47 protein-coding genes, 1 tRNA gene and 1 pseudogene (1 of these 49 running past the window's edge) are annotated in these 57,671 nt (G+C 59.1%); 16 read left to right on the top strand and 33 right to left on the bottom strand.

The window, feature by feature from the left end:
- Together mltA and BUB78_RS06640 are read left to right on the top strand one after the other, a co-directional pair.
- A protein-coding gene (gene mltA / locus BUB78_RS06645) for a murein transglycosylase A (protein WP_073196349.1) crosses the window boundary here: on the top strand, positions 1-666 show its 3' portion. The gene continues 375 nt to the left of window position 1, outside the view; the window shows 666 of its 1,041 coding nt (coding positions 376-1,041); the start codon falls outside the window, past its left edge; its stop codon occupies positions 664-666.
- Complete coding sequence (locus BUB78_RS06640; protein ID WP_073196347.1) at positions 663-1,256, top strand: Smr/MutS family protein; 594 nt, start codon at positions 663-665, stop codon at positions 1,254-1,256. Before mltA ends, BUB78_RS06640 begins: the two co-directional genes overlap by 4 nt.
- Here BUB78_RS06640 and BUB78_RS06635 read toward each other — a convergent pair.
- The 13 genes from BUB78_RS06635 to regB form a co-directional block, all read right to left on the bottom strand.
- Entirely contained in the window at positions 1,239-2,462 is a 1,224-nt protein-coding gene (locus tag BUB78_RS06635) for an MFS transporter (RefSeq protein WP_073196345.1), read from the bottom strand. The genes BUB78_RS06640 and BUB78_RS06635 overlap by 18 nt on opposite strands.
- Before the next feature lie 62 nt (positions 2,463-2,524).
- Positions 2,525-3,100: an NYN domain-containing protein gene (locus tag BUB78_RS06630; protein ID WP_073196343.1), complete on the bottom strand. Its 576-nt coding sequence runs from the start codon at positions 3,098-3,100 to the stop codon at positions 2,525-2,527.
- Positions 3,101-3,168: 68 nt separating this feature from the next.
- Positions 3,169-4,476, bottom strand: coding sequence for an ATP-dependent protease ATPase subunit HslU (gene hslU, locus BUB78_RS06625; protein ID WP_073196342.1), 1,308 nt, complete (start codon positions 4,474-4,476; stop codon positions 3,169-3,171).
- Complete coding sequence (gene hslV / locus BUB78_RS06620; RefSeq protein ID WP_073196341.1) at positions 4,473-5,027, bottom strand: ATP-dependent protease subunit HslV; 555 nt, start codon at positions 5,025-5,027, stop codon at positions 4,473-4,475. The genes hslU and hslV overlap by 4 nt, the downstream gene beginning before the upstream one ends.
- A 60-nt stretch (positions 5,028-5,087) precedes the next feature.
- Complete coding sequence (locus tag BUB78_RS06615) at positions 5,088-6,236, bottom strand: amidohydrolase (protein ID WP_073196340.1); 1,149 nt, start codon at positions 6,234-6,236, stop codon at positions 5,088-5,090.
- Positions 6,237-6,314: 78 nt separating this feature from the next.
- Entirely contained in the window at positions 6,315-6,635 is a 321-nt protein-coding gene (gene trxA / locus BUB78_RS06610; RefSeq protein ID WP_073196333.1) for a thioredoxin, read from the bottom strand.
- Positions 6,636-6,695: 60 nt separating this feature from the next.
- The gene (addA, locus tag BUB78_RS06605) at positions 6,696-10,070 is read right to left on the bottom strand and encodes a double-strand break repair helicase AddA (RefSeq protein ID WP_073196331.1); all 3,375 of its coding nucleotides are present in this window, start codon (positions 10,068-10,070) and stop codon (positions 6,696-6,698) included.
- On the bottom strand, positions 10,067-13,006 hold the full coding sequence (addB, locus tag BUB78_RS06600; protein WP_073196329.1) for a double-strand break repair protein AddB: 2,940 nt from the start codon (positions 13,004-13,006) through the stop codon (positions 10,067-10,069). The genes addA and addB overlap by 4 nt, the downstream gene beginning before the upstream one ends.
- Positions 12,999-13,691 carry a nucleotidyltransferase family protein gene (locus tag BUB78_RS06595; RefSeq protein ID WP_073196327.1) on the bottom strand — a complete coding sequence of 231 codons (693 nt, stop codon included), beginning with the start codon at positions 13,689-13,691 and terminating at the stop codon, positions 12,999-13,001. Before BUB78_RS06595 ends, addB begins: the two co-directional genes overlap by 8 nt.
- Entirely contained in the window at positions 13,667-14,692 is a 1,026-nt protein-coding gene (locus BUB78_RS06590) for an aminoglycoside phosphotransferase family protein (RefSeq protein ID WP_073196325.1), read from the bottom strand. Before BUB78_RS06590 ends, BUB78_RS06595 begins: the two co-directional genes overlap by 25 nt.
- Positions 14,685-15,161 carry a tRNA (adenosine(37)-N6)-threonylcarbamoyltransferase complex ATPase subunit type 1 TsaE gene (gene tsaE, locus BUB78_RS06585; RefSeq protein ID WP_073196323.1) on the bottom strand — a complete coding sequence of 159 codons (477 nt, stop codon included), beginning with the start codon at positions 15,159-15,161 and terminating at the stop codon, positions 14,685-14,687. Before tsaE ends, BUB78_RS06590 begins: the two co-directional genes overlap by 8 nt.
- Before the next feature lie 40 nt (positions 15,162-15,201).
- Positions 15,202-16,728: a PAS-domain containing protein gene (locus BUB78_RS06580; RefSeq protein ID WP_073196321.1), complete on the bottom strand. Its 1,527-nt coding sequence runs from the start codon at positions 16,726-16,728 to the stop codon at positions 15,202-15,204.
- 95 nt (positions 16,729-16,823) lie between these two features.
- On the bottom strand, positions 16,824-18,218 hold the full coding sequence (regB, locus tag BUB78_RS06575) for a sensor histidine kinase RegB (protein WP_073196603.1): 1,395 nt from the start codon (positions 18,216-18,218) through the stop codon (positions 16,824-16,826).
- Positions 18,219-18,308: 90 nt separating this feature from the next.
- Between regB and BUB78_RS06570 the strand changes: the two genes are divergently transcribed.
- The 5 genes from BUB78_RS06570 (at position 18,309) to BUB78_RS06550 (ending at position 23,887) form a co-directional block, all read left to right on the top strand.
- Complete coding sequence (locus tag BUB78_RS06570) at positions 18,309-18,938, top strand: SCO family protein (protein ID WP_073196319.1); 630 nt, start codon at positions 18,309-18,311, stop codon at positions 18,936-18,938.
- A 77-nt stretch (positions 18,939-19,015) separates the two neighbouring features.
- Positions 19,016-19,567 (top strand): ActR/PrrA/RegA family redox response regulator transcription factor, encoded by a 552-nt coding sequence (locus BUB78_RS06565; protein WP_073196317.1) that lies wholly within the window; start codon positions 19,016-19,018, stop codon positions 19,565-19,567.
- A 184-nt stretch (positions 19,568-19,751) separates the two neighbouring features.
- Positions 19,752-20,738 carry a glycosyltransferase family 2 protein gene (locus tag BUB78_RS06560; RefSeq protein WP_073196315.1) on the top strand — a complete coding sequence of 329 codons (987 nt, stop codon included), beginning with the start codon at positions 19,752-19,754 and terminating at the stop codon, positions 20,736-20,738.
- 17 nt (positions 20,739-20,755) lie between these two features.
- On the top strand, positions 20,756-22,453 hold the full coding sequence (locus BUB78_RS06555; protein WP_073196313.1) for a DUF5927 domain-containing protein: 1,698 nt from the start codon (positions 20,756-20,758) through the stop codon (positions 22,451-22,453).
- Between the two features lie 6 nt (positions 22,454-22,459).
- Positions 22,460-23,887, top strand: coding sequence for a sulfotransferase family 2 domain-containing protein (locus BUB78_RS06550; RefSeq protein WP_073196311.1), 1,428 nt, complete (start codon positions 22,460-22,462; stop codon positions 23,885-23,887).
- A gap of 17 nt (positions 23,888-23,904) precedes the next feature.
- On the opposite strand, the gene BUB78_RS06545 is transcribed toward BUB78_RS06550, so the two are convergent.
- From BUB78_RS06545 to BUB78_RS06520, 6 genes are all read right to left on the bottom strand, one after another.
- The gene (locus BUB78_RS06545; RefSeq protein ID WP_073196309.1) at positions 23,905-24,369 is read right to left on the bottom strand and encodes a PTS sugar transporter subunit IIA; all 465 of its coding nucleotides are present in this window, start codon (positions 24,367-24,369) and stop codon (positions 23,905-23,907) included.
- Positions 24,370-24,416: 47 nt separating this feature from the next.
- A complete protein-coding gene (gene hpf, locus BUB78_RS06540; RefSeq protein ID WP_073196307.1) occupies positions 24,417-24,980 on the bottom strand; it encodes a ribosome hibernation-promoting factor, HPF/YfiA family in 564 nt (187 codons plus the stop codon).
- A gap of 243 nt (positions 24,981-25,223) precedes the next feature.
- On the bottom strand, positions 25,224-25,982 hold the full coding sequence (lptB, locus tag BUB78_RS06535; RefSeq protein ID WP_073196305.1) for an LPS export ABC transporter ATP-binding protein: 759 nt from the start codon (positions 25,980-25,982) through the stop codon (positions 25,224-25,226).
- On the bottom strand, positions 25,979-26,482 hold the full coding sequence (gene lptA / locus BUB78_RS06530; protein ID WP_073196302.1) for a lipopolysaccharide transport periplasmic protein LptA: 504 nt from the start codon (positions 26,480-26,482) through the stop codon (positions 25,979-25,981). Before lptA ends, lptB begins: the two co-directional genes overlap by 4 nt.
- Positions 26,479-27,093: an LPS export ABC transporter periplasmic protein LptC gene (lptC, locus tag BUB78_RS06525; RefSeq protein ID WP_073196299.1), complete on the bottom strand. Its 615-nt coding sequence runs from the start codon at positions 27,091-27,093 to the stop codon at positions 26,479-26,481. The genes lptA and lptC overlap by 4 nt, the downstream gene beginning before the upstream one ends.
- On the bottom strand, positions 27,093-27,704 hold the full coding sequence (locus tag BUB78_RS06520; RefSeq protein WP_073196297.1) for a ribonuclease D: 612 nt from the start codon (positions 27,702-27,704) through the stop codon (positions 27,093-27,095). The genes lptC and BUB78_RS06520 overlap by 1 nt, the downstream gene beginning before the upstream one ends.
- Before the next feature lie 209 nt (positions 27,705-27,913).
- On the opposite strand from BUB78_RS06520, the gene BUB78_RS06515 reads away from it, so the two are divergent.
- The 7 genes from BUB78_RS06515 to mdoH all read left to right on the top strand — a co-directional run bounded on the left by BUB78_RS06515 (position 27,914) and on the right by mdoH (position 37,506).
- A complete protein-coding gene (locus tag BUB78_RS06515; RefSeq protein ID WP_073196294.1) occupies positions 27,914-29,545 on the top strand; it encodes a thiamine pyrophosphate-binding protein in 1,632 nt (543 codons plus the stop codon).
- Between the two features lie 10 nt (positions 29,546-29,555).
- Positions 29,556-30,731 carry a CaiB/BaiF CoA transferase family protein gene (locus tag BUB78_RS06510; RefSeq protein WP_073196601.1) on the top strand — a complete coding sequence of 392 codons (1,176 nt, stop codon included), beginning with the start codon at positions 29,556-29,558 and terminating at the stop codon, positions 30,729-30,731.
- 76 nt (positions 30,732-30,807) lie between these two features.
- The gene (locus BUB78_RS06505) at positions 30,808-31,278 is read left to right on the top strand and encodes a DUF302 domain-containing protein (protein WP_073196292.1); all 471 of its coding nucleotides are present in this window, start codon (positions 30,808-30,810) and stop codon (positions 31,276-31,278) included.
- A 207-nt stretch (positions 31,279-31,485) separates the two neighbouring features.
- Entirely contained in the window at positions 31,486-32,862 is a 1,377-nt protein-coding gene (locus BUB78_RS06500) for a tetratricopeptide repeat protein (protein WP_073196290.1), read from the top strand.
- Between the two features lie 32 nt (positions 32,863-32,894).
- A complete protein-coding gene (locus tag BUB78_RS06495) occupies positions 32,895-34,127 on the top strand; it encodes an OpgC family protein (protein ID WP_073196288.1) in 1,233 nt (410 codons plus the stop codon).
- On the top strand, positions 34,124-35,635 hold the full coding sequence (locus BUB78_RS06490; RefSeq protein ID WP_073196286.1) for an OpgD/OpgG family glucan biosynthesis protein: 1,512 nt from the start codon (positions 34,124-34,126) through the stop codon (positions 35,633-35,635). Before BUB78_RS06495 ends, BUB78_RS06490 begins: the two co-directional genes overlap by 4 nt.
- Positions 35,623-37,506 (top strand): glucans biosynthesis glucosyltransferase MdoH, encoded by a 1,884-nt coding sequence (gene mdoH / locus BUB78_RS06485; protein ID WP_073196284.1) that lies wholly within the window; start codon positions 35,623-35,625, stop codon positions 37,504-37,506. Before BUB78_RS06490 ends, mdoH begins: the two co-directional genes overlap by 13 nt.
- 35 nt (positions 37,507-37,541) lie before the next feature.
- Here mdoH and BUB78_RS06480 read toward each other — a convergent pair whose 3' ends face one another.
- The 12 genes from BUB78_RS06480 to BUB78_RS06430 form a co-directional block, all read right to left on the bottom strand.
- Positions 37,542-38,507: a 2-hydroxyacid dehydrogenase gene (locus BUB78_RS06480; RefSeq protein ID WP_073196283.1), complete on the bottom strand. Its 966-nt coding sequence runs from the start codon at positions 38,505-38,507 to the stop codon at positions 37,542-37,544.
- A 1-nt stretch (position 38,508) separates the two neighbouring features.
- A complete protein-coding gene (locus tag BUB78_RS20660; protein WP_170865034.1) occupies positions 38,509-38,667 on the bottom strand; it encodes a hypothetical protein in 159 nt (52 codons plus the stop codon).
- 15 nt (positions 38,668-38,682) lie between these two features.
- Entirely contained in the window at positions 38,683-40,029 is a 1,347-nt protein-coding gene (locus tag BUB78_RS06475) for an amidase (RefSeq protein ID WP_073196281.1), read from the bottom strand.
- Positions 40,019-41,437, bottom strand: a complete 1,419-nt coding sequence (locus tag BUB78_RS06470; protein ID WP_073196279.1) for a TRAP transporter large permease — start codon at positions 41,435-41,437, stop codon at positions 40,019-40,021. Before BUB78_RS06470 ends, BUB78_RS06475 begins: the two co-directional genes overlap by 11 nt.
- The gene (locus BUB78_RS06465) at positions 41,434-42,018 is read right to left on the bottom strand and encodes a TRAP transporter small permease subunit (protein WP_073196276.1); all 585 of its coding nucleotides are present in this window, start codon (positions 42,016-42,018) and stop codon (positions 41,434-41,436) included. The genes BUB78_RS06470 and BUB78_RS06465 overlap by 4 nt, the downstream gene beginning before the upstream one ends.
- 78 nt (positions 42,019-42,096) lie before the next feature.
- The gene (locus BUB78_RS06460; RefSeq protein ID WP_073196274.1) at positions 42,097-43,224 is read right to left on the bottom strand and encodes a TRAP transporter substrate-binding protein; all 1,128 of its coding nucleotides are present in this window, start codon (positions 43,222-43,224) and stop codon (positions 42,097-42,099) included.
- 346 nt (positions 43,225-43,570) lie between these two features.
- The gene (locus tag BUB78_RS06455; protein WP_073196272.1) at positions 43,571-45,571 is read right to left on the bottom strand and encodes a hydantoinase/oxoprolinase N-terminal domain-containing protein; all 2,001 of its coding nucleotides are present in this window, start codon (positions 45,569-45,571) and stop codon (positions 43,571-43,573) included.
- A gap of 47 nt (positions 45,572-45,618) precedes the next feature.
- The gene (gene queG / locus BUB78_RS06450; RefSeq protein ID WP_073196270.1) at positions 45,619-46,668 is read right to left on the bottom strand and encodes a tRNA epoxyqueuosine(34) reductase QueG; all 1,050 of its coding nucleotides are present in this window, start codon (positions 46,666-46,668) and stop codon (positions 45,619-45,621) included.
- 66 nt (positions 46,669-46,734) lie between these two features.
- Complete coding sequence (fzlA, locus tag BUB78_RS06445) at positions 46,735-47,400, bottom strand: FtsZ-binding protein FzlA (RefSeq protein WP_073196267.1); 666 nt, start codon at positions 47,398-47,400, stop codon at positions 46,735-46,737.
- Between the two features lie 60 nt (positions 47,401-47,460).
- A complete protein-coding gene (gene mtgA / locus BUB78_RS06440) occupies positions 47,461-48,177 on the bottom strand; it encodes a monofunctional biosynthetic peptidoglycan transglycosylase (protein ID WP_073196264.1) in 717 nt (238 codons plus the stop codon).
- An 88-nt stretch (positions 48,178-48,265) separates the two neighbouring features.
- Positions 48,266-52,798 (bottom strand): glutamate synthase large subunit, encoded by a 4,533-nt coding sequence (gene gltB, locus BUB78_RS06435; RefSeq protein ID WP_073196263.1) that lies wholly within the window; start codon positions 52,796-52,798, stop codon positions 48,266-48,268.
- Between the two features lie 83 nt (positions 52,799-52,881).
- On the bottom strand, positions 52,882-54,315 hold the full coding sequence (locus tag BUB78_RS06430) for an NAD(P)-dependent oxidoreductase (protein WP_073196261.1): 1,434 nt from the start codon (positions 54,313-54,315) through the stop codon (positions 52,882-52,884).
- Positions 54,316-54,532: 217 nt separating this feature from the next.
- Between BUB78_RS06430 and BUB78_RS06425 the strand changes: the two genes are divergently transcribed.
- Entirely contained in the window at positions 54,533-55,336 is an 804-nt protein-coding gene (locus tag BUB78_RS06425; RefSeq protein ID WP_073196259.1) for an undecaprenyl-diphosphate phosphatase, read from the top strand.
- A 12-nt stretch (positions 55,337-55,348) separates the two neighbouring features.
- On the opposite strand, the gene BUB78_RS06420 is transcribed toward BUB78_RS06425, so the two are convergent.
- Positions 55,349-56,332 carry a complex I NDUFA9 subunit family protein gene (locus BUB78_RS06420; protein ID WP_073196257.1) on the bottom strand — a complete coding sequence of 328 codons (984 nt, stop codon included), beginning with the start codon at positions 56,330-56,332 and terminating at the stop codon, positions 55,349-55,351.
- 147 nt (positions 56,333-56,479) lie between these two features.
- On the opposite strand from BUB78_RS06420, the gene BUB78_RS06415 reads away from it, so the two are divergent.
- Positions 56,480-56,565: transfer RNA gene (locus BUB78_RS06415), tRNA-Leu, on the top strand.
- A 1,011-nt stretch (positions 56,566-57,576) separates the two neighbouring features.
- Here BUB78_RS06415 and BUB78_RS20265 read toward each other — a convergent pair.
- Positions 57,577-57,671 (bottom strand): annotated as a pseudogene (locus BUB78_RS20265) (IS66 family transposase); the annotation flags it as partial.

Raw genomic sequence — 57,671 nt, 5'->3', positions numbered from 1 at the left:
AAAGTGGCCAATCCCTGGTTGACCCGGCGAGAGATCGAAACGACCGATGTGATGCGCGGGCAGGGCCTTGAGATCGCCTGGGTCGACGACCCGGTAGAGCTTTTCTTTCTGCAAATTCAGGGATCGGGCCGCATTCGTCTGGAGGACGGCCGCGTGATCCGTGTCGGCTATGGCGGTGCCAACGGCCATCCCTATCGCTCGATCGGGGTCGAGCTGGTGCGGCGCGGTGTTTACAACGTGCATCAGGTCTCGGCCGAGGTCATCAAGAACTGGGTGCGGCGCAACCCCGAAGACGGGCAAGAGCTATTGTTTCACAACCCGTCCTATGTCTTTTTCCGCCGCATCGGCGATGTCGCCGCTGATCTTGGCCCGCTTGGCGCGATGAACCGCTCGGTGACAAGCGGGCGCACGGTGGCGGTCGATCCGTCTTACGTGCCGCTTGGCGCGCCGGTTTGGGTTGAGAAGGGCGGCAAAGACCCGATCCGCCGTCTGATGGTGGCGCAGGATACCGGATCTGCCATCAAGGGGCCGCAGCGGGCGGATATTTTCTTTGGCACCGGCGATGCGGCGGGGCGCGCCGCCGGGCGGCTGCGCGATCCGGGGCGGATGCTGGTGTTGATGCCGATCCAGCGCGCCTATGCCATGTTGCCGGAGCAAAACCCGTGATCCGCCGTCGGGTAAAACCTGAAGAGCTTGAGCTTTGGCATCAGGTTGCACGCACGGCACGACGCCTCAATCCCGAACAGCCCGCAAAACCACAGCCTCTGGCCGATAGCCTATCCAAAAAACCGCCCAAAGTTAAGGAGCGGCCCCGGATCGAAGAATTTAAGCTTGGTGAGAAGACCACGAAAGCGGGCCATATTAATGATGTGCTGCCCGGTATTTCCGAACGCATCGCTGCCGCGCCGGTCGCGATGGACAAAAAGGCCTTTACCAGGCTCAAGCGCGGCAAACTCGTGCCAGAGGGCAAGATCGATCTGCACGGCATGACCATGGCGCAGGCGCATCCGGCGCTGACCGGGTTTATCCTGCGCTCGCATGCGGCGGGCAAACGGCTTGTTTTGGTGGTGACCGGCAAGGGCAAGGATCGTGATACCGGCGGTCCGATCCCGGTGCGTCAGGGCGTGCTTCGCCATAATGTGCCGCAATGGCTGCGGATGGACCCGCTTGCGCCGCTTGTCTTGCAGATCACCGAGGCGCATTTGAAACATGGCGGTGGCGGCGCCTATTACGTCTATCTACGGCGTCAGCGATAACAAGGGGCGCGCGCGCCTCACGCCGATGGTCATCATCACCGTGGTGAAGACGAAATAACCGGCGACGAAGAGATATTGCATCTCGATCCCGACCCCAAGATCAATCGCCACCCCGGTAAGCCCCGGCCCGATGGCCGAGCCGAACACCATGATCGCGGCGGCCATCGCCTTGATGCTTCCAAGGTTGGCAGTGCCATAAAATTCGGCCCAGAACGCATTCGGCAGGGTGCTATTGGCCCCGGTGGTCAGGGCGAGACACATGAACCCGAGGATAAGCATGCCCGGCCCCTCGGCAAATGCGAAGAACAGGAATGCCGCCACCATCGGGATTTGCATGAATGGCAAAAGCCGCGCGGTGCCAAGCCGGTCAAGCGCCCAACCCGACAGGATCATCGCCCCGATGCCAACGGCAGTGTAAATCGGAAACATCGCGACCAATTCCACATGGGCAACCGCCTTGATCTCGGCGAAATGAACCTGATGGAAAAAGAACGCGGTGTTGAAGGCCGCCGGCCCCAAAAGCGCAGGCACCATGAACCAAAACAGGAAATGCCCGAGGGTTTGTCGGCGAGTCCAGTGCATCTCTTCCATGCCAAGCGACTGGCTCGTCTGTGCCCAGGATTGCGGCGTGCGCTCGCGGCGCAGCAAGAGCATTAAAAGCGGGATACCCAGGATCGCGATGCCCGCCGCCACAAGCCACAACATCCGCCAGTCATAGACCAGCAAAATTGACACGAAAATCAGCGGCAAGAACGCTTCGCCCACCGCAAAACCAAGCGTCGCCACCGAAAGCGCCTTGCCCCGCGCCGCCACGAACCAGCGCGCCATCGCAACCACGGCGATATGGCTCATCATGCCCTGACCGGTAAAGCGCAGGGAAAAGATCACCACTGGCAAAAGCCACCAGACCGGGTTGATCGCCATGAAAATACAGGCCCCGGTCATCATCACCAATATCACCGGCGCAAGCGCACGCACCCGAAACCGATCGGTTAGCCCGCCAGCCCAGACCATGACAAGTGCCGAGGCCGTCGTGCCAAGCGTATAAATCCCGCCCCATTGCCCATGGCTAAGTGCGAAACTCTCACGAATTTCGCCTGCGAAGATGGAGATGAAAAAGGTCTGCCCAAAGCCCGACAGAAACGTGAGCAGAACCCCGGCCGAAAGCCAGGGCGCATTATCACGAAGGAAGGCGAGAATCGACATATCCCCTACGTCGCGCGAAACGTCGGCAAAGGGAAGGGCAGGGCGTTACCTTTGAGCAAACATCACGCTGGCGCCGACTGGTCTATTTCTTCGAACCAGAGCACCCCGTTGCGATAGCCGCCACGGATAAGCCGACCCGGTTGCGCGATCTCCGGAAAGTCGTCTTTCCAATCCCGGTATCGGTCATCGGTCACGATCGGAGCATTGAAATCGCGGGCCGCAGTCAAAAGGAAAGTGTCGGCGACGGTGCCCTTGGGTACGACCATCACGCATTCCTCTGTCAGGCCCAGATGGTTGGCCATCGCGTAATCGTGCTGATACTTGCCAGCCAAGAGATAACCCGCATTGGCATCGAAAACGACGGCAGGTGTATGCTTGAGGCCCCTGAGATAGGCGATAACCTCGCGCAATGTTTCGATCTTTGGCGTGTTGTCCTTCCAATACATGACATTGGACCCGTCGATCAAAACCCAGTTCTCTGCGGATTTGCGCCCGCGAACGGCCGCGCGTATCCAGAGGAACAAGGCCGCGATTGCGCTGGGAGCGGCGATCAGAATCAGATCGCCATATCCGGGCAGAAAAAGCGCCACGGCGACGCCAGCCAGCGAGACAAACAGGATCAGGAACAACACAATCATGGAATGAGAGTTACCCTTCAAAAGCCGAAGGAGGAAGCGCCCGAGTCAATCGATTCAATAAAACCCTACTAGAGCACATACCGCGACAGATCAGCCGAACGCATCAACTCGCCGAGGTTCTTTTCAACAAAATCGGCATCGACGGTAACTGACGTCCCAGAGCGGTCCGGCGCGTTAAAGCTCAGCTCTTCAAAGACCCGTTCCATCACCGTGTAAAGCCGCCGTGCACCGATGTTTTCGACCGATTGGTTGACCTCGGCGGCGATTTTGGCCAGGGCTGCAATCCCGTCATCGGTGAACGAAACCGTCACATCCTCGGTGCCCATCAGGGCGGTATATTGCAGGGTCAGGGCGTTGTCGGTCTCGGTCAAAATCCGCACGAAATCCGCCTCGGTCAGGGGCCGAAGCTCGACCCGGATCGGCAGGCGGCCCTGAAGCTCTGGCAAAAGATCGGACGGCTTGGCGATATGAAACGCACCGCTGGCGATGAACAGGATATGATCGGTTTTCACCGGGCCATATTTGGTCGAGACCGTCGTGCCCTCGATCAGCGGAAGCAGGTCGCGTTGCACGCCCTCGCGCGACACATCGGCACCGCGCGCATCGGAGCGGGCACAGACCTTGTCGATCTCGTCAAGAAACACGATGCCGTTCTGCGCGACCGCGTCAAGCGCGACCTTGTTCACGGTTTCGTCATCCAAAAGCTTGTCGGCCTCTTCCCCGATAAGCAATTCATAGCTTTCCGCGACGGTCACCTTCTTGCGCGTGGTGCGCCCGCCAAAGGCTTTGCCGAAGATATCGCCAAGGTTCATCATGCCCATCTGGCCGCTGGGTTGGCCGGGGATATCCATCATGCCCATCGGGTTTGATGTGTCGGCCACCTCGATCTCGATCACGGTGTCGTCAAGCAAGCCGTCCTTGAGCTTTTTGCGAAACATCTCGCGCGTGGCGTCGCGGGCATCTTCACCGGCAATTGCGGTGATCACCCGTTCGGCGGCGGCCTCGTGGGCGCGGGTTTTGACATCTTCGCGCATGTGCTCGCGGGTCTGGGCGATGCCGATATCCACCAGGTCGCGGATGATCTGTTCGACATCACGCCCGACATATCCAACCTCGGTAAATTTCGTCGCCTCGACCTTGATAAAGGGAGCGCGGGCAAGCTTGGCCAGCCGACGGCTGATTTCGGTTTTGCCAACCCCGGTCGGCCCGATCATCAGGATATTTTTGGGATAGACCTCGTCGCGAAGATCATCGCCAAGCTGTTTGCGCCGCCAACGATTGCGCAGCGCCACGGCGGTGGCGCGCTTGGCATCGCTCTGGCCGATGATAAAGCGGTCAAGCTCGGATACGATTTCGCGCGGGGTCAGGTCGGTCATTTTGAAATACTCTCCACCGTCAGGTTGCCGTTGGTGTAAACACAGATATCGGCGGCGATGGCCATGGCGGCGCGGGCGATCTGTTCCGCATCGCGGTCGCTATCCATCATCGCGCGCGCAGCGGCGAGGGCATAGTTGCCGCCCGATCCGATTGCGGCCACGCTGTGCTCGGGCTCAAGCACATCACCGGCGCCGGTGATCACGTAAAGCTCGTCACCGTCGGTCACGATCAACATCGCCTCAAGCTTTTGCAGGTACTTATCGGTGCGCCAGTCCTTGGCAAGCTCGACACTCGCGCGTTGCAACTGGCCGGGGGTCGCCTCTAGCTTGGCTTCGAGCCGCTCCAAAAGGGTAAAGGCATCGGCGGTGGAGCCGGCAAAACCGGCAACCACATCATAGCCACCCGGCGAAATACGACGCACCTTGCGGGCGCTGCCTTTGATCACGGTCTGGCCAAGGCTGACCTGTCCGTCACCGGCGATCACAACCTTGCCACCTTTTTTGACACCGATGATCGTGGTGCCGTGCCATCCGGGAAAATCGTTGCTCATGAGGCCTCCGTTCCGTTTGGACCTATATGGAAGGGGCAGGGCCGGGGCGCAAGGCCCGCGCTACCCCAGAAGATCGCGGGTAATCCGCTCGAATATACGAACGCCCTGTAGGATAAGGTCATCTGGAAAGTCATAATCGGGATTATGCACCGCCGCGTGATCCGCCCCCGCACCAAGGAAAAGCATCGCCGATTTGGCGCTATGCCCAAACCGCCCGAAATCTTCCGAGGCTCGCATCGGAAGCCCACGTTCATCATGGCCGATCTCAAGTGCATCAAGGGCCCTGGCGATGATCGCGGTTGCCTCGGCGTCATTCTCGCAATGCAAAAACACATCCTCATAGCTATGCGAGGCGCGCAATCCATGGGTCTTGACCGCAGCGGTCAAAAGCGCCTCGGCGCGATCACAAAGCGCCTGCATCCGGTCGTCGACCAGCGTGCGCAGGGTCACGAAAAGGGTGGCCTCGCCAGGCGCAATGCCAAAAGCGGGCGCACCCATTTGGGCATGCGTTATCGTGGCGAGCGAAAAATCCTCATCCCCTGGCAGGCCCTCACTCAGAGCGGTCAGCGCAGGCATGAGGGACGATAACGCCGGCATTGGAGAGTTGCCTTTTTCGGGCTCTGACGCATGCGAAGGTTTCCCAAATAGAGAAACTCGCATCCCGCGCGACGCGCAATTTACCGGACCGGACTTTAGCCCGACATGCCCAAGCGGCAGGCCTGGCATATTGTGCAGCGAAAAGGCAAAATCAGGTGCAATAGTCTTAAATTTCGGATCGGCAATCACCGCTTCAGCGCCGACACCATTTTCTTCGGCCGGTTGAAACAACAGCACGACGCGCCCTCGCGCCGGGCGGTTTCTGGCCAGAATTCGTGCAAGGCCCGCAATGATCGTCATGTGGCCGTCATGACCGCAAAGATGCCCGTTTCCGGGAATGATCGAGCGGTGCGATATGTCGGATGTCTCGAAGATCGGCAGGGCATCTAGCTCGCAACGAAACAAAACCGTCGGCCCCTCGTCCGCACCATTGAAAACAGCAGCGACCCCGTGGCCCCCTAGCCCTGTGATCGTCTGATCCGGCGAGTGTTGGGCCAGCATCGCGCAAATGCGCGCGGCAGTTTCTTTTTCCTCACCCGACACCTCGGGAAAGCGATGAAGCTCGCGGCGAAAGGTTGTCAGTTCGACAATATCGGCATTGGTCAGGGTCATAGGGGGATCATGCGTGTTTTGCGGGTAAAGAAAAGGGGCCGCGACAGGCGCGACCCCAATTGGCAAATCGTGAAACGCTCAGAGGCTTTCTTCGATCCAGCTTTTCAGCGCGGCCTTGGGCGCGGCGCCTGCGCGGTTCGAAATAACCTCGCCGTTTTTGAAGATGAACAGCGCCGGGATACCTCGCACGCCCATGGCGACGGCGGAATTGGGGTTGCTGTCGACATCGACCTTGGCGATCTTGACCTTGCCACCCATTTCGGCGGCAAGCTCTTCCAATGCCGGGCCGATCTGCTTGCAGGGGCCGCACCATTCGGCCCAGAAATCCACTACGACGGGGATATCGGAATTTTTGACTTCGGCGTCAAATGTATCGTCGGTGACGGCAACGGTGGCCATGGCAATCTCTCCTAGGGATCAGGGTTTCGATCGCGAACCTATGTAGCAAGGCGGTGCGCGTCAAGCGATCTGGGCGGAGTTGAGCGCATCTGTCACAAGATCGTGCGCGAGCGGCATTAGCGTCGCGGTCCTTGTCCAAAGAATGGCGGTTTCAATCCGATGGTGCGGGAAAATCGCGGCGAGCGCATGGGCATAGGCCCCCATTTGCCGCAAAAGCCCGTCGGGGCAATCCTCTGGCGTGTCGGGAACCATCGCGTTGGTTTTGAAATCAACCGCAAGAATGCGGTCGGCTTCGATAATTAGCCGGTCAATCGTGCCATGAACACGCGCGCCGTTGAGCGGATCAAGATTTGCGGTGATTGAAACCTCGGCCAGCGTGGAGGCGGCGAAAAGCGGCTGAAGCCCCGGTTTGGTCAAAACCTTTTCGGCCTCGCCGAGGAGCAAGGCAAGCTCGTCACCGGACGCGCCATCACCACCTTTTTGCAAAAGGCGCGCGGCGGTGTCGGGCCAATCCTGAGCGGGCACAAGTGGCAGGAATTCCAGCAGGCGGTGAATCTGGCGACCGCGTCGTTTGGCGGCCTCTTCATCAAGGCCGCGCTCACCGGGAAGCGCCTTGGCGCCGCCCATCTCGGATGGGCTGATCGTTTTTGGCTTTGTTGCGACTTCTGGTGCGGGGCGGTAAAAATGTGCGGCAAGCGGAGCAATCTCAGACTCGCTCTTTTGCGTAATTACAGTCTCTGTTTCCGCCCAATTCCCATATTCAACCCGCAGACCGGCCCCTGTCGCAAAGTCAAATGACCCGGCCCCGGCCTTTTGCATGCCCCGCTTGATCTTGTCATACCATGTGTCGCCTTGCTTGCCCAAATCGCCGAAGGCCGCCACGATCAACCACTTTTCCGCGCGTGTCATCGCAACGTACAAAAGGCGGTCTCGTTCCGCCACTTGCGCGGCTTTCGCGATTTCCGTGGCGGTGCGAATGGCGGGCGGCATCTCGTCTGATTTCCCGGTCCAGAGGGCGGTATCCTCCGCTGTCACGATCTGGCCCATGGTTGGCGGATTTCGCCGCGCCGTATCGGGCAGGATGACAATAGGCGCCTCAAGCCCCTTTGCGCCATGCACGGTCATTACCCTGATCCGATTGCCCGCGCTGTCCATCTGACGTTTGATTTCAAGGTCGTCGGTTTCCATCCAGACCAGAAATCCGGTCAGGCTGTCGACGGCGCGCTGTTCATAGGCCATTGCCTGGGACAAAAGCGCATCAATGCCATCCTCGGCTTCGCGCCCAAGCCGCGCCAAGAGCTTCTGTCGCCCGTTATGGCGCGTCAAAATCCGTTCGATAAGATCATAGGGCCGCAGAAAATCGGCCTGGTTGGTCAGGTCGTCCAAAATTCGCTTGGTTTCGGGGTACTCCGCTGCGCGGTCACGCAGTTCGGCGGAAAGATAGCGTTGCTTGCGTCCCTGCGCGAGGTCGTAAAGCTCTGCTTCGCTCCAGCCAAAAAGCGGCGAGCGAAGCGCGGTTGCCAGCGACAGGTCATCCTCGGGCGTGGCGAGATAGGACAAAAGCGCCGCAAGATCGCGCACGGCAAGCTCTGCCCCAACCTTGAGCCGATCGGCCCCGGCAATTGGCAGGTCCTGCATTTTGCATTCGCGGATGACCTCGTGAAAAAACCCAGAGCGTCGGCGCACAAGGATAAGGAAATCACCGGGCTGCACCGCCCGAAAACCCGAAGGTGCGGTTTCATCCGGGATCGCCTGATTGCTGTCGATCATCCGGCGGATATTGCGGGCAATCTGGCGGGCGAGAATGATTGCCGGATCGTTCGGAGTACGGATATCGACGGGCAAGTGCCATTCGGGGGGCTCGTCCTGATCCTGTTTCTCGACCAGCGGCCAGAGATCGACACGACCGGGAAGCGACTCTTTAAAGGCTTTGTGACCCTCTTGCGGCGTAAAACCACTTTCTTGAGCGTCCTCAAAACAGTGATCAACCACCGACAGGATGGCGTGAGAAGACCGAAAGGAATAGGCCAGAACCAAGGATTGCAGCGGCGAGTCCGTTGCCGAAAGCCGCGCGTCAAAATCCTGTTGCATGCGGTCAAATTCTCGTGGGTCGGCGCCCTGAAACGAATAGATCGACTGTTTCTTGTCACCGACGACAAAAATCGTCCGCAACACGTCGGGTCGCGCGCCCTGGCCGCTGGTAAATTCCTGCGCCAAGCGTTCGATCACCTGCCATTGCACCGGGCTTGTGTCCTGGGCCTCGTCGACCAAAATGTGATCAATCCCGCCATCAAGACGGAACAAGACCCAGGCGGCGACATCGGGGTTGGTCAAAAGATTGCGGGCCCGCAGGATCAGGTCATCAAAATCCAGCAAGCCGCGCAATTGTTTAGCGCGCTCATAGGCCGGAAGGAAAAGCCGCGCAAAATCGTGAAGCGCGCGGGTTTTCTGCATGCCGATCAACGACAACCGCGCGTTTCGCGCATCCTCAACCCGAAGCATCCACTGATTGATTTGCTCCATCACCGGGCCAAGAGCGCCCTGCGTGGCCTTGGTTGGGAAAGTGCCTATTTTCGCCGAAAACGGCGAAGCCGCACCCGCCCCGGTCAGAAAAACGCCTTCCAAAATCGGTAGCGCAGAAAACTCGAACCGCGTGACCCTGCTTAGCTTTTCTGCGGCCTTAACGTCATTGGCTGTCCCGGCTTTGAGCACAGGCAGCATCTGATCCAACAGCGCCTGTTCATTGCCCAGAAATACCCGCGATGTGATCGTGTCATGATCAAGCTCCGCTGGCTGCTCGAAAATCTCGGCGAGCCGGGCATCGCTCAGGTCTTGGTCAAACGCCGCCCGATGGCGAACAATTTCAGCGGTCAGCTTGTCAAAGCTTTCGCCGGAATAGTGACGGGCAAGCGTATAAAAAACCTCTGCGCCATGCCCCTCGGCAAGCTCTTCAACAATCTCACCGCGCAAAAGGGTGGCGGTACGATCTTCCATCTCGGTGAACTGTGGCGTCACGCCGGCCTCTAGCGGGAAACGACGCAAGAGCGAGGCACAGAACGAGTGAATTGTCTGAATTTTGAGTCCGCCTGGCGTTTCAATCGCGCGGGCAAACAGGCGTCGCGCCTCTTGCAGCGTTTCGGCGGTGATCGCGCCCTCAAACCCAAGATCGCGCAACTCGTCGATCAACGCATCGTCCGCCAGCATGGCCCAGGCACCAAGCCGCCGGAACAGCCGGTTTTGCATCTCGCTGGCGGCGGCCTTGGTATAGGTGAGGCACAAAATATGCTGTGGATCGACCTGATCCAGCAACAACCGCGCCACGCGGTCGGTCAAAACCCGCGTCTTTCCAGAGCCGGCATTGGCCGAAAGCCATGTCGAGCGATCCGGCCGCGCGGCGTCGATCTGGCGTTGGGTGGCGTCGTTGCGTTCGCTCATTTGCCCATATCCGTCAAGTCGGCCGCATCGGTGATATCCCATTCGCCAAAGCGGGCAAGCTGATCATAATCGCTCTGATCCTCGCTATTACGGGGTGCGCGGCGTGAAATGTAGCCCTTTGATGGGTCCATATAGGCCGAAATAAGAGTGTGAAACTCTGCCCAGACCTTCTCTGGCGGCTCTTCATCAAGCGGGGCTTCCTCTTCTCGACCACCACTGCCAAGGCCGATGAAAACCGCACGCGCCACCTTGGCCGGGCCCATCTCGCCAAAGCCTTCGCGCTCTGCAATCGCGGCCTCAAGCAAGAGCTGTTTGTCAAAGGCTTTCTGTTCCTTCTTGCTGGGCGGCTGACCGGATTTGTAATCGTAAATGTGAAGGTTGCCATAGCGATCAAGATCAAGCCGGTCGGCCTGCGCAGAGAGAGTGAAATCAAGATCGGCAAGCCGGGCTTTGCCCTTCGCCTCGAACGCGGTAGGAGCGGCAAGAACCTGACGACCAAGTTCGTTGTCAATGAACCAATCGGCAACCCGCTCCAGTCGCGAGAGCCACAGCGCGCGCGCCTCGGCCCAGGGCACGTTTTCAGCCAGAATCGTGACTGCTTTCTCCATTAGAACGGCACGTGTACAGCGTGCCGGGTCTTCAACGGTCTCGCGCACAAAGCACTCCAGGACCTCATGCAAAACTATACCGCGCAACAAGGCGTCCGGCATTTTCATCAGCGGATCAAGACGGCGCAGACGAAGAATGTGGCGGGCGTAAATCGCATAAGGGTCACGGATCAACCGTTTGATTTCGGTCACCGAGAGCTGGTGCGGCCGCGCCTCGGTTGGCGGACAGGGGGCAGGGCGCTTTGCGGATGGTTCAAATCCCGGCTCTTCCAATTGCGCGACCCGGTCAAGCCACTCACGACCACGCCCGCGCATATCCTCAAGCGCCTGAACACCGCCCTGATCCGGGAGGCCCGAGAGCAGGTTTTGGATCCGGTTAAGCCAGCGCGACACCACCGTTTCGGCATCATCAGAGCGCACCGACCGGGTAAGCCAGACCTCGGGCGCGGCAATCGCCTGTTGAAAATCGTGCGCTGAAAGGCCGATCCGCCGCTCCGGCAGCAAAAGCCCCGCCTGATGGCGCAGAGTGCGGTTAAGCCAGGGATCGGGTTTTGGCGCCTCGGGCCAGCTCCCTTCGTTGAGACCGGAAAGGATCAGAACATCTGCGCCCTGAACGCGCGCCTCAAGCGTTCCCCAGATCAGGATATTCGGATGCGGCTCAATCGGGTTGCGCACTTCGCGCGCGGCCAGAATTTTGTGAAACAGGCTGGCGTAATCGGCAGCGTTGAGCGCGCCACCAACCTCGGCCTCGGCAGAAAATTCCGTGACGGTCCTTTGCGCCTCTTGCCCGGCATCCTTTTGCCAAAGCGTGCCGCTCCCATCGCCGGTGCTGCCCTGCGCGATTTTCTCGGCCAGCGTGATATGCGCCTCGATCCGGGCAACAAGAGCGATTTCGCCGGAATCGTCCCTATCTGAGAAGCAGCCACAGACCCATTCGATCCATTGCGCCGCCATCTTGTCTTTGCGCCCATAGGCCCAAAGCCTCAGGCTTTGCTCTGTCGGATAGGGCGGGCCATGCCGGCGCAGGTGCAATTCCAGTTCCCGGGTAAGACGCAGATGCTCGCCCCGGTCGCTGCCGCGATGCGTCAGCGGATGCTTGAGAAGCGTCAAAAGCGCCTCGGCGGTTAGCCGATGGCGAAACAGGTCGGCAACATGGCGCAGCAATCGCCCTGGTGGCGACAGATGCAGTGGCAGACCGGCGCTATCGTCCGGCAGGATATTCCAGCGATCAAGCGCCGCCGTTACCTGTCGTGTCAGCATGCGGTCGGGGGTAATCAGCGCGGCGGTCTTGCCCATTTCCGCCGCTTCGCGCAGGCGCATTGCAATCGCCAGCGCCTCGATCCGGGTCGAAGGGGCCTCGAGCAGGGTCACGTCGTTCAACGCACCGGGAATATCGCCTAGGTTCGGACCATCGCGCAGCCATTGATCGGTCACTGGTGCCGGGCGAAGTGCAAGCGACACGATGGCGTTGCGCTTTGCGGTGGCGGGCGCCTCATCGGACCAAGGGAGGATATCGCGTGCGGCAATTCCGGCGCCAACAGCGAAACGGTGAAACCGGTATTGCGGGTGGTCTTCGGACAGCATCGCATTTTCAAGTGAGGTCCAGACGTGATCGGGCATCTCAAAATCGAAACCCGGCAAAACCACCGCGCCTTGCGGCAGTCGCGCCACCGCCTGCATCAAAAGCTGTGTTGCGCCGCGCGATCCGGTGGACCCGGCAATGATAATCGGGTTTTGGGGGGGATCATTTTGCCATTGCTCGACGCGCCGTTCGATCACACGACGCTGGCGGGTTTCAACATCCGGTTGATCATAGCCATCCTCAAAATAGTGACGAACAATGCCCAAAAACGATTTTATCCGCGCCCAATGGCCCGATTGATCGGTGACATCAAGATCGTCGATCACATCGGGCGACACGCCTTCGCCATGCATTTCATCCATCAGGCTGGCAAGGCTGTCAGCCAGATCAAAGATCGCACTGCGCGGGGCCAGGTCGGGCTGGCGATCCAGAAGCGCCGAGATCAGCTGTACCAGCTCCAGCCGCCGCCGTAATGAGGGCACGGGATCGGGGATTTGCCCAAGATCCCAGCCCTCGCCAAGGTCGGTGACAAGGCTGATTTGCGGAAGCAATAGCGCCGGACCCTGATCAAACAGATCACGAATTCGGCGGGCCATGCGTTTGGTGTTCACGATCAACCGGACACGCGCCAGGGCCTCGGGCGGGTGATCCTCGTGGCGGGAAATCAGACCACTCACCAGAGCGCGCGGGAAATCGACGCCGGGTGGCAGGCCAAAGACCCGTGGCGTGTCGCTTGCGTCAAACATCGGCCCAACCAAGCATGTCTTCGGCAAGCTTTATGCCCTCGGGGCGGCCAACATCGCACCATGTTCCGGGATATGCCGTGGCAAAAAGCCGATCTATGGCAAGCATTTTGTCCCACAAGAGATTCAGCGAAAAACTGGCCTCGGGGATGTCGCGCAACAGATCGGTCTTGATGATCTGAACCCCGGAATAAATCGCGCCGGGGCCGCGTTTTGCCCTCATGCCATCCTTGATTATGAAATCGCCGACACCGGCATGGCCAATGGCCTGTGGTTTGGCGATGCACAGCAAGAGGGCGTCCATCTTTTCAGGGCTCCAAAGCGCGGCAAGGTGGTCAAGCGGGTTCGGGCCGCTCCAGACGGCATCGGTGTTCATCGTGATGACCGGCCCGGCCCCCAAAACCGGAAGGGCATGGCGAAGGCCGCCACCGGTTTCAAGGATATCAGGGACTTCATGCGACAGGGTCACGCCAGTGTCGGCAAGGTGCGCCGCGAGAGGTTCGGGCAGATAATGCAGGTTGGCGACAACGCGGTCGGCACCATAGTCGCGCACCAGATCAAGCGCGTGATCGATCAACGGCTTTCCGGCCACGCGGACAAGCGGCTTGGGTTGATGGGCGGTCAGCGCCCCCATTCGTGTGCCGAACCCCGCGGCAAATAGCATTACCGGGTGGGTTTGGTTGCGCATTGATCTTTGAGCCTTTGCAAAATGGCGGGTGTTGGCGGCGCAAGAGCGGCGCGGACAATCTTGGCGACAGCCGCCATCGCCGGATGCGACAGGTCACGCTCAAGATGGGCCCAAACGCGGGGGATAAGGTCAACGTAATGCGCTTTGCCGTCGCGCATACAAAGCCGGGCGAATACGCCGAGAATACGCAGGTTCCGCTGTGCGCCAAGACAGGCATAGGCGGTTTCAAAACGCGCGGGATCGGCGCCGGACCTGTCGATATATCGGGCGATCATCCCTTGTTCGATCGCACGCGGAACATCGCGCCGGGCATCTTGGAGGATCGAGACAAGATCATAGGCGGGGTGGCCAAGCATTGCATCCTGAAAATCCAAAAGGCCAACCCGCGCAACACCCACCCGATCCGGAAGCCAGAGCAGGTTTTCCGCGTGGTAATCGCGCTGGATCAGAACGTTGGTTTCAGAGGCATGCGTCGCCAGAGCGGTCTTGATGGTCGCGTGAAACGCGCCTCTGTCTGGGCCGATATCGCCTGTCGCACCAACCAGATACCAATCGAACGCCAATGCGGCCATATCGGCCATCACATCCGGCGAATAGACGGCAAGGTCTGGTGGTGGGGCATGATGGTGCAGCTCTGCCAACAGATCGGTCGCGGCGCTGTAAAGCGGCAGTTCAAGCGCGGCATCGTTGGGGATGACCCGCGCGAAAAGGACGTCACCAAGATCCTCAAGGATCAGAAATCCGTTGGTCGAGTCCTCGGCCAGAATGCGCGGGGCGCTCAGGCCAAGCCCGGTAAGGTAGCGCGCGATGCGAAGAAACGGGCGCACGTCTTCGCCTTTTTCGGGGGGCGCATCCATCAAAACGGCGGTCTCGCCTGTCGCGGCCCGCGTCAGACGCAAATACCTCCGGTTTGACGCATCGCCCGCAAGCGGCGCGATCATGGCGTCGGCCCAATCGGTGTGCGCGATAAACGCCTGTTGCAGGATAGCGCGATCAGTCATGGCAAAGCCCCTTTACGCGCTCGTCCCAATTTGCATCGGACCAGGTGAGCCGCAAGAGACGCTGATCGTCTTCTTCGCCGGGGTCAAACGCAAGACTAAGCGCATTATCGGGGGTCATATCGGCAAGTCGATCCGGCCATTCGATAAGACAGATTGCGTCGGAAAATGCCTCGGTCAGGCCAAGCTCGACCAACTCGAAAGGATCGTTTAGCCGGTAAAGATCGGCATGCCAGATTTCGGCGGTCTTACCCGGATAGGTCTGAACCAACGTATAAGTCGGAGAGGGCACATCTTCGGGCGCGGGCAAGAGCGCTTGAATTAGGCAGCGTGCAAAATGGGTTTTGCCTGCGCCCACCCCACCCGACAACAAAAGCACATCCCCGGCATGCAGAAGCGGAGCCATCGCCTGCGCAAAGTCGCAGGTGGCATCGGGGCTGGAAAGCTGAGTTGTGGCGGTGTGCTCTGGCATGGCATGACACTACACGCGCCACGCCTGCCCGCAACCGCGATCAGGTCAGATCGGCGGTGGTCATGCCGGAAATTTCCGCAACGATCTGCGTCAGACAGACCATCGTCAATCCACCACCAAGCGGCATGACCCGACAGGTTGCACCATCCCCACCGGGGCGGCCAACCGTATCGATAATCGGGCTGCTTAGCGATTTGCGGGTGATCTTTTCTTCGACCTCGGCCCAGAGCCCAACATCGGGGTAACGGCGGTGGCACGCCGCCAAAAGATCGGAAAGGCCCATATCGGCAAAGCTTCCGTCCGGGTCGATGCCCAAAAGTGTGCCAAGCGTCTTGTTGCAGAACATCAGGCGGTTTTCGGCGGACAATACCGCGACACCTTCATCAAGTTGATCCAGAACCGTTTGGCGCAGATCCATTTGCATGCGGTGGCGACGTGTGGCGAGAATTTCGACGGAAATATCCTCAAACAGAAAGGCAACGGCGCCATCTGGATGCGGGCGACCGGTGACGCGATAGGTCTGGCCTGATGGCAGGCTCCAGACCTCTTGATAAAGACCCCCGGCGGCGGTTTTGACCATATCGTTAATCTGGCTGCGCCAGCTGGCATAGTTTTTCGGTTCTGGCATCACCTGACGGTCACGCAGCGTATCAAAAAAGCTGATCAGGCTGGGCCGCGCACTCAGGTATTCGGGGGAAAGCCCGGTAAGGTCGATCAGCGCGGGATTGAACAGCGCAAGATTCTTGTTGCGGTCAAACACTGCAAGGCCGGTCGTGAGGTTGGCAAAGGTTTTGGCCAGCGTCTGGACAAATTCACGCTGAATGGTTTCGGCGCGGATAATGCGGGTAATGTCGGCTGCATAATGCAGGGCACCCGTATCAGAGCCGATGGCCTTGAGATCATACCAGAGGTCAGACGGCCCCACAGGGTTTTCAAGCGACACCCGTTTCGATGCTGAAAGACCTGGTTCTGGGGCATCGCCAAGGGCCAAAAGTATCTGCTCCTTATGATCATCGCTCAGCGCTTCGCTGGCCTGGTTCTCCCAAATGACATTGCCGTCTTTGTCGGTCGCCCAAATCGGCATGGGGGCGGCGTCGATTGCGTCGGACCGTCCTTGCAAAAGGGCCTGTTGGCGCAGGGTTTCGTGGAGAGTGGCGGAATCAGGTGTAACCGGTTCACTTAGCGTAAGATGGACCGCCTTGTTGCCAAGCGAAAATTCAAGCCGTGATTTCAAACCGTCGGTATTGCTTTCGATCTCAAGATCAGCGGTCAAATCGCCAAGGCGCTCCGGCAGGTCTGAAAAGCGGAAGCCAAGCCATTTTCGCATGCGCTGCCAGTCGCTCTCATCTTCGGTTTCCGCACTCGGCAAGGGCATCGTATCGGCATCATGGTCGATCAGATCTTCGTTGCGGAACAGGAAACTGTTTGAGTGCACCGCATGTTCTTGCACGCCGCGCTTGTTGTTCTGGCCTGTCCGGGACATCCCGATCAGCCAGAGCACGGCAAAGGAAAACACGACCACAAGGCCGCCAAGGATGACAGAATTTGAAACGGTTAGATTGACCATGCTGCACCTTTTGTCTCAGGAGTCGGGTCAAACTTTATCGAAACTGGTTAAGACCGCCTTAATGACGGTCTGGTCGCGCTGAAATCCGCCGACCTTCAGGCTTTAAAGGGCTGATTTTGGCCCAGTGGGGTTGATTCTGCCCCGGATGGTGCCGCGATGGCGTCCCGATTCCACGTCACTTCGACAAAGGCGCCGGTGCGGGCCGAATGGCTTTGCTGTGATTTGAACGACTCCGATCCATTGGCAAAGCTAAGGTCCGCGCCGGAGCGTTCAAGCAGCGTTTTGGCGATGAAAAGCCCAAGGCCCATGCCTTCGTAACCGGGGCGCTGGGGGTCGCCCACAGGGGCACGGCGACGCATGAACGGATCACCGATCCTGCCCAAAAGATGCGGCGGATATCCGCGCCCGTCATCCATGATCCGAAGGGTGATGGTGTCGTCGGTCCAGCTTGATTCCACCCAGACATTCTCGCGCGCGAAATCAACCGCGTTCTGAATAAGATTGCGCAGCCCATGAACGACTTCTGGTCGGCGCAGAACGTTGGGTTGAGACATGATATCGCCCTCGCCCGCAGCATGGTCAAAATGAATCTGTTTACCACGATCGACATGGGGCTCTGCTGCCTCTTCGACAAGCGCGGTAAGGGGGGCGGTCCGCAGGTGCAGGTCGTCCTTGCCCGCGCGGCCCATCGAGCGCAGGATATCGCGACAGCGATCGGTCTGAGCGACAATCAAAAGCGCATCCTCGCGCAGGTCGGGGCTATCACAAAGCTCCTCTGCCAGTTCGGCGCTGGCAAGTTTGATCGTCGCCAGAGGCGTGCCAAGTTCATGCGCGGCGGCGGCAACAACACCGCCGAGATCAGTCAGCTTTTGTTCGCGAGCCAGTGCCATTTGCGTGGCCTGCAAGGCATCCGACATGCCGTGCATTTCCTGCACGATCCAGCGGGAATAGACACCAAGAAAGACCACCGCGATCACAATCGCCACCCAATTGCCAAAGCGAAAGACATCCGGCACCCGAAGGATAAACCCCTGTTCGGTGCGTAGCGGCAGGTAAAACTGCATCAGGACCGACACGATAAGGATCGCCATCAACCCCAGAAAGGCGGTTGAGCGGGATGAAAGCGCCGAGGCAGACACCGTGACCGGCCCGACGATCAGAATGGAAAACGGGTTGTTCAGCCCGCCGGTCAGATACAACAGTAACCCAAGTTGCAGCATATCGAACAGAACCACCAAGAGCGTGTCCTGTTCAGACAGGCGTTTGTTCTCGGCAAACACAAAGGCGGCCACGAGGTTGCTGACGATGGAAACGCCGATCACCAGAAAACACAGGCCGATTTCCAGGTTGAGGTCGTAAAACCGCTCTGCGATGATCAACGCGCTTGCCTGACCGACAATCGCCCACCAACGCAAAAGCACCAGCGTGCGAAGTCTGATCCAGCTTCCGCTCTGGCGCGATTTGAAGGGGGCGGCGGTGTGATCAACCATATGTGCGATTGCGTCCCATTGCATGCGGGGAAGGGAATGTTAGATAAGCTGAAAGTTGCACCCAATGCCCCCTAACGCAAGGAAATCCCGATGACCCGCCTGATTGCCATCGCCGCCACGGCCGCCGTGATTTTGTTGCTTGGCGTGACCTATTACATGACGATGCTCGCCGGCGATGATGATCAGTTCGCGCAATGCCGCGCCTCAAGCGTGGCAGGCGGCGCCGGACAGATCGGCGGGCCGTTTACCCTGGTTGATGAAACCGGCAAGACGGTGACCGAAAAGGATGTGATCGACCAACCTGCGCTGATCTATTTCGGCTATACCTTCTGTCCCGACGTCTGCCCGCTTGATGCGGCGCGCAATGCCGAGGCGGTGGACATACTTGAAAGCCGCGGCAAGATCGTAAAGCCGGTCTTTATCTCGATTGACCCCGAGCGCGACACGCCCGAGATGCTTGCCGAGTTCACGGATTATTTGCACCCCCGCATGCTTGGCCTGACCGGATCGGCGGAACAGGTCAAGGCGGCAAGCAAGGCATACCGCACGTTTTATCAGGCGCAAAAGCCCGCCGAGGGCGAAGAGGACCTCTACCTCGTGGATCACTCGACCATGTCATACCTGACTTTGCCCGAGCACGGCTTTGTCGAGTTTTTCCGCCGCGATGCCACCGCCGAACAAATGGCTGATCGCATTCAATGTTTTATTGATGCAAGCTAAAGCATTGCGTTTGTTTGACGCAGGCAAAAGCGCGGGCTAGAACCTTTCTAGGGATTGCGCGCAACAGGAGGAACGGCATGGCCGAGGACCAGCATGATATTGGTGAGGACAAAACGCTTCTGTTGTTGGATGACGATGAACCGTTTCTGAAACGGTTGGCCAAGGCCATGGAAAAGCGCGGCTTTGAGGTTGAAACCGCCGGATCGGTTGCCGCAGGGCGCGCGATTGCCACCGCAAGACCGCCCGCCTATGCGGTGTGTGATCTGCGGCTTGAGGATGGCAACGGCCTTGATGTGGTCGAAATCATCCGCGAAAAGCGCCCCGATAGCCGGATCGTGGTCTTGACGGGCTATGGCGCGATCGCCACGGCGGTTGCCGCAGTCAAGATTGGCGCGACGGATTACCTCTCAAAGCCCGCCGATGCCACGGATATCACCAATGCACTGCTGGCCACCGGCGATGCCCTGCCGCCGCCACCAGAAAACCCGATGAGCGCGGATCGCGTGCGTTGGGAGCATATTCAGCGGGTCTATGAGCTTTGCGATCGCAACGTAAGCGAAACCGCCCGCCGCCTGAATATGCACCGCCGCACCCTACAGCGCATCTTGGCCAAGCGCTCGCCACGCTAAGTCAAACCGCAAACCAGGGTGCGCTGGGCCAGACACCAGTTTTTTATCTGATTTGGCAACAGTTTGTGTTTTTGCCAAAGATTGGGCAGAAAAAAGATTGTATTAATTGCCCTGAGATAGTGTTTGGCGATGAAAAGCGTTTTAACTGGGGGCGAACTCTTTGGGTGTGTGGCAGTCTTATCGGATGCGGCTGCGGCGAAAGCGGGCGAAAGCGCGCGCTTTTCGCAAGCATTTTTCGCTGACACCGGTCGCCAACCGGACGGAAAAGATTCGTCCTGGTGATATCCTTTTGTTTTCGACCCTGCGCGATGAACATATCCGATTGCCGTATTTCCTGAAATATTATCGGGAAATGGGCGTGTCGCATTTCCTGATCGTCGATAATGACAGCACCGATGGCGGCGCCGAATACCTGGCGCAACAGGACGACGTGTCGCTCTGGTCGACCAAATCAAGCTATAAGCGGTCCCGCTTTGGGGTCGATTGGCTGAACTGGCTGCAACAGAAATACGGCCATGATCACTGGACGCTTGTGGTGGATGCCGATGAATTCTTTGTCTATCCGTTTTGCGATACCCGCCCGATCCGGGCCCTGACCGACTGGCTTGATTCCAGTCAGGTCAAATCCTTTGGCGCCATGCTTTTGGATATGTACCCCAAGGGCCGGATTGATGCGGTGCCCTATCAGGCCGGGCAAAACCCGCTTGAGATAGCGGCCTGGTTTGATCCCGGCAACTATGTGATCGCGAAGAACAAGTTTTACGGCAACGTCTGGATTCAGGGTGGTCCACGGGCGCGGGTGTTCTTTCCTGATGCTCCGAAAAAAGCGCCCGCTCTGAACAAGACGCCGCTGGTCAAATGGGACCGGCGCTATGCCTATGAAAGCTCGACCCATATGCTTTTGCCGCGCGGTCTTAACCTGACCTACGATGAATGGGGCGGGGAAAAGGCCAGCGGGATACTGCTTCACGCCAAGTTCCTTGACACCTTCACCGCCAAAGCCGCCGAGGAATTAACCCGCCGACAGCATTATTCGGCCAGTGTGGAATACAAGGCCTACGCAAGAACCGTGCAGGAAAACCCAGAGCTTTGGTGCAAATGGTCAGAAAAATATATAAACTGGCGTCAGCTAGAGATCCTTGGCCTTATGTCCAAGGGGAACTGGGCATGAGGGAAGGGCAGTAAATCATGGGTGTCGGGATCATCATGCTGGTCCATACCGCCTTTGGCCGCGCCGAACAGGTGGCGCGCCACTGGGCGGCGGCGGGCTGTCCGCTGGTGATCCATGTCGACAAGGCCGTGCCGCGCAAAACCTATGACGCTTTTGTAAACGCCTTGTCCGATATGCCGGATGTGCGGTTTGCCAAGCGGCATCGCTGCGAGTGGGGCACCTGGGGGCTTGTGGCCGCGACACAGGATGCGGCCAAGATCATGCTCCGCGACTTTGCCGATGTGCGCCACGTCTATCTTGCGTCGGGCTCCTGCCTGCCGCTGCGCCCGGTGCAAGAGCTTATCGACTACCTTGCCAAGCGTCCGCATACCGATTTCATCGAATCCGCCACCACCGCCGATGTGCCCTGGACGATGGGCGGCCTTGATCAGGAACGTTTTACCCTGCGCTTTCCGTTTTCGTGGCGCAACCAACGCTATTTATTCGATAAATACGTCGCGCTTCAGCGCATATTGCGGTTCAAGCGACGTATTCCCAACGGTATCGTCCCCCATATGGGAAGCCAGTGGTGGTGCCTGACGCGCCAAACCCTCTCGGCCATTCTTCAGGACCCCGAGCGCGACACCTATGACCGCTATTTCAGCAAGGTCTGGATTCCCGATGAAAGCTACTTCCAGACCCTGGTCCGGCAATATTCGCGCCAGATCGAAAGCCGCTCTCTGACACTTTCGAAATTCGACTATCAAGGCAAGCCGCATATTTTCTATGACGACCACCTGCAACTCTTGCGGCGGTCGGATTGCTTTGTCGCCCGCAAGATCTGGCCGTTTGCCGATCGTCTGTATCAGGCGTTTTTGACCGATCAGGCTGGCGCGATGAACCGGACCGAACCGAACCCCGGCAAGATTGACCGCATTTTTGCCAAGGCGGTCGAGCGGCGCACGCGCGGGCGCCCCGGTCTTTACATGCAGAGCCGGTTTCCGGTCGAGGGCCGTGAAAACGGCCTGACCTGCGCGCAATATTCGGTATTTGAGGGGTTTTCCGACCTTTTCGAGAATTTCGAGCCGTGGTTGGCCAAGATGACCGGCATGCGCGTGCATGGCCATCTATTTGCGCCAGAGCGGGCCGCGTTTTCCGAAGGCCAAACTGTGATGAACGGCGCGCTCAGCGATAGCGCCGCCCTGCGCGATTATAATCCGCGCGCCTTTCTGGCGAGCCTGATCTGGAACACACGCGGGGAACGCCAGTGTTTTCAATTCGGCCCGCGCGACAAGCAAAAGATCGAATGGGAAATCGCCAAAGACCCGAACGCCCAAATTTCGGTGATCTCCGGGGCCTGGGCCGTGCCGCTTTTCAAATCCAACAGAAATTTCTCGGACATCCGGCGCGAGGCGGCCCTGTTGCAACGGGTCGAAAGCAAGCACCTCGAGGTGCTGCGATCGCAGTGGACAAAGGCGCGGGTGCGGATCTGGACCATGGCCGAATTCATTGAGGCCCCGATGGAGCCATTACAAACGATCATCGACGAAATTGGCCAACAGAACCTGCGTGGCCTGGCCGAGGTGCCGCGCATGACCGATCTAAGCGGTTTTGGGCAGTTTCTTCAAAACCTCAAGAACCAGGGCATGCATCCTTATCTTATGGGTGACTTCCCGATCGAGCACAGGCTGCACGAACCTCAGCAGAACCAGCGCAAACCTTATCTGGTGCGGTAAATATTGATGACAGCCCCGTTTGACTATTTCGTCGTGTTTGCAGAAATGCGCACAGGATCGAACTTTCTTGAAAGCAACCTGAATGCCTTTGACGGCATTGAATGCCATGGCGAGGCGTTCAATCCGCATTTCATCGCCTATCCCAATAAGACCGAGGTTTTGGAGGTGACGCAGGCGATGCGCGATGGCGATCCGGGGCGGTTGATCGAAGCGATAAAAACCCGGTCAGACGGCATTGGCGGTTTTCGGTTCTTTCATGATCACGATCCGCGCGTGCTTGATATTATGCTGGACGATCCGCGCTGCGCCAAGATCGTGCTGACCCGGAACCCGGTCGATAGCTATGTGTCGTGGAAAATTGCCCAGGCCACGGGCCAGTGGAAGCTGACCAACGTCAAGCGGCGCCGCGATAGCAAGATCGCGTTTGACGGCATGGAGTTTGAACGCCATGTCGGGCGGCTTCAGGAATTTCAGGTGTTCCTTTTGAACCGGTTGCAGCAAAGCGGACAGACCGCGTTTTACGTGGCCTATGATGATCTCCAAAGCCTTGAGGTGATGAATGGGCTGGCGCGCTATCTCGGCTGCCCGACGGTTCTGGAAGCGCTTGACGACTCTCTGAAAAAGCAGAACCCAAGCGGGCTTGAAGACAAGGTTTCCAATTTTGACGAGATGGAGCGCGCGCTTACGGGGCTGGACCCGTTCAATCTGACGCGCACCCCGAATTTCGAGCCGCGTCGCGGGGCTGCCGTGCCGGGATTTGTCAGTGCGGCAAAGGCGGCGCTGCTTTATATGCCGGTGCGCTCTGGCCCCGAAACCGAAGTGCAGCACTGGCTTGCGGCGCTTGATGGTGTGCCGCCGGATACCTTGCCGACCAAGCTCAACCAAAGGGCGCTGCGCCAATGGATGCGACGCAAGCCGGGGCATCGCCGCTTTACGGTTCTGCGCCATCCGGTGGCGCGCGCGCATGCCGCCTTCTGCGCCAAGATTCTGGTCAAGGGGCCGGGCTGTTATCGCGATATTCGTAAGACGCTGCGCAATTTCCATAAACTTCCGCTGCCCGGCGGCGAGTTGGGCGAAGATTATGATCGGCGCGCCCACCGCGAGGCCTTTGTTGCGTTCTTGACCTTTCTCAAGGCCAACCTTGCCGGTCAGACCGGCATTCGGGTTGATGCGCATTGGGCCACGCAGGCCTCGGTTCTGGAAGGGATGGCACAATTCGGGTCACCTGACATGGTGATCCGCGAAACCGAAATGAAAGGCTATCTTGCCGCTATGGCGCGTCAGGTCGGCTATGCCAAGCCACCGGTGCCGCCGCAAGCGACGGGGGATCGGCCGTTTGATCTCTCCGAGATTTATGATGAAGAGATCGAGGCCCTGGCGCGTGACGTTTATCAGCGCGATTATATTACTTTCGGATTTGGTCGCTGGGCCTGAGGCGTTGATTCTATGGATCAGGCGGCCTGAACCACCTGCGCTTCGGTCACGATCGCGTAAAGCGTGACGGGATCACTATTGGCGCGCAACTTGGCACAAAGCGATGTATCCCGAAGGGTCCGCGACACAAGCGCAAGTGCTTTAAGGTGCTCAACCCCGGCATCAATCGGGGCGAAAAGCGCAAAGGCAAGGTCAACCGGCTGACGATCAACGGAATCGAAATCAATCGGCTTGTCCAGCACCACCAGAACGCCAACCACATGGTCAAGCCCCTCTAGGCGGGCATGCGGAAGAGCGACGCCATGGCCCACACCGGTTGGGCCAAGGCTTTCGCGCTCCAAAAGCGCCTCAACAGCGGCGGAATGCGGAACGCCATAGGCAGTTTCCGCAATCAAACCCAGATCTTGCATGAGGCGCTTTTTGCTTGTCACGCCTGACAGAGCGCGCACTGCCTGAGGGTTGAGGATCATAGGAAGTTCCATTAACTGTGCCGCCCAAACAGGCGATTTGCATCACCCGTTGCCCTGATTTACGGATCAATCCAGCCTATATTGCCATCTTCCCGGCGATATACGACGTTGACCGCTTCTTTGCCTTCATTGTGAAAAACCAGAACCGGGGCGCCTGCTAGCTCCATCTGCATGACCGCCTCACCAACCGAAAGCGATGGAATCTTGGTTTCCATCTCGGCGATGATGATCGGTTGCAGGCTTTCAGGCTCTGATTCCGTTCCTTCACTGTCTGAAGCGAGGATATAAGAGGAAGCTCCAGAGAGTTCAACCGGCTGCGGACGCTCTTTATGGTGGTCTTTCAGTCTACGCTTGTACCGTCTGAGTTGTTTGTCCATTTTTTCGCAGCACGCATCAAATGCCGCGTAGATTTCATGCGCCTTGCCGTTAGCCTGTGCCGTCAGGCCGGTGGACAGATGCACGATAGCTTCGCACTTAAATTCGCTGCCCGTTTTGGAAAAGAATACATTCGCATCGGTCGGCCGCCCGGTATATTTATCGACAACTGTTCCAAGCTGTTCTTTTACATACACCTGAAGAGCTTCGCCAATATCGATCTGCCGTCCGCTGATTTGGTAACGCATCTTGTCTCCTTTATTTGACAAACCTCGAGTAGCACGGCGCACCTGCGCCAGGTTTTGTGCTAGTTCGGGATGCTGATAATCGACATATGTTGAAATTGTCCGAAAGCAGGCCCTTGTTGCGGGGACCATTCAAAGAACAGCGCGAGTTCAACACATGTCATAACTCAATTGACGCGCTTTCTGGCGGTCTTGTCAATTCAAATTGAGCGGATCACACTGGGTTTCGGCATCAAAGGGTTGGCGTTAAGAGATGCGGAAATTATCGCCAAGATAGACGCGGCGCACGTTTTCATTCTCGACCACGTCCTTGGGGGTTCCGGACATCAGGACCTTGCCGTCGTGCAAAATATAGGCCCGATCAACGATCTCCAGCGTTTCGCGCACATTGTGATCGGTGATCAGAACACCGATGCCGCGTTTTTTCAGGTCGGCCACCAAATGGCGGATATCGCCAACCGAAATCGGATCGACCCCGGCAAAGGGCTCATCCAGCAAAAGATACCGCGGATTCGCCGCCAGGCAGCGCGCAATCTCGACCCGGCGGCGTTCGCCTCCCGAGAGGGCAAGTGCGGGCGCACGGCGCAGATGTTCGACCGAGAATTCCGACAACAGCTCTTCCAGCCGCTCGCGCCGCTTGTGGCGGTCACTTTCGGAAATATCGAGGATTGCCATGATGTTGTCTTCTACCGACAACCCGCGAAAAATCGACATTTCCTGCGGCAGATAGCCGATTCCAAGCTTGGCACGGCGATACATTGGCAGGTTGGTGACATCACGCCCGTCGATAAAGATATGCCCGCCCTCGGGATAGATAAGCCCGGCGATGGCATAAAAGGTCGTGGTTTTCCCCGACCCGTTCGGCCCCAAAAGCGCTACAACCTCACCCTGTTCAAGCGACAGCGAGACATCACGGATGACCACCCGCTTTTTATAACTTTTGCGCAGGCTCTCTATCCGCAGCCCGGTGTTTTCATGCGCAAGGGTCAGGTTAGGTGCGTTCACGGCTTGCCTTCCGGTTGAAGCAGGGTTTTGACCCGTCCGCTAACCTGTGCGGTTCCTGCGGTCGTATCCACAATCAGGGTGTCGCCGGTGATGGCGTTATCGCCCTGGACCAAGAGAACATCGCCCTGCATTCTGATCATGCCGGTGACGATATTATACTCGGCGCGGGCGGCCTCTGCGGCATCCGGCCCACTGACCACTGTTACGCCGCCGGTCGCCTCAAGGCTCTCGATCCCGGATTGATCCTCTAGATAAACCACCAGAACCCTTGGCGCTGAAAGCCGCATTTCGCCCTGTCCAATCACCACGTTGCCGGTAAAAACCGCAGTGTTGTCATTTTGATTGACGTTAAGGGTCTCCGAGGTGACCTCAACCGGCAGATCGCGATCCCGTTGGGTGCTGCCAAAAGCGACCAGTGCGCCCTGCGCTGCGGCAATCGCGGGCAGGCACATCAAGAACAGCCCGGTCACAAATATCATAATTCTGGGCACGTAGGTCATTCCTTGGCGGTTCCGGGGTGGTATATCAGTTCGACGCCGCCCGTGAAAACCAATTCCGGCTCTTTGCTCTCGTTATTGTTCTGTAAAAGCATGCGTCCGGCCTTGATCGAGCCGATCGACCCCTCTGCGCTGATCGGCCCCCGGCTTTCAGCATGGATTTCATCCAGTCGCGTATCAAGCCGGTCTGTCGCCACCACGTAACCGGTCGAGGTGACGATATGTACCCGACCTTCAAGATGGGCCGTTAGGTTATTGAGGTTCATTTGCGCATGCAGCGAGGTGATATTGACAACTGTACCGTCAAAAAGCGCCATGCGCGCCATGATGTTCTCAACCAAAAGCGTCTCGGGTTCGTCGTACTCGGGTCGCACGGTATCGGCGGTGAACAGGATTTCGTCGCCCTGTTGGGTCACCCCGGAAAAGCTTGGCTTGGTTGCACCCTGGTCCTGAGCGCGCTGTTCAAGGTCGATCCGGGCGAAGGGCGCAGATTGCGTTGGGTCAATGGTGCGCGAGATAAGAAACAAGGTTGATAACAACCCAAGCGCCAGCATTGGCAGGATGATCTTCATCCACGCAACGACCTGCGAATAGGTGTTATCTGAGCGCGCCATCAGTGGGCAAAGATATCGGTCTCGGGCCATCCCGCAAGATCAAGGCGCGCGCGCGTCGGCAGAAACTCAAAACAGTTTGCCGCCAAGTCCATGCGGCCTTCGCGTTCCAGCCGCACATTCAGCGCCTCGCGCAGGCGGTGCAGGTAAAGAACATCCGAGGCGGCATAATCAAGCTGTGCGTCGCTCAGCTTGGGCGCGCCCCAATCCGAGGTTTGCTGTTGCTTCGAGATATCAACGCTCAGCAATTCCTGAAGCAGGTATCTGAGGCCATGCCGGTCCGTATAGGTACGGATCAGTTTGCTGGCGATCTTGGTGCAATAAACCGGCGCCGCAAGCGCACCAAAGGCGTTGTACATCGCCGCGATATCAAACCGGCCATAGTGAAACAGCTTGAGCACATCCGGGTTTTCCAGAAGTGCCGCCAGATTGGGTGCGCTGGTCTGGCCTTTGGCGACCTGCACCATATGGGCGTTTCCATCGCCACCGGACAGCTGCACAAGGCAAAGCCGGTCGCGATGCGGATGAAGCCCCATGGTTTCACAGTCGATTGCCACGACAGGCCCAAGATCCAGCCCATCGGGCAGATCGTTCTGATAGAGATGGTTTGCCATTTGATGTCCTTGCGCCCGGATGAAAAAGCATGGGCTTAGATAATGAACCAGCCTTGTGATTAAGCGTTTTGCCGACACCCCTCAACCCGACATTTAGCCACTGGGCGGGGGGAATTCCAGTAAACACATATCAAACTGTCGCCAAAGGCGCTTGCGGTTGGGCCGTTGCTCGGCCAGAAAGTGGGTTAGAATGACAAAGGAGTGCCCCCGTGACACAGGTCAATCAGACCGCCGATCGCGCCGCCGATTACCTTGCGCGCCGCTTGTACGAGGCCGGGTGTCGCCACGCGTTCGGCATGCCGGGGGGCGAGGTTCTCACCGTGATGGATGCGCTGTCGCGCGCCGGGATTGAATGCGTTCTGGCACGCCACGAAAACGCCGCCGCCTTCATGGCCGAAGGCGTATGGCATCGCACCGGCGCGCCGGGGATTCTGATTGCTACATTGGGGCCGGGGGTTCTGAACGGGGTCAACGCGATCGCCAACGCCCATCAGGATCGCGTTCCGCTTATCGTGCTGTCGGGCTGTGTCGATGCCGACGAGGCGCTGACCTATACCCATCAGATTCTGGATCACGAGGCCGTTTTGCGCCCGATCACCAAGGCGACCTTTCGCCTGACCGCCCAAGGCGCCGACATCATCGCCGACAAGGCGATGGGCATTGCGCTTGAGGGGCGGCCCGGCCCGGTACATATCGACGTGCCGATCAGTGTGGCCGACACCCGCGTGACCCTGCCGATCCTGCGCCGTCGTCCGATGGCCGAGGTGATGGTGCCCGCGCCGGGCGAGGGTCTGGCCCGTGCGCGCGGCTGGCTGGCCGATGCCGAACGCCCGGTCATGATCGTCGGCCTTGACGCGATGAACGAAGGTGCCGGTCCCGATATTACCGCCCTTGCCGAGCGCCACGGCATTCCGGTGATCACCACCTACAAGGCCAAGGGGCTGATTGATGAAACCCACGCCATGGCGATGGGGGGGGCGGGCCTCTCGCCGTTGGCCGACGGGATCATGGTGCCGCTGGTCAAGCGCGCCGATCTGATCCTCTGCGTTGGCTATGATCCGATTGAAATGCGTCCCGGCTGGCGTGAAATCTGGAACCCGGCCAAGGTGAACGTGATCGACATCGCGGCGGTGGCGAACCATCAGTACATGCATCAGGCGACGATGAATATCGTCGGCGACTCCGGTGCCAGCCTGCGCGCACTTTGCGATGGCGTTGCCCCGCGTGCCACATGGCCCGGCGGTGAACCGGCGGCGGTGCGCGCCGCTTTGGCCGATGCCTTTCCGCAAGACGATGACTGGGGCGCGGCGGGCGTGATCGCCGAGGCCCGCGCGACCCTTCCCGCCAACACGATTGCCACCTGCGACAGCGGCGCGCATCGCATTCTCTTGTCGCAGATGTGGACCTCTTACGCCCCGCAAGCGCTTTTGCAATCGACCGCGCTCTGCACCATGGGCTGTGCCGTGCCGCTGGCCATGGGCGCCAAGATCGCAGAGCCGGATCGCCCGGTGGTAAGCTTTTCCGGCGATGCCGGCTTTCTGATGGTCGCGGGCGAGCTTTCGACCGTGGCCGAGCTCAAGCTGCCGGTGATTTTCGTGGTGTTTGTCGATGCAAGCCTTTCGTTGATCGAAAAGAAACAGCGCGAACGCCAGATGGTCAATCTTGCGGTTGATTTCGGCCACCATGATTTTGCGGCGATTGGCCGGGCCTTTGGTGGCAATGGCGTGAGCGTCAGGTCTCGGGCCGAATTGCGCGCAGCGCTGCAAGACGCGCAAAAGGCCGATACCTTCACCGTGATCGCCGCCGAAATTGATCGCGGGTCTTACGATGGCCGAATCTAAGGAGCCCCCCATGCCCGGACCGCTTGACGGCCTTGTCGTTCTTGATCTCAGCCGCATTCTTGCGGGGCCGACCTGTACCCAGTTGATGGGCGATCTTGGCGCCGAGGTGATCAAGATCGAAAGCCCCGGTGGCGATGACACCCGCACATGGGGCCCGCCTTTTGCGCTTGATGGCGAGGGTAAGCCGACCGATCTTTCGGCCTATTTCATGTCCTCGAACCGCAACAAGAAATCCGTCGCCCTCGACCTCACCGATCCTGCGGCGCAAAAGGCGCTCTATGATCTTGCCGGGCGCGCCGATGTGGTGATCGAGAATTTCAAACCCGGCGGCCTTAGGAAATACGGGCTTGATCACGACACGCTTTGCGCCGCTTATCCGGGGCTTGTCTATTGCTCGATCTCCGGCTTTGGCCAGACCGGCCCGAACCGCGACAAACCCGGTTATGACCTCATGGCGCAGGGCTTTGGCGGCATCATGAGTATTACTGGCGAGGCTGGCAAAGAACCGATGAAGGTTGGCGTTGGCGTGGCCGATGTGGTCTGCGGGCTTTATGCCACGGTGGGTATACTGTCAGCGTTGCGTCACCGCGATGCCACCGGCGAGGGGCAACATATTGATATCGCGCTTGTCGATGCGACCATGGCCTGGCTGGTCAATCAGGGTTTGAATTACCTCACTTCCGGCGTGGCCCCGACGCGGGCGGGTAATGCCCATCCCAATATCGTGCCCTATCAGGTATTCGAGACGCGCGATGGCTATGTCATTGTAGCGGTCGGCAACGATAGCCAATTCGCGCGTTTTTGCGACTATCTGGGGCGGGGCGAATGGGCCAGCGACCCGCGGTTTGCCACCAATGGTGCGCGCCTGACCCATCGTGACACCCTTGTTCCGGACATTGCCGAGATTCTCGGCGCGCGCGACACCGACCATGTCATCGCCGGGCTAGAGCTTCGCAAGGTGCCGGTCGGGCCGGTCAACACCATCGAGCAGACCCTTGAATCCGATCAGGCAAAGGCGCGCGAGATGACCGTGACCCTGCCCGCGCCCCAGACCGCCAAGGGCGAGGTGCGCCTGTTGGGCAATCCGCTCAAGTTCTCGCGCACCCCGGTGAGTTACCGCAGCGCGCCGCCCGGCATCGGCGCCGATACGGACGAGGTTCTGGAGCGGATCAAACGCGGTCTGTAACCCGCCCTCTCGCCATAGTGATTTGCCCCGCAGCGCCCGCCGCGATAGCCATGCTCGCGAAAGCGAGGGCAATGCTATGCAACGATTTCTAAGCATTCTGGCGATTCTCGGTTTGGCCGCAGGCAGCGCACAGGCGCTTGAGCCGCGCGACGGCTGGGTGGTGCACGACACGGCTAAATCCTACGGTGATCTGGTTGAGGCTGTGCGCGACGCAGTCAAAGGCGCCCCCATCGCGATTGTTACCCAGGCCAGCGCGTCCGACGGCGCGCGCATGCAGGGCCACGAGATACCTGGCAACCGGATCTTCGGGCTTTATCGCAACGATTATGCCCGCCGCATGCTGGCCGCCAGTGTCGCCTCGGGCATCGAAGCCCCGATTCGCATCTATGTGACCGAAGACGATGATGGCACCGCGAGCCTGAGTTACCGCACGCCCACCGTGGTCTTTGCCCCCTATTTCGACGAGGGTGGTGATGCGCTGCGCGATTTGGCGGAAGAATTGGACGGTGTTTTTGAAAATATCGCAAAAACCGCCATTTCCGAGTGATTTTCGGGCAAAGCATTGCTGACTCTGCTCGCGTTAGGCGGGTTTGTGCCGATTTTGCAGCGCCTTACACGTGAACACCTGCCCGCTACTCGTCACATTCGTTAAAGACTCGATAACGTGTTGGTGAGGTGCGCCTTCGGCATGTTGCTGACGTGTTAAATAGCGGGCTAGCTGATCAAGAACTTACTGCCGAAAGGAAATCGGGCCATGCGTAATGATCAATTCGGGTACGAGGTGACCGTATCATCGCCTGTCGCCGCCGAGGCGTGGGACAAGATGGTGCTGGCGTTTCTTGCTCATGGCGCGAGCACCCCTGAACATCTTGGCACGGTTTTGAAAGAGGCGCCCGATTTTGCCATGGCCCATGCGGTCAAGGGCCTGTTCCTTCTGATGCTCGGACGCCGAGAGCTTATGGATACCGCGCAAGAGGCCTATGCAGCGGCCCTTGTCGGCGCCGAACGCGTGGTGCCGAACGCACGCGAAATGGGCTTTGTGCGCGGCCTTGGCGCATGGCTTGAGGGACGGCCAAGCGAGACGATTCAGGAGATGGAAGCGATCCTTGCCCGTTGGCCCGAAGATGCGATGGCGATGAAGATAGGCCATGCCACCCGGTTTATCCTTGGGGATTGCAAAGGCATGCGGGCCTCGATCGAGGCGGTTTTGCCAACCTATGACGCCAAGAACCCGGCACGCGGCTATCTGTTTGGCTGTCATGCGTTTTCGCTTGAGGAAACCGGCGAGTATAGCCGCGCCGAAACCGCCGGGCGCCTTGGGTTGAGCCTGTCGCCCGATGATGCCTGGGGGCTGCATGCGGTGGCGCATGTGTTTGACATGACCGGCAATGCGCGCGCGGGTCTAAGCTGGCTTGACGGGCGTGAACATGCCTGGGCGCATTGCAACAACTTTCGCTATCACGTGTGGTGGCACAAGGCCCTGATGCACCTTGATCAGGGCGAGATCGATGCGGTGTTCGACCTTTACGATACCGAAATCCGCAGCGATAAAACCGACGATTTCCGCGACATTTCCAACGGCAGCGCGCTTTTGATGCGGCTTGAACTTGACGGCATCAATGTCGGCGACCGCTGGGAAGAGCTTGCCGATATTTCCGAGCGCCGCACCGAAGATGCCTGTCTTGTGTTTGCCGATCTGCATTACCTCATGGCGCTTATCGGCGGCGACCGGACCGAGGCCGTCAGGCGCATGATGGGGCGGCTGCAACGCGATGCCCGCAACACCACCGCCGACGAGATGAAGGCGCGGCTGGCAACACCCGGCCTATCGGCGGCAACGGGGCTTGAGGCCTTCGGGGAAGGGGACTACAAGACTGCGTTTCTTAACCTTGGACGGGCAAGACGATCCATGCAACTTGTTGGCGGCAGCCATGCGCAACGTGACGTCTTCGAGCGCCTGACAATCGATTCCGCGATCCGTGGCGGGTTTCTTGACGATGCCGAGGTCATCTTGCAGGAACGCCTGACACAGCGTGCCGGCCGTCTGGATGCCTATGCCAGTGCCCGGTTCGATCTTATCGCCGAGTCCAAGGGCGGTTGGAAACAGGCAGGCCGCCTTCCGGCCGAGTAAGCGCTTAATTTCCACAAAGGAGCCGACACCGCATGACGAGTGTTGCCGACCCGGCCATGACCCATAGCCGCTCACCTCAGGCCGTTGCCGCACCCGTGGCTTCGACCCGGGATATCCGTCTGGATTTCTTTCGCGGGATCGCGATGTTTATCATTTTGTGCGCCCACACCCCGCGCAATTTCTTCACAAGCTGGATTCCGGCGCGTTGGGGGTTTTCCGACGCCACCGAGATATTCGTGTTCTGCTCTGGTATGGCCTCGGCCATTGCCTTTGGGCGAACTTTTGATCGCGCCGGTTGGGCCTTGGGGACGGGTCGCGTCGGGCACCGCGTCTGGCAGGTCTACTGGTCGCACATCTGCATGTTTTTCGCGATTGCCACATTGCTGGCAGGGATTGATCACCTTGGTGATTTTGACAAAACCTATATCGGCTCGCTGAATCTGTGGAAATTCTTCGAGGATCCCGGCCCCGAATTGGTGGGGATATTCACCCTCACCTATGTGCCGAATTATTTCGACATCCTGCCGATGTATATGGTGATCCTGGCGATGATGCCGCTGATGATGGCCCTGAGCCGGGTCAGCCTCTGGGCGGTGGCGGGCGTGATCGCGCTGATCTGGGTGTTTGCACAGCGCTCGGTGCTTGAGGTGCTGGGCCTCAGCCATCTCCACCTCGGCTTTCCGGCCGAGCCGTGGTCGGACCGCAAGTGGTTTTTCAACCCCTTCGGCTGGCAGCTTATCTTTTTCACCGGCTTCGCCTTCATGCGCGGCTGGATTCCGAAACCGCCGGTGAACCTTGTGCTGCTTGTGGTGGCGGCGGTCATTGTGATTGCCAATATCCCGCTGTCCAATATCGGTGTGCGAGAGTTCGGCTTTGACTGGGCGCGCGACTGGCGTGTCGGTCATCGGGGGCTCTTCAACAAATCCGACTTTGGCATTCTGCGATATACACATTTTCTTGCGCTTGCCTACCTGTGCTGGGTCGCGGCGGGCGAGGGTGGTGCGCGCCTCAAGGTAAGTGGCGAGGGCATGCTTGCGCGGCTCTGGCGCGGCCTTTTGGCGATGATCCTAAAGGTTGGACAGCAATCGCTCGCGGTTTTTGTGTTCTCGATGTTCTTTGCGCGCCTCTCGGGCTTTGTGATGGATCAGGTCGGGCGCACCACCTGGAACATGACGCTGGCCAATTTCGTCGGCTTTGGCGCGTTGATTGTGGTGGCCTATACCGTTGCGTGGTTCAAATCGCACCCTTGGCGGGTGGCGAAATGATCCGTCGTGACCTCTTGAAATCCGTTGCGGCCTTTGCGCTTTGCCCGGCGTTTGCCCGCGCCGATGAGGCGGCACCTACGCCGTTTTCCAAACAGGGGTTGGTTGACCTTGCCCGCGATGTGGCACGCAAACCCTATGCCAAGCGCGCAACCGTGCCGCAGGCCTGGCAGGATATGTCTTATGACGAATACCGCTCGATCTGGTTTCGCAGCAGTGATGCGATCTGGTCGGATACCGATTATCCGCTGCGCCTCGATCTGTTTCATCCGGGCCTTTATTTCCCGAACACGGTTGAGGTGAACCTTGTCGAGGATGGCCAAAGCCGCGTTTTGCCGTTCGATTTCAGCCTGTTTGACAAGACAGACATGGCGCCCGACCTACCGCTTGACGGGCATCTTGGGTATTCCGGGGTTCGTCTGCGCGCCGAGCTTGAAAAGCCGGGGATCTTTCAGGAATACGCGGTGTTTCAGGGCGCAAGCTATTTCCGGGTGATTGCCCGTGATCTCGTGTACGGGCTGTCGGCGCGTGGGCTTGCCGTTAATACCGCCGCGCCCGAGGGCGAGGAATTTCCCGATTTCACGCGGTTCTGGATCGAACGCCCCGCCATGGGTGCGACCACGCATAAAATCCATGCGCTGATGGAAAGCCCCTCGGTGACCGGGATTTATCACTTTGCCCTGCGCCCGAATGGCAAGGCGACCGATGTCGATGTAAGTTGCACGCTGTTCCCGCGCGTCGAGCTTGGCAATATCGGGATTGCGCCGCTGACATCGATGTTCTTTTTCGACGAAACCAACCGTAACCGGTTTGATGATTTCCGCCCCGCTGTGCATGACAGCGACGGGTTGAGCGTGCTCAATGGCCGGGGCGAGATGATCTGGCGACCCTTGGCCAATCCGCGCGACGTGCAGGTGTCGAGCTTTGTCGATGAAAACCCGCAGGGCTTTGGCCTTGCGCAACGCGAGCGCCGTTTTTCCGATTTCGCCGATCTTGAGGCGCTCTATCACAAGCGGCCCAGCGTTTGGATCACGCCGGGCGAAGATTGGGGCCGGGGCGCGGTTACGCTTGTGGAAATCCCGACCGACAAAGAGATTTACGACAATATCGTCGCCTATTGGCGCCCGCGCGATCCGCTCGCTGCGGGAAGCGAGCACAGCTTTAGCTATCACATGACCTGGGTCGATCAGATCGAGACCAAGAAACCAGTGTCGCAGGTTCTGAACACCCGGATCGGCAGGGGCTTTACCCATGGCGAGAAAAAGGTGGTGGCGATAGATTTTGCCCCGCACGAGGCGCTACCCGATGACCTTGAGAATCTTGTGATCCACGTCAGTTCGAACCGGCTTGAGGTGTCCGAAGGGCTTGTGCAACGCAACCCCGATACCGGCGGGCCGCGGCTTGCGTTTTCGTTTCAGCCCGGCGATGTCACTGCGGCGGAACTGCGCGCGCAACTGTTCTATCAGGGGCGCTCGGTGACCGAGGTGTGGTTATACCGATGGACCGCCTGACCCCCTTTCCAAACTCGGCGCATATGCCGCCGCCAAGCCCGATGGCCCACCCGGTTCAGAGCCTGCGCCGCGCGCACCGCGACCCGCGCGCGCCCGGTTGGGTGCCGGTCGGGCGCTTTTGGTGGCGCCGTGCGGCGGCGTTCCTGCCCGCCATTGCCACAACCGGCGCGCTTGGCATGGCCTTTGCCGATTGGTTGTCGTCCGGGGGGATGTGGTGGCTTGAATGGGTGCTTTTGGCGCTGGTGGTGGTCACATTCTTCTGGATCGCTCTGGCGGTTGGTACGGCGACGCTTGGGCTGGCCTGTTATGTTATGCGCAAAACTGCGGGTGCGCCCGCCCGACCGGCGCCGATGACCGTTGCCCTTTTGGTGCCGATCTATAACGAAGACCCCGCCGAAGTCTTCGGCAATGCCTGCGCCATGGTGATGGCGCTCAATCAGGCCAGAGCCGCCCATAAATTCGATCTCTTCATTCTGAGCGATACCCAGGATGGCGCCATTGCCATTGCCGAACAGCGCGCCTTTGCCACGCTGCGCGCCGCTCTGCCGCCGGGCGCAGGGGTCTGGTATCGCAGGCGCGTGCAAAACACCGAACGCAAGGTTGGCAATATCGCGCAATGGCTTGAAAACTGGGGCGCGGCCTATGGCGCGATGGTGGTTCTGGACGCTGATAGCCTTATGAGCGCCGATGCCCTTATCCGTCTTAGCGATGAAATGGCCGCCGATCCCTCGGCCGGGCTTATTCAATCGGCGCCGCTTGTGGTCGGCTCGGATACCCTGTTTGGCCGGATGCAGCAATTCTCGGCCTCGGTCTATGGCAGGCTTCTCAGCGAGGGCCTCGCCGGCTGGACCGGCCCCGAGGGCAATTACTGGGGTCACAATGCCATCCTGCGCACCCGCGCCTTTGCCGATTGCGCCGGCCTGCCGCGCATGCCGTCGCTTTGGGGCAAGGGCAACCTGATCCTGAGCCATGATTTTGTCGAAGCCGGGCTTTTGCGTCGCGCCGGTTGGGCCGTGCGGTTCATGCCGTCAATCGGCGGCAGCTATGAAGAGCCGCCCGCGACCCTGATTGATTACGCGCTGCGCGACCGGCGGTGGTGTCACGGCAACCTGCAACATCTTAGCCTGTTGGGCACGCGCGGCTTGCATGCGGTGTCGCGGTTTCACCTGTTGCATGGCGCGATCAGTTACCTTTTGTCGCCTGCCTGGTTCGGGCTTTTGGTGATCTGGGCGCTTTTGGGCAACGGACCCGATAGCGTGATCACCTATTTCTCGGTCGAGAACCCGCTTTATCCGGTTTGGCCCGAGATGAGCCAAGTCAGCTCAGTTCTGATCCTTGTGTTCATGTATGGCATGCTTCTTGCGCCCAAGGTGATGGGCGCGATGGCGCTTGGCCTGACCGATGTGCGGATTGTGCGGTTTGGTGGCGGGGCGCGGTTTGTTTTGTCTCTTGCGACCGAAATTGCTCTGTCAATCCTGTTTGCCCCGATCATGATGGTGCAACAGCTGGTGGCGGTGCTGCGTACGGTGATCGGCGTCCGGCCAACCTGGTCGCCACAGGCCCGCAAGGGTGGCACCTATGGCCCGGCAACGGTGCTCAAGTTTCACGCGGTTGAAACGCTTAGCGGTGCGTTGCTTGGGGTTGGCATGCTGGCGGGTATGGTCTCGCTCTGGCTGTTGCCAATCGCGGTTAGCCTTGTGCTGGCGGTGCCGCTTTCGATGGTGTCGGGTGCGCGGCTTGGATCTCGACGCGGGCTGCGCCACCTTATGGCAACGCCCGAAATGCTTGAGACGCCGCCAATTCTGAAACTGGCCCGCTCTCACCGGGCGCTGTTTCAGGACACAATACAACCTCCTATCGCGGCGGAGTAGAGTCCCACGCTTGCATCGTTATCGCCACGGCTGATTTAAACCAGCCGGTCACCCGGCTCTTTGCCTGCAAAAAACGCATCAAGGTTGTCGAGCGCCCGAAACCCCATGGCGTCGCGCGTGGCGCGGGTGGCGCTTCCGATATGGGGCAGCATGAAGATGTTGTCATGGCTCGCAAAGGCCGGATTGCCGCCCGGCTCCACCTCAAAGCAATCAAGCCCTGCGGCGGCGATGTGACCGGAATCGAGCGCCTCCAAAAGTGCGGCTTCGTCGATCAAAGCGCCGCGCGCGGTGTTGACGATCACGGCCCCCTCCGGCAAGCGCGCCAGACGTTCCGCATTCAGTAATTTCTTTGTCTCGGGCGTTGCCGGGCAATGCAGTGACAGGAAATCGGACACCTCAAGCAGACTATCGACGTCGGCGTGAAAGATCGCACCGGCCTCATCCTCGGGCGAAAGGCGCGAGCGGTTGTGGTAGTGGATTTCCATGTCAAACCCGCGTGCCTTGCGCGCGAACGCGCGACCGACACGGCCCATCCCGACAATGCCGATACGCGCGCCAGTGACCTGTTTGCCAACCATGAAGGAGGGTGACCAGCTATCCCAGGCGCCGGTGCGCACGATCCGGTCCCCGGCAACCGCATGACGCGCCGCGCCCAGCATCAACAGCATGGCAATCTCGGCGGTGGCATCGGACAGAACATCCGGCGTGTTGGTCACCACCACACCATGCGATTCAAGCGCGGGCAGGTCACAGTGATCTACACCGACCGAATGGTTGGCAACGATCTTGAGGCGCGGATCAAGCTGTGCCACCACCTCGGCGCTGAAATGCTCGGAATGACAGGGGATCATGCCATCGACACGGGCGCTCATCGCGATGATATCCTCGGCACTGCCGGGGGTGTCATCCTCGTTTACGATGACCTCGTAGTCGCGGCGCGCACGCGCCAAGGTCGCATCGGAAAGCCGGCGCGGAATCCAGATAACGGGCTTGTCCGACATATCAGCTCTTGTTTTTGCTGGATGTCAGGAAGTCATAGGCCGCAAGGGCTGCCGTGAAAAGGGTCACCAGCCAGAGGTCAAGCTCGCCGATCTTGCTGGCCAGAATGTAAAGAAATCCTGCGAAAACCGCAAAGGCGAAGAGGGCAAGGAATCTGTTCATGTGTCTGTCCTTTTGTTAAGCGCCGGCATCGGTAAGCCAGCCTTGGAACCAGTTTGCATTACGTAAAAGCCGCGCATCATTGCCGCGTGCGGCAACAAGCTGAATCCCCATGGGAAGACCGTTTTCGGCCGTAAACGCGGGGATCGTGATCGCGGGCGCGCCGACGAATGTCCATAGCCCGTTGAAAAGCGCGCTTCCGGTGAACTCAAGGCCCTCGGGAGCGGGGCCCATGGCGGCGGGGCATATGATAGCATCGCAGCGTTCAAATATTTCATCAAGCCCGGCATAAAGCACATCGCCCCAGTCCAATGCCGCGAGATAATCACGCGCCAGAATGGCATTGCCTTTGCTGAGCGCCTCAAGGGTCAGCGGGCCAAGGCGGTCGGCGCCCTTGTTGCCATAGCTGTAATAATAACGCGCCATTTCAGCAAAGTTCACCCGCTCGCGCAGCATGGCGGCATCGCCAAAGGGCGCGGGAAGTTCAACCTCGAACATCCGGTCACCAAGGGCCTCGGCCAATTCGGCAAAGGCGGCGTGAAGCTCGGGGTCGGCATCGTCCCAACCGGGCGGTTTGACGAAGGCAAAGATTGGCTTGATCGGCGGTTCCGAGGTGGCGATCTCAAGCAGCGGTGGTGCCGGCTCTGGCCGGGTGGCAGAATCGGCCTCGTCATAGCCAAACAGCACCTCGGCGATCAGGGCCGCATCGGCGGGGGTACGGGCGAAAACGCCGACCGTGTCGAGCGTTGGCGACTGCATCAGAACGCCGGTGCGCGGGATCGCGCCAAAGCTTGGCTTGAACCCGGTGATGCCGCAATAAGATGCCGGTCGAATGACCGAGCCGCCGGTTTGCGTGCCAACCGCCAGCGGCACCATGCCATCCGCGACCGCCGCAGCAGACCCCGAAGACGAGCCGCCCGGTGTATGCGTAAGGTTATGCGGGTTGCAGGTCGGTCCGGCCTGCATAAAGGCAAGCTCGGTGGTGACCGTCTTGCCCATGATGATCGCGCCGGCCGTCTTTAGTTTCTCGACGATAGCGGCGTCTTTGATCGGCACCCGGCCCTTATCAATCTCACAGCCGTTTTCGGTCGGGATTTTGGCGGTGTCGATGATGTCTTTCAGGGCGACGGGCAACCCGTGCAGCGACCCGATGGCGCGCCCGGTCTGGCGATGGATATCCAGTTGGCGCGCCTGATGGCGGGCAAATTCGGGATCAAACCACGCCCAGGCGTGGACTTCGGGTTCGCGGGCCTCAATCCTTTCGATCGAGGCCTCGACCACCTCCAGGGCACTAAGCGCGCCGGTTGCCAGACGCTCGCGTAGGGTGCAAGCGTCCAGCATCAGGATATCGGCCTTATTTGCCATACATCAGCTCCGGCAGATAAAACACGATCTGCGGGAAGATGTACATCATCGCCATGGCTATGAAGACACAGAACAGGAAGGGCATGACCCCCCGAAAGATCTGGGTCAGCTTGATTTCCGGTGGCGCGATGCCTTTCAGATAGTAAGCCGACATTGCCATTGGTGGCGTTAGAAAGCTGGTCTGAAGGTTAAGCGCGACCAGAATGCCGAAGAACAGCGGATCAATCTGGAAGAACGCCAGCAGGGGCAGGAAGATCGGCACGAAGATGATGATGATCTCGGACCATTCAAGCGGCCAGCCCAGAAGGAAGATGATCAGCTGCGCAAGCAGCAGGAACATCAGCGGGCTAAGGTTCAGACCCTGAACGAACTCTGAAATCAGATGTTCGCCACCAAGATAAGAGAACACGGCCGAGAAGGTGTAAGAGCCAACAAAAAGCCAGCACACCATCGCGGTGGTCCGCACGGTCAGGTAGACGCTCTCGCGCATCCGCTGCCATGTCATCGCTCGATAAACAAAGGCAAGGAAGATCCCGCCCAATGCACCGATCGAGGCCGCCTCGCTTGGGGTGGCAAGACCGAACAGGATCGAGCCAAGCACAGCGAGAATAAGAAAGGCCAGCGGCACAAGCGACGTCAGGATCATGATCGCCAGTTGCGACTTGGGAATGTCGGGCACTTCCTCTGCGGTCGGGCGTGGCGCGATCGACGGCTGAAGGATGGAACGACCGATGACATAGATCAGGTAGAGGGTCACCAGCGTCAGGCCGGGCAATAGCGCCGCCGCGTAAAGACGGACAATCGACACGTTCGAGGCCGCCGCATAGACGATAAGCATGATCGACGGCGGGATAAGGATACCAAGCGTACCACCCGCGCAGATAATGCCGCTGGCGAATGACGGATCATACCGCGCCTTGAGCATCGCCGGCAGCGCCAGCAGGCCCATCAGCGTGACAACCGCGCCAACAATACCGGTAGCGGTGGCAAACAGCGCACAGGTGATGAGCGCCGCAACACCCATCGAGCCGGGCATGTTCTTGGCCGCGATATTCAGCGTCGAAAACAGCCGGTCAACGATATTGGCGCGCTCGACGATATAACCCATGAACAGGAACAGCGGAACAGCGGTCAGAACCTCGTTCGACATGACCGTGAACGTCTGGTTCACGAACAAATCGAATATTCGGTTATTAAATAACCCCTCTATCCAGAGGCCTGTGGAATCAAGCCAGCCGGTATCGTCGGCCATTCGGTCAAAGCTGCGCCACATACGGCGCGCGTCAAAATAGGCGTAATAGCCAAAGCCAATGCCCATGGCCATCAGCGTAAAGGCAATCGGAAAGCCCAGAAACACGAAGATGATGAACAGGCCCAGCATCATCAGGGCGATTTGGGGATCGGTCATGGATGTGCATCCTTCTCGGCCTCAGAGGCCTTTTGCATCAGCAGGTCTTCGGTCTCAAAGACGTCTTCATCGGCGGGAAGCCATTCATTGGTGCGCATGCAGTGAATGCAGCGGCAAACCTGGGCGATGCCCTGAATGAACAGCAAAAGACCGGCGACAACGATCACGGTCTTGAATTGATAGATCGGCACGCCCGCAGGGCTGTTGACCGAAACCTCGCCATAAGACCAGGACCGCGCGGCGTATTTCCATCCTGCCAGAACCAGAGCGATGACGCCGGGAAAGAAGAAGATGATGTAGAGCACGAAATCGATCTTCGCCTGATTACGCGGCTGCCAGAGCCGATAAAGGAAGTCGCCCCGAACATGCCCGCCCCGCGAAAGGGTATAGGCGCCACCCATCATGAACAGCGTGCCGTACATGATAAAGGACACGTCAAGCGCCCAGGCCGTCGGATTGTTGAAAACATAGCGGACGACAACTTCGTATCCGGTGCCAACGGCCATCAGGACGATGAGCCAGGCAAAGGATTTGCCAAACCAGGCCGACAGGTTGTCGGCAAAACGTATGAAACTAATCACACGAGCCCCCTTTCAGTTGAAAAGCGGCCCCGGCGTATGTGTCGCCGGGGCCTTCATCAAGTCAGATTTTATCTGAGATCACATCTTCAGCTTGCCGGGGAAGTAGTGGTTATACGCAAGCGTATAATCCGGCGCGTTCATGATCTCGTAATAGGTGACTTGCTCGACCCAGGCGCGCTGGCTGTCGAGGGTCTTTTTCATGAACGGATCTTCTTCAAGCTGCGGGATCAGTTCGTCCCAGGCCTTGAGCTGACCGGCAAGGATGTTTTCCGAGGTGCGGTGCACGTTAACGCCCGCTTCTTCCTGCAGCCACTTGAGGTCCGAAGAATAGCGACGCATCGCTTTTGCGGTGTTCGCTGTCGAAGCCGCTTCAACGCCGTACTTGAGGATCGCGGCCAGATCGGGACCGATATCTTCCATCGTCAGGCGGTTGAACAGGAATTCAAAGCTTTCCGACGCCTGGTGATAGGACGACAGATAATAGTTCTTGGCAACGTCATGCGCGCCAAAGTCTTTATCCGACGACGGGTTGTTGAATTCGAACGCGTCGATCACGCCACGCTCCATCGCGGGAACGATTTCGCCGCCCGGAAGCTGAGCAACGGACATGCCCATCGACTGCAAAAGGTCAGCCGCCAGACCAACGGTCCGGTACTTGAAGCCGTTCAGATCGTCGACGGTGTTCACTTCCTCTTTAAACCAGCCAAAGGGCTGTGCGAACATCGGGAAGCCCATGTAGCCGTCAACGTCCATCCCGAGGATGTCTTGTGTCAGCTCGTCATAAAGGGCCTTACCGCCACCTTCATAGAACCATGACAGCATTGTCGTGGCGGAACCGCCGAAGACAGGGCCGGTGCCAAACAGCGACGCCGCTTTGTTCTTGCCGTACCAGTAGACCGGCACAGAGTGCGCCATATCCAGAACACCATCGTTCACCGCGTCCAGAACCTGGAAAGCCGCAACAACCGCGCCTGCGGGCAGAACGTCGATTTTCAAACGACCGCCGGACATTGCTTCAACGCGATCGGCATAATCCTGTGCGAATTCTTGCCAGATGTTGCCCGCACCCCAGGATGTCTGCATTTTGAGAACGATCGGCGCTTGCGCCAATACGGCCGGTGCTGCCAGCGTGCCTGCTGCAGCGGTCCCGGCAAAGGCCGCGCGCTGCAAGAACGAGCGCCGGTCCAATTTTGCCTTGTCTGTCATGGTTTCCTCCCATTACGTACTAATTCTAATTGCGAATAATCGCATTTATGATGGCGAGCATGTAGAACCGCACAGGCGATTCGACGCGAGACGGCCCGCCACGCCTGCGCGATGTTACTGGTTCTGGGACCAAAAACAAGCATTCTGGTAAGAATATTTGACCAACTTGGCCTGTTTTTCGGGAAGATTAGGCATTTTTCCTTGGAAACCATCCAAAGCCGGTCCAAACCCGACGGAAAACTCCACCTATTCAGCGCACGACAATCATTCACGCACGGGCCTCGGCGAGCTGTTATTGCCCGTCCCTGAATACTCCGGGCGCGAGGGGCAGGGCCCTCAGCCCTCCTTATACGGCAATTCTTGGTCGGCCCGAGACTTCGACAGTAATTTCTGCTTCCAAAAACACCTGCCGCGCTTCGGCCTGTGCCTGTTTAACCTCTCGCCGGGCCGTGACGTGGATATCTGCGGCACCGGCCGCCTCGGCCTCGGCGCGGGCATCGGCCTCGAGTGCGGATTGAAGCGCTTGCATCGCAACCTCAGAGGCGGCGTAATCCTCGGGCCCGGTTTCCAGGTGAACGCGATACTTGCCTTCGGCGGGCGAGGTCACAGTGCCACTGCGCCGGATCGTGATTCGACCAACAACCGCGCCGATTGCATTGGCAACCCCGGCATGTTCGGGCAGGATCATATGGGTATGCACCCGCTCGCCAACTGCCGGATAATAGCTCGCGGCAGAGGCGCCAAGCCCGATCACCGGCACCGCGAGCCCGGTGTTCAGCCGCAAAAGCCCGGCGTGCTGATCCAGCCCTTTTTGCATCAAGACATGCGCCGCCAATTGCGCAGGCGGCAGGCCAAAATCAACATTCTCTTCGGCAAAAGCAGTCTCTAATAAGGCCAAACTCGTCTGATGGGTGAGTTGATCCACGATCATCTGCGCCATATCCTCTGGCGTTTGCGCAAGTGTGTTTCCCGATCCCGTCCGCTTGCGCGCCATAAGCGTCAACGCCTTTTGTGCGGCCTCGCCATCCCAGGCCTCAAGCCGCCCCAGAACATGGCTGGCATCTGATGGGGTCACTCCTGCGATCTGGACAAGACCGCGCCGCACGAGGCGCTGCAACGCCTGGCTTTCCATTCGGGTTTTGAGCATGCGTCCCACCGGATGCACCCCGTCGCCAATCCGAACAAGCAGATCTGCTTCGCGCTCGCCTAGGCCGCCACCGTCGACCCCTGACACGGCGCGCAAAAATCGCGCGTCATATTCACCGGGCGCGGCGGCGCGCAATTGCTCCTCCAGAACCGCATGAACAAGCTCAGGCGCCTCGGTCGCCATAAGGCTGATCGGGATCAAGCGACGCGGCCCAAGGGTTACACCGCCTTCAAGGCCCTCATCCCTGACATGCACCTCACTGTCGCCGCCAAGACCAAAGGTGCGCATCGCGACCGCCTCGACCATCGTGCGCCAGGGGCCTACCTGTGCACCCGCCGGGTCAATCGCGGGCCGACCATCGCGCAGAACGGCGACATCGGTGGTCGTGCCGCCAATATCCGAGACAAGCGCATGATCCGCTCCCGTCATCCAGCGCGCGCCGACAATACTCGCCGCTGGTCCGCTCAGGATCGTCTCAATCGGGCGTTCGCGGGCCTGATCGGCGGAAATAAGCGCACCATCGCCGCGCACCACCATCAGAGGTGCCTCGACGCCAAGATCGCGCAGCTTGCCCTCGGCCTTGTCGATAAGCCGCGCAATCATCCCGATCAACCGTGCATTCAATAAGGCGGTCAACGCCCGTTTCGGCCCATTCAGGCGCGCCGAAAGGTGATGAGAACACGACGCCGGCCGCCCGGTCACCTCACGAATGATCGCGGCTGCGGCAAGCTCGTGCGCCGGGTTGCGGGTCGCAAACTGCGAAGCAACAGCAAAGGCCGAAATACCATGATCAGTCTCTAACCAGGCCAAAAGTGCGTCTTTCTCCAGTGGCGTGGCTTCACCACCTGCATGGTTGTGACCGCCAGCGATCACAAGGGCGGGATCACCACCCAAAGCCTCGGCAAGACCATGCGCCGCCAGATCCGCGTCGCGAAACCCGATATAGATCAGGCCCACGCGCCCACCCTGTCCTTCGACAAGGGCATTGGTGGCCAGCGTGGTCGACAAAGAGGCAAGCCCGATCTCGCCTGCATCCACCTCTCCTTCGGCAAGTACCGCCGCCACCGCGGCGCCGATGCCAAACGCAAGATCATGCCGCGTGGTCAACGCCTTCGCGCTCGCAATCACTTCGCGCTCGTCCCTGATCAAGACCGCATCCGTATAGGTGCCGCCCGTATCCACCCCCAAAAGCAAGGTCATCCACCGATCCTTTTTCCGTTTGTTTCGGGTTTAACCGGCTTTGCGGCTTATGCCAGCCCGTTTGCGGCATCTCTCAGTCGCTTCACCGCCCAACGGGCCGCTTCGGCGACGGTTGGATCGGGGTCATTGCACAATTCACCCGCCACAGCGCTTAGTGTCGGATCGCCCGAATTGCCAACCGCATAAAGCACATTGCGCACAAAGCGATCTCGCCCAATCCGCTTTATCGGGCTGCCGGAAAACTTTTCCCGAAATGCCGCATCGTCAAGCATCGCCAGATCGGCCAGCTTGGGCGCTTTAAGGTCGTCGCGGGCATGGTATTTGACTTCGCGTGCCTCGACGGCAAATTTGTTCCAGGGACAGACCGCCAGACAGTCATCACAGCCATAAATGCGGTTGCCCATCCGAGTCCGTAGGTCTTCATCGACCGGCCCTTTATGCTCGATCGTGAGATAAGAAATGCAACGGCGCGCATCGAGCTGATGAGGGGCGGGAAAGGCATCCGTCGGACAAATATCGAGACAGGCACGGCATGATCCGCAATGATCCACCTCCGCAGGGTCGGTTTCCAAATCCAGCGTGGTAAAAACCGATCCGATAAAGAACCAACTGCCCAAATCCCGGCTGACCAGATTGGTGTGTTTGCCCTGCCAGCCAAGCCCCGAGGCCTGTCCAAGCGGCTTTTCGGGCACCGGGGCGGTGTCGACAAACACCTTCACCTCGCCGCCGGCCTCGGCAATCAGCCACCGCGCCAACCGCTTTAGCCGCTTCTTGACCGTGTCGTGATAATCCTTGTTTTGCGCATAAACAGAGACTGTTCCAACATCCCTCTGCCCCAGCGTCGCCATTGGGTCATCCTTGGGCGTATAGCTCTCGGCAAGCATGATAACCGTGCGCGCCTCGGGCCAGAGGGCCGCCGGGTTGGCTCGCCATGTCTGACGCTCGGCAAGCCAGTCCATCTGCCCGTGATACCCACGATCAATAAACGCCGCCAGACGCTCCGGTACCAGTGGCACATCCCAGGGACGACAAAGCTTGCAGGCGTCAAATCCTTCGGACATGGCCTGCTGAACAAGTCTCTGTTTCAGCGTGGCCATGTTTCTTCTTTCCCTAAATATCCCGGGGGAATCGCCCCTTGGGCGATGGGGGCAGCGCCCCCAAATTCAGAAATCCAGATCGGCATAATGCGCAGGCGGCGGAAAGCCCGGCACCTGATCGGCCAGAATGCTGCGAAAGGCCGGGCGCGATTTGATCTTGGCGTACCAATCCTTGACCGCCTCGCTTCGGTTCCAGTCAACGTCGCTGATGTAGTCGAGCGCACTCAGATGCGCGGCAGCGGCGAAATCGGCCAGCGTCATCACGTCACCGGCAAGCCAACGGCGATGATCCAGCAGCCATGCCATATAATCGAGGTGATACTTGATTGCCCGCGCGCCGTCCTTGACATTGCGGCTATCGGGAAAGCCCAGTTTCATCACCTTTTTATTCACCCGCTCCCCGACAAGCTTTGAGGTGACTTCACTGTGAAACTTGTCATCAAACCAGCCTACGATTCGGCGCACTTCGTACCTCGCATCGGTGCTTTTGGGCATAAGGCTGGGCTCTGGGTATTTTTCCTCAAGGTATTCGCAAATCGCCGCACTTTCAGACATCGTCTTGCCGTCGATCTTGAGCACCGGCACCTTGCCGGCCGGGTTGCGACGCAGGAAATCGGGATCTTGCTCCCAATACCGTTCTTCCACCAGCTCGCATTCAATCTTCTTTTCCGCGAGGCTAAGCCGCACTTTGCGGCAATAGGGCGAAAGCGGAACGTGAAAAAGCTTGGCCATAGTGCGGTTTTACCTTTGGTCCAGATGGTTGACCCTCAATGCCCACATTACGCGGGTTTTTCAATCCTCGAAACAACCAGCGCGCCCATCCCGGCGGATGGTGGCCGCTCCGTCAAGGATTTGAGCCGCCCGCGCGCGAAGCGCTTTGCCTGGCCGGCTCGCAGAGCGCCCCTTGGGATCGGGCAAAAGCGCGGCAAGGCGGGCGGCCTGCACATCGCTTAGATCGCCCGGGCCGACCCCAAAGTAATGCCGGGCGGCGGCGGCAATGCCAAACACACCTTCATCAAACTCGGCAACATTCAGGTAAACCTCGAGAATTCGGCGCTTTGGCCAAAACGCCTCGATCAGCGGGGTTATCACCGCCTCAAGCGCCTTGCGGGACCAATTACGCCCGTGCCAGAGATAGGTATTCTTGGCCACCTGCTGACTTATGGTCGAAGCGCCGCGCCCTGATCCTTCGGCAATAGCGGTGCGAATGGCGGACATATCAAACCCCCAATGCTGACAGAAATTCGCGTCTTCAGCGGCCACAAGGGCGCGCGGCATGATCGGGACCACCTCGTTGATCGGCACCCAAGTATAGTCGATCTTGCCAAGGCGGCGCGCCTCCTGACCCATGTAAAAGGTGGGGGGCGGGGTGATCACGCGGTGGGCGGCGATAACGCCCATCACGATAAGCGCCGCGATCACCGCATAGCGCAGCAGCCAACGACGCACCCACGCCAGCGGGGCCACTCGAACCCGTTTTGAAGAAGATGATTTGCGCGCCTTTGCCATGGATTAGCTATAGCGCCGCGCGCGGCGATGCAAAACCCGCTTTACGTCAGAACCGGGGGTGACTTTGCATCGCCCCCGGTCGTTTTGATCATTCCGCTGGCACGGCCTGTTTGTTGTGACCAAGCGGATAGGCAAGTTTGTCGAGCATTTCGATAGGGCAAAGCTGAAGGAAGTTGGCCTTTTCGATGTCCCAGTATTGCAGGATATCCTGGGCCTTGCGGCTTCCGGTCTCCTCAACGTGCCGTTCGATAAGGCCCTTAACCTCGGCCTCCCAATGTGGCTCTGTTACGGCGCAACTGACCAGTGTTTCGCGATTGATCAGGTTCTCGGCCCGGCCATCCGGATCGTAAAGATATGCCATGCCGCCCGTCATCCCGGCACCAAAGTTGGCGCCGATGCTGCCAAGGATCACCGCGACACCGCCGGTCATGTATTCACAGCCGTTGCTGCCACAGCCCTCGATCACCACCTTGGCGCCACTGTTGCGCACGGCAAAGCGTTCGCCGGCACGCCCGGCGGCGAAAAGATAGCCGTTGGTCGCGCCATAAAGCACGGTATTGCCGATGATCGTATTGTCGGCCGCCACAAGCGGGCTCGACATTGGCGGGCGCACCACGACGGTGCCGCCCGACAGACCCTTGCCGACATAGTCATTGGCATCGCCCGACACTTCGATCTTGAGGCCCGGCGCGGCAAAGGCCCCAAGCGACTGCCCGGCACTTCCGGTCAGTTTCACCGTCAGGTGATCGGGTTGCAGGCTGTTGCGCATGCCGAACTTCCGCACGATATGGCTTGAAATCCGGGTGCCAACGGTGCGGTCGGTGTTTTGCACCGCGTAATGCAACTGCATCTTTTCGCCATCGTTAAGGAACCGCTGCGCGTCGTTGACGATTTCGGCGTCAAGCGTATCGGGCACCTCGTTGCGCGGGCGGTTGCGGTCATACCGTTGGTCCTTGGCGCCATCGACCGTGATCAGCATCGGGTTGAGGTCAAGATCATCCAGATGCGCCGAGCCACGGCTGACCTGTGTCAACAGGTCGGCGCGGCCAATCACGTCGTCCATGCTGCGCGCACCGATGCTGGCCAGCAATTCACGCACTTCCTGGGCATAGAACGTGATCAGGTTCACGACCTTTTCGGCATTGCCGGTGAACTTGTCGCGCAGCGCCTCATCCTGGGTACAAACGCCAACCGGGCAGGTGTTGCTCTGGCACTGGCGCACCATGATACAACCCATGGCGATCAGTGCGGCGGTGCCGATGCCGTATTCCTCGGCGCCCATCATCGCGGCCATGACAATGTCACGCCCGGTGCGAAGCCCGCCATCCGTGCGCAGGGTGATACGCGTGCGCAGGTTGTTCATCGACAGAACCTGATGCGCCTCGGTAAGACCCATTTCCCACGGCAGGCCGGCATATTTGATCGAGGTGGCCGGGCTTGCCCCGGTGCCCCCGTTATGACCCGAAATCAGGATCACATCCGCCTTGGCCTTGGCCACTCCGGCGGCAATCGTGCCAACGCCCGATTGCGCCACAAGCTTGACCGTGACCTTTACGCCCGGATTGATCTGTTTGAGATCATAGATCAGCTGGGCCAGATCCTCGATCGAATAGATATCGTGGTGCGGCGGCGGTGAAATAAGCGTGACGCCCTTGGTCGAATGGCGCAGACGCGCGATAAGGTCGGTCACCTTCATGCCGGGCAACTGGCCACCCTCACCGGGCTTGGCGCCCTGGGCCACCTTGATTTCAAGCTCTTCACAGTGATTGAGATATTCAGCTGTGACACCAAACCGGCCGGATGCGACCTGTTTGATCTTGGCCGACGGGTTGTCACCATTGGCCTCGGGGGTGAAATGTGCGGGGTCTTCGCCGCCTTCGCCGCTGTCAGAGCGCGCACCGATCCGGTTCATCGCCACGTTGAGGGTCTTATGCGCCTCGGGGCTCAGCGCCCCAAGCGACATGCCCGGCGTGACAAAGCGTTTGCGGATCGCCGTGACGCTTTCGACCTCTTCAATCGGGATCGCGGCGCCCAACGGCTTGATCGCCATCAGATCACGCAAGTGGATCGGCGGATTGGCCTGCATCGCCGTGGAATAGCGCTTCCACATCTCATAGCTGGCCTTGTTACAGGCGACCTGAAGCATATGCATGGTCTGCGCGCCCCAAGCGTGGGTTTCGCCCGATTTGCGCGCCTTGTAAAAGCCGCCGATCGGAAGAATATCCTGCCCGCCGCGATAGGCGCGGGCGTGGACCTCTTCAAGCTTGGCCTGAACGCCGCTGACGCCGATGCCGGAAATCCGACTGGTGAGACCCGGGAAATACTCGGCACACATGGCACGGCTAAGGCCGACCGCCTCAAAGTTGAGGCCACCACGATAGCTTGAGATCACCGAAATTCCCATCTTCGACATGATCTTGAGCAGGCCCTGATCAATCGCGGCACGATAACGGGCGACCGCTTCGGTCAGCGAGCCATCAATCAGGCCACGTTCGATCCGGTCGGCGATGCTGTCTTCGGCAAGATAGGCGTTGACCACGGTCGCCCCGGCCCCGATCAGCACGGCAAAATAATGCGGGTCGATACATTCGGCCGACCGCACGCTCAGTGAACAGAAGGTGCGCAAACCCTTGCGCGTGAGATGGCTGTGGACCGCACTTGTGGCCAGAATCATCGGCATGCCGACGCGATCTTCACCCTGGTTCTGGTCGGTCAGGATCAGGTGACCAGAGCCGCTTCTGACGGCATCCTCGGCTTCGGCGCGAATGCGTTCCAGACCCTTTTGCAGCGCGTTCTTGCCGGGTGCAAAGCTACAATCAATCTCGGTCACATCGGCGTTGAACTGGCGGATCATCTCAAGCCACTGGGCGTTGCCGACAAAGGGGCTTTCCAGCACCAAAATCTCGGTCTGCGCGCTTGATTCATCCAGCACGTTCTTGAGATTTCCGAACCGTGTCTTAAGGCTCATCACCCGGAACTCGCGCAGGCTGTCGATTGGCGGGTTGGTGACCTGGCTAAAGTTCTGGCGGAAATAGTGACTAAGCGGGCGGTATTGCTTGGAGAGAACCGCGCTTGGCGTGTCGTCGCCCATGCTTGCGATCGCCTCTTTGCCATCCTCGGCCATCGGCGCAAGGATTTGCTCCAGTTCCTCGATGCTATAGCCGGCCGCGATCTGGCGACGGCGAAGCTTTGCGCCGGTGAAAATCGGCGCTTCGCTGACAACGGCCAGCTTTTCGTCAAGCTCGTTGATCTTGCCAACCCATTCGCCAAAGGGCTGGGCATTGGCGAGCTTATCCTTGACCTCGGAATCGTGGTAAAGCTTACCGTCGGCCATATCCACGGCCAGCATCTGACCCGGCCCAAGCGCGCCTTTTTCCTTCACGGTCGCCTCGTCAATCGGCACCATTCCGGCCTCGGACCCCGCGATGACAAGGCCATCACCTGTCACCACATAGCGCATCGGCCGCAGGCCGTTACGGTCAAGCCCGGCGCACACCCAACGCCCATCGGTCATCGCAAGCGCGGCGGGGCCATCCCAAGGCTCCATCACGGAGTTGCAATAGGAATACATATCGCGCCATGCAGCGGGGAGGTCTTCGGCCTGTTTTGACCAGGATTCCGGCACAAGCATGGTTTTCGCCATCGGCGCATTGCGCCCGGCGCGCACCAGAACCTCGAACACAGCATCAAGCGCGGCACTGTCACTTGATCCTTGCGGGATGATCGGCTTGATATCTTCGGCCAGATCGCCGAATGCGCCACTTGCCATGCGGATTTCGTGGCTTTTCATCCAGTTCACATTGCCCTTGAGCGTGTTGATCTCGCCGTTATGGGCCAGCATGCGGAACGGCTGCGCCAGCCACCACTGTGGGAAGGTGTTGGTCGAATAGCGCTGATGATAGATGGCGAAGGCGGATTTGAAGCGCTCGTCCATCAGATCGGGGTAGAACACCGCGACCTGTTCGGCCAGCATCATGCCTTTGTAGATGATGCTGCGGCAGGACAGGCTTGCGATGTAAAGCCCGCTGATCCCGGCTTCGTTCACGGCTTTTTCGATCCGGCGACGGATCACGTAAAGCTCGCGCTCGAAGGTTTCCTCGTCGATGTCCTTGGCATTGGTGATCAAGATTTGTTCGATCTCGGGGCGGGTCACATTCGCCTTTTCCCCAAGACAGGTCACATCGACCGGCACGTGACGCCAGCCATAGATCGTGTGCCCCATGCGAAGCACTTCGGTTTCGACAATCGTGCGGCACGCTTCTTGCGCGCCAAAGTTGGTACGCGGCAAGAACACCTGGCCGACCGCGATCAGGCGATCCTGTTCGGGCTCGTGGCCGGTACGACGGATCTGGTCATAAAAGAACGGCACCGGAATTTGCAGATGAATACCCGCGCCATCGCCGGTCTTGCCATCGGCATCGACCGCGCCGCGATGCCAGATCGCCTTGAGGGCATCAATGCCGGCCTGCACAACGCGGCGGCTTGGCTTGCCGTCAATCGACACCACAAGGCCGACGCCACAGGAAGAATGCTCTTCTTCCTCGGAATACATGCCATTCTCGGCCAGCCACTTGCGCTTGGCTTCTTCTTTAACGGCCCAGTCAGAATCAAACTTCGTCATTTTCTTTAACCCTTCGTCTACCCGGTGGGTCAGGGACGCTTCCCTGTTTCGGGTGCTTGTGCGGCATGAACCGCGCGTGAATTCTATTCGGCCGCGACGGCCTGCGCTGCGTTCAGGTGATTAAGAACAGCCGCCGCAGAATCGCGTCCGTCGCGGATCGCCCAAACCACAAGGCTGGCGCCGCGCACGATATCGCCAACGGCAAATACACCGTCCATCGCGGTTTGCCCGCTGGTGAACTCGGCCTTGATGGTGCCCCAACGGGTCACTTCCAATTCCTTTTGATTCCACAGCGTCGGAAGATCCTCTGGCTCGAACCCAAGCGCCTTAATCACAAGATCGGCGGGCTCGTCATGCTCGGCGCCTTCAATCGGCTCGGGGCTTTGACGGCCCGTGGCATCGGGGGCGCCAAGGCGCATCTTTTGTACCTTTACCGAAGTCACCGGATCACCGGCAAAACCCTTGGGCGCGCTCAGCCATTCGAACTTGACGCCTTCTTCCTCGGCGTTTTGAACTTCACGCTGGCTTCCGGGCATGTTCTCGCGGTCACGGCGATAAAGACAGGTCACCGATTTCGCGCCCTGACGGATCGCCGTGCGCACGCAATCCATTGCCGTATCACCGCCGCCGACCACGACAATGCGCTTGCCTGCGGCGTTCAGCTCGCCACTTTCAAACTCGGGCACAGTATCGCCGAAACACACCCGGTTGCTGGCGGTCAGATAGTCAATCGCGCGCACGATGCCATTTGCACCGGCGCCCGGCCCTTGCAGATCACGCGACTTGTAAACGCCGGTCGCGATCATGACCGCGTTGTGTTTGCCACGGATTTCATCAAAGGTGATGTCCTTGCCCACATCGCAATTGAGCACAAAAGTCACGCCGCCTTTTTCAAGCTGCTTGACCCGGCGCATGACCACGTCTTTCTCAAGCTTGAAGCCCGGAATGCCATAGGTAAGCAGACCGCCACCACGATCATAGCGGTCATAAACCGTCACCTGAATGCCGACGCGCCGCAGCACATCCGCCGCCGCAAGGCCACCGGGGCCAGCGCCGATGATACCAACAGACTCGGCGCGTTCCCGCGCGGGCGTGATGGTCTCGACCCAGCCTTCCTGCCATGCGGTGTCGGTAATGTATTTCTCGACCGCGCCGATTGTGACCGTGCCGTGACCGGATTGTTCGATCACGCAGTTGCCTTCACACAGGCGATCCTGCGGGCAGATGCGGCCACAAATCTCGGGAAAGGTGTTGGTCAGCTGGCTCAGTTCATACGCTTCCTTGAGCCGTCCTTCGGCGGTCAGGCGAAGCCAGTCGGGGATGTTGTTGTGCAATGGGCAATGGGTCTGGCAATAGGGCACACCGCACTGGCTGCAACGGCTGGCCTGTTCCTTGGCCTTGGCATCCGCGAATTCTGCATAGATTTCATGGAAATCCTCGCGCCGTTTATCGGCACCGCGTTTTTCGGGCATAACCCGGTCTACGCTTATGAATTTCAACATTGGTTGCTTAGCCACTGCAAGCCCTCCCGACTCTGGTTGTGAAGCGGGTTTTATAATAGTCGAAACTCAATTAAAAGTCATAAGCTATGACCTATTGTGAAATTATTTTCGCTGCACAGCAGAAGTCGCTTGTAGAAACATCCAAAATTAAGTCCGATTCGGATGTATAATGGCGTTTGCCTTTGAAAGAAAATAATTTATAGCAGCGGAAAACCCGAGCAGGACGCTGGCAATGCCGCTATTTCATATTTTCCTCGTGGCCATCCTTCAGGGGGTTACCGAGTTTTTGCCGATCTCTTCTTCGGGTCACCTGATTCTTTTGCCCGCGCTGACCGGCCTTCAAGATCAGGGACAAATGATTGATGTAGCGGTTCATATCGGCACCCTTTTGGCAGTCACGATCTATTTCTGGGGCGACTTGCGCGACGCGATCATCGGGCTTGCACGTCTGGTACGCGGGCGCGTCGATACCCCCGGCGCGCGGCTGGCGCTGCTTTTGCTGATCGCCTCGGTTCCGGTCATTGCCTGTGGCCTCTTGCTCAAACTGACCGGGCTGGATGACAAAATGCGATCAGTCGCGGTAATTGGCTGGACCACACTTATCTTTGGTTTGCTGCTCTATTGGTCGGATCAAACCGGCAAGAGCGTGAAAACCGCCGAGGACTGGAACGTCAGGGACGCCATTATAACCGGCCTCTGGCAGGCAGTTGCGCTAATTCCCGGCACGTCGCGCTCTGGCATTACGATCACCGGCGCGCGGTTTCTCGGCTATGAACGCCGTGATGCCGCCAAGGTTTCGATGCTGATGTCGGTGCCGACGATCTTTGCAAGTGGCGTATTTCTTGGAGGCAAGGTGGCGGTGGACGCTGACATGGCGCTGTTGCGCGATGGGGCAATTGCGGCCTTGTTTGCATTTGGCGCGGCCCTGCTTGCACTTACCCTGATGATGCGGCTCTTGCGCAGCGTCAGCTTTACGCCCTACGTTATTTACCGGATCATTCTGGGCCTGTCCCTGTTGGGATTTGCCTATCTCTGACGGCGTCAGGGCCTAATGCGCGCGCAGATTCTTCGCGGATTCCTTGATCGCCTCGTATTGTCCCGCAGGGCGGAACCGCCAGAGGTAGTCCGGCAAGACCGTCTCGACTGCAACCGGGGTGATCCCAAGATCGGCAAAGCCGCGGGAACCCGACGCCACGACATTATCCACCCTCAGGCTTTTAACCTGATCGCTGGTAATCTGCGCGGGCACGAGGCCCAGCGTCACGGTCTGGATAAGATCCATCACCCCACCCATCACCGAGGCGATGCCAAAGGGAATGTTCACGATAAGGCGGCGGCGGCGGATCACCGTCAGCATCTGTTGCATCAGCTGGCGAAAGGTTGCCACCTCGGGGCCGCCAAGCTCGTAAATGCCGGGCTCGGCCTTGCCCGTCGCACCCAGAACGGCGGCCTTTGCAACATCATCCACGTAAACCGGCTGAAACTTGGTCTCGGCGCCAACCACAGGCAGGATCGGGCCAAAGCGCGTCATCCCGGCAAAGCGGTTGAAGAACTGATCTTCGGCCCCAAAGACAACCGAGGGCCGCAGAATCACGGCGTTCGGGAAATACTCGATCACGCCGGCCTCGCCCTGGGCCTTGCTTTGGGCATAGGCACTATCGGACTCAAGATCGGCGCCGATGGCCGAAATATGCACAAGCTGGGCAACACCCTCTTCGGCGGCAAGCCGGGCAATGCGAGCGGCACCTTCGTTCTGGATCGCCTGAAAGCTGTTGCGCCCCTTGCGGTCAAACGTGCCGACGCAATTGATAACGGCATCCGCGCCCGTAAGCACGGCGCGCACGCTGGCATCATCGCGGATATTGCAAAACACCGGCTCGACCTGACCGACCACGCCGTAGGGTTTGACATGCATCGCCTCGTTCGGGCGACGCACCGCCACCCGCACCCTCCAGCCCGCTTGCGCCATACGCCGTGCGATGTAACGGCCAACAAATCCTGATCCGCCATAGATGGTTACAAGCTTTGACATGAAAGGCCCCTTCGCTCTGCGCTTTTGCTGACTTTCCTACCGCCCCAAAGCGGTTTCGACAAGGTGATAAGGCAATATGCCGGTTAACAGCGAAATCGGCGTTGACACTGCTTTTGTCGAAGGATACATGCCTGCTGCACGACACCTGCCCAGGTGGCGGAATGGTAGACGCGCTAGCTTCAGGTGCTAGTACTCGCAAGGGTGTGGAGGTTCGAGTCCTCTCCTGGGCACCATACCGGCCTCTTGAAGGCCCTGTTTTTCAAGTATATCAGGCACTTCGCGTCCATCCCGAGACACAAATCGGGACACATATGGGACACAAGCGATGGTGATGATGATGAAACTCAAGTATGTTGATGTGCTATCAGGGGGCCGTAAACGGTTCCGTAAGCGCTACCCCAAGGCCGTTGCTCATCTTTTCGAGGATGAGTTCTTTCAGGTGCCAATGAAGGCGCGTGAGGGGGTTGCTTTGGTCATCGAGCGGGAGACCCTTCTGGCCGAGTTCGACAAGATCGTTGCCAAGGCCAAGCGCAAAGCTGCGGGCGCTGGGCAGCTTTCACCTCTGGAGCATTGGCGAGAATCAGTTGCCGAGGCGGAGGCCATGCTGGCCGCTATCAAGGGAATGCCTGATGATGGTGATGAAGGTGACGATAGGCGGGAAGTTTTGGCCGATGATCTCCGTCTGAGAGGGGCTGACCCGGTGCTGGTCGCGGCAGTCCTTGACCCGAACAACGATCATGAAGAGCGCGATGAGCCTCCTGTCACGATGCTGGACGCGAAGAAGATGTATTTCACTGAGCGTGTTGAGGGTGAGAAGGGGCGTAACAAGCGGGACCAGCTTGAGCGCGTTTGTGTCCGTGTAGAGAAGGCCTTAGGCCCCCTTAGCAAGCTCCCTTTGGTGGACCTCAAGAGGGAACATGCGAGGAAGCTGAGGGATTTCCTTCTCAAGGAGACGAAGGCTGACGGGTCTCTTCTGGCTGCTGGGTCTCTCAGGCGTGAGCGTAACACGCTGGTGTCTATGGTCACTCTGGCAATCGAGGAGTTCGATCTTGAGGGCAAGGCGTCGAACCCGTTCAAAGGGATGGACTTGACCCGAAAGGATGCACCACCAGAGACCGAGGGGTCCAAGCGTGAGTCGCTTCCTGATGATGTGATCAAGGCTATGAGGGTGCGCGTTAGGGACAACATCAAGGAACCCTCTCTGGGCCTCATATGGCGGCTCTTGGAGGGCACCGGGTGCAGGGTACCCACGCGGCCAGGGTCGAGCGATCCAGATCGATCCCTTGGCGGCTGTAGATTTGTGCCTGCCGATAGAGCGGCAGGTGATCCGCATATTTTG

The sequence above is a fragment of the Roseovarius marisflavi genome (assembly GCF_900142625.1).
GTDB lineage: Bacteria > Pseudomonadota > Alphaproteobacteria > Rhodobacterales > Rhodobacteraceae > Roseovarius > Roseovarius marisflavi.
The sequence above is the reverse complement of the archived record's forward strand: the minus strand, read 5'-3'. Positions and strand labels throughout refer to the sequence as shown.

What these genes read in the sequence shown, in the direction of transcription:
- BUB78_RS06635 (WP_073196345.1), bottom strand. Translation starts at nt 2,462, where the DNA reads ATGTCGATTCTCGCCTTCCTTCGTGATAATGCGCCCTGGCTTTCGGCC.
- BUB78_RS06630 (WP_073196343.1), bottom strand. Translation starts at nt 3,100, where the DNA reads ATGATTGTGTTGTTCCTGATCCTGTTTGTCTCGCTGGCTGGCGTCGCC.
- hslU (WP_073196342.1), bottom strand. Translation starts at nt 4,476, where the DNA reads ATGACCGACCTGACCCCGCGCGAAATCGTATCCGAGCTTGACCGCTTT.
- hslV (WP_073196341.1), bottom strand. Translation starts at nt 5,027, where the DNA reads ATGAGCAACGATTTTCCCGGATGGCACGGCACCACGATCATCGGTGTC.
- BUB78_RS06615 (WP_073196340.1), bottom strand. Translation starts at nt 6,236, where the DNA reads ATGACCCTGACCAATGCCGATATTGTCGAACTGACAACCTTTCGCCGC.
- trxA (WP_073196333.1), bottom strand. Translation starts at nt 6,635, where the DNA reads ATGGCCACCGTTGCCGTCACCGACGATACATTTGACGCCGAAGTCAAA.
- addA (WP_073196331.1), bottom strand. Translation starts at nt 10,070, where the DNA reads ATGAGCGAACGCAACGACGCCACCCAACGCCAGATCGACGCCGCGCGG.
- addB (WP_073196329.1), bottom strand. Translation starts at nt 13,006, where the DNA reads ATGTTTGACGCAAGCGACACGCCACGGGTCTTTGGCCTGCCACCCGGC.
- BUB78_RS06595 (WP_073196327.1), bottom strand. Translation starts at nt 13,691, where the DNA reads ATGCGCAACCAAACCCACCCGGTAATGCTATTTGCCGCGGGGTTCGGC.
- BUB78_RS06590 (WP_073196325.1), bottom strand. Translation starts at nt 14,692, where the DNA reads ATGACTGATCGCGCTATCCTGCAACAGGCGTTTATCGCGCACACCGAT.
- tsaE (WP_073196323.1), bottom strand. Translation starts at nt 15,161, where the DNA reads ATGCCAGAGCACACCGCCACAACTCAGCTTTCCAGCCCCGATGCCACC.
- BUB78_RS06580 (WP_073196321.1), bottom strand. Translation starts at nt 16,728, where the DNA reads ATGGTCAATCTAACCGTTTCAAATTCTGTCATCCTTGGCGGCCTTGTG.
- regB (WP_073196603.1), bottom strand. Translation starts at nt 18,218, where the DNA reads ATGGTTGATCACACCGCCGCCCCCTTCAAATCGCGCCAGAGCGGAAGC.
- BUB78_RS06570 (WP_073196319.1), top strand. Translation starts at nt 18,309, where the DNA reads ATGACCCGCCTGATTGCCATCGCCGCCACGGCCGCCGTGATTTTGTTG.
- BUB78_RS06565 (WP_073196317.1), top strand. Translation starts at nt 19,016, where the DNA reads ATGGCCGAGGACCAGCATGATATTGGTGAGGACAAAACGCTTCTGTTG.
- BUB78_RS06560 (WP_073196315.1), top strand. Translation starts at nt 19,752, where the DNA reads ATGCGGCTGCGGCGAAAGCGGGCGAAAGCGCGCGCTTTTCGCAAGCAT.
- BUB78_RS06555 (WP_073196313.1), top strand. Translation starts at nt 20,756, where the DNA reads ATGGGTGTCGGGATCATCATGCTGGTCCATACCGCCTTTGGCCGCGCC.
- BUB78_RS06550 (WP_073196311.1), top strand. Translation starts at nt 22,460, where the DNA reads ATGACAGCCCCGTTTGACTATTTCGTCGTGTTTGCAGAAATGCGCACA.
- BUB78_RS06545 (WP_073196309.1), bottom strand. Translation starts at nt 24,369, where the DNA reads ATGGAACTTCCTATGATCCTCAACCCTCAGGCAGTGCGCGCTCTGTCA.
- hpf (WP_073196307.1), bottom strand. Translation starts at nt 24,980, where the DNA reads ATGCGTTACCAAATCAGCGGACGGCAGATCGATATTGGCGAAGCTCTT.
- lptA (WP_073196302.1), bottom strand. Translation starts at nt 26,482, where the DNA reads ATGACCTACGTGCCCAGAATTATGATATTTGTGACCGGGCTGTTCTTG.
- lptC (WP_073196299.1), bottom strand. Translation starts at nt 27,093, where the DNA reads ATGGCGCGCTCAGATAACACCTATTCGCAGGTCGTTGCGTGGATGAAG.
- BUB78_RS06520 (WP_073196297.1), bottom strand. Translation starts at nt 27,704, where the DNA reads ATGGCAAACCATCTCTATCAGAACGATCTGCCCGATGGGCTGGATCTT.
- BUB78_RS06510 (WP_073196601.1), top strand. Translation starts at nt 29,556, where the DNA reads ATGCCCGGACCGCTTGACGGCCTTGTCGTTCTTGATCTCAGCCGCATT.
- BUB78_RS06505 (WP_073196292.1), top strand. Translation starts at nt 30,808, where the DNA reads ATGCAACGATTTCTAAGCATTCTGGCGATTCTCGGTTTGGCCGCAGGC.
- BUB78_RS06500 (WP_073196290.1), top strand. Translation starts at nt 31,486, where the DNA reads ATGCGTAATGATCAATTCGGGTACGAGGTGACCGTATCATCGCCTGTC.
- BUB78_RS06495 (WP_073196288.1), top strand. Translation starts at nt 32,895, where the DNA reads ATGACGAGTGTTGCCGACCCGGCCATGACCCATAGCCGCTCACCTCAG.
- BUB78_RS06490 (WP_073196286.1), top strand. Translation starts at nt 34,124, where the DNA reads ATGATCCGTCGTGACCTCTTGAAATCCGTTGCGGCCTTTGCGCTTTGC.
- mdoH (WP_073196284.1), top strand. Translation starts at nt 35,623, where the DNA reads ATGGACCGCCTGACCCCCTTTCCAAACTCGGCGCATATGCCGCCGCCA.
- BUB78_RS06480 (WP_073196283.1), bottom strand. Translation starts at nt 38,507, where the DNA reads ATGTCGGACAAGCCCGTTATCTGGATTCCGCGCCGGCTTTCCGATGCG.
- BUB78_RS20660 (WP_170865034.1), bottom strand. Translation starts at nt 38,667, where the DNA reads ATGAACAGATTCCTTGCCCTCTTCGCCTTTGCGGTTTTCGCAGGATTT.
- BUB78_RS06475 (WP_073196281.1), bottom strand. Translation starts at nt 40,029, where the DNA reads ATGGCAAATAAGGCCGATATCCTGATGCTGGACGCTTGCACCCTACGC.
- BUB78_RS06470 (WP_073196279.1), bottom strand. Translation starts at nt 41,437, where the DNA reads ATGACCGATCCCCAAATCGCCCTGATGATGCTGGGCCTGTTCATCATC.
- BUB78_RS06460 (WP_073196274.1), bottom strand. Translation starts at nt 43,224, where the DNA reads ATGACAGACAAGGCAAAATTGGACCGGCGCTCGTTCTTGCAGCGCGCG.
- BUB78_RS06455 (WP_073196272.1), bottom strand. Translation starts at nt 45,571, where the DNA reads ATGACCTTGCTTTTGGGGGTGGATACGGGCGGCACCTATACGGATGCG.
- queG (WP_073196270.1), bottom strand. Translation starts at nt 46,668, where the DNA reads ATGGCCACGCTGAAACAGAGACTTGTTCAGCAGGCCATGTCCGAAGGA.
- fzlA (WP_073196267.1), bottom strand. Translation starts at nt 47,400, where the DNA reads ATGGCCAAGCTTTTTCACGTTCCGCTTTCGCCCTATTGCCGCAAAGTG.
- mtgA (WP_073196264.1), bottom strand. Translation starts at nt 48,177, where the DNA reads ATGGCAAAGGCGCGCAAATCATCTTCTTCAAAACGGGTTCGAGTGGCC.
- gltB (WP_073196263.1), bottom strand. Translation starts at nt 52,798, where the DNA reads ATGACGAAGTTTGATTCTGACTGGGCCGTTAAAGAAGAAGCCAAGCGC.
- BUB78_RS06425 (WP_073196259.1), top strand. Translation starts at nt 54,533, where the DNA reads ATGCCGCTATTTCATATTTTCCTCGTGGCCATCCTTCAGGGGGTTACC.
- BUB78_RS06420 (WP_073196257.1), bottom strand. Translation starts at nt 56,332, where the DNA reads ATGTCAAAGCTTGTAACCATCTATGGCGGATCAGGATTTGTTGGCCGT.